The sequence below is a fragment of the Streptomyces sp. NPDC002793 genome (genome assembly GCF_040295485.1).
Taxonomy (GTDB): domain Bacteria; phylum Actinomycetota; class Actinomycetes; order Streptomycetales; family Streptomycetaceae; genus Streptomyces.
In genome coordinates, this window is record NZ_JBEOVL010000006.1 from 1 (window position 1) to 57,671 (window position 57,671).

46 protein-coding genes, 1 tRNA gene and 1 pseudogene are annotated in these 57,671 nt (G+C 70.7%); 16 read left to right on the forward strand and 32 right to left on the reverse strand.

All coding sequences use genetic code 11. From position 1 onward, the window contains the following. The 5 genes and pseudogenes from ABT001_RS07440 to ABT001_RS07460 all read right to left on the reverse strand — a co-directional run. Window positions 1-134: pseudogene (locus tag ABT001_RS07440) on the reverse strand (transcription antitermination factor NusB); the annotation flags it as partial. 1 nt (window position 135) lies between these two features. Continuing rightward, a complete protein-coding gene (locus tag ABT001_RS07445) occupies window positions 136-2,202 on the reverse strand; it encodes a hypothetical protein (protein ID WP_502967438.1) in 2,067 nt (688 codons plus the stop codon). A 175-nt stretch (window positions 2,203-2,377) separates the two neighbouring features. Then, a complete protein-coding gene (locus ABT001_RS07450) occupies window positions 2,378-2,839 on the reverse strand; it encodes a DUF6113 family protein (protein ID WP_351273700.1) in 462 nt (153 codons plus the stop codon). Next, window positions 2,836-3,753: an N-acetyl-1-D-myo-inositol-2-amino-2-deoxy-alpha-D-glucopyranoside deacetylase gene (gene mshB, locus ABT001_RS07455; protein WP_351273703.1), complete on the reverse strand. Its 918-nt coding sequence runs from the start codon at window positions 3,751-3,753 to the stop codon at window positions 2,836-2,838. Before mshB ends, ABT001_RS07450 begins: the two co-directional genes overlap by 4 nt. A gap of 74 nt (window positions 3,754-3,827) precedes the next feature. Further along, entirely contained in the window at window positions 3,828-4,022 is a 195-nt protein-coding gene (locus ABT001_RS07460) for a DUF2304 family protein (protein ID WP_056793925.1), read from the reverse strand. 166 nt (window positions 4,023-4,188) lie between these two features. Here ABT001_RS07460 and ABT001_RS07465 point away from each other — a divergent pair, with 166 nt between their 5' ends. After that, window positions 4,189-6,315 (forward strand): alpha/beta fold hydrolase, encoded by a 2,127-nt coding sequence (locus ABT001_RS07465; RefSeq protein WP_351273706.1) that lies wholly within the window; start codon window positions 4,189-4,191, stop codon window positions 6,313-6,315. A 198-nt stretch (window positions 6,316-6,513) separates the two neighbouring features. On the opposite strand, the gene ABT001_RS07470 is transcribed toward ABT001_RS07465, so the two are convergent. The 15 genes from ABT001_RS07470 to ABT001_RS07540 form a co-directional block, all read right to left on the reverse strand. After that, entirely contained in the window at window positions 6,514-7,662 is a 1,149-nt protein-coding gene (locus ABT001_RS07470; RefSeq protein ID WP_351273709.1) for an ABC transporter ATP-binding protein, read from the reverse strand. Then, complete coding sequence (locus tag ABT001_RS07475) at window positions 7,652-8,629, reverse strand: ABC transporter ATP-binding protein (protein WP_351273711.1); 978 nt, start codon at window positions 8,627-8,629, stop codon at window positions 7,652-7,654. The genes ABT001_RS07470 and ABT001_RS07475 overlap by 11 nt, the downstream gene beginning before the upstream one ends. A 13-nt stretch (window positions 8,630-8,642) precedes the next feature. After that, window positions 8,643-9,635 (reverse strand): ABC transporter permease, encoded by a 993-nt coding sequence (locus tag ABT001_RS07480; RefSeq protein ID WP_351273714.1) that lies wholly within the window; start codon window positions 9,633-9,635, stop codon window positions 8,643-8,645. Further along, on the reverse strand, window positions 9,628-10,551 hold the full coding sequence (locus tag ABT001_RS07485; protein WP_351273716.1) for an ABC transporter permease: 924 nt from the start codon (window positions 10,549-10,551) through the stop codon (window positions 9,628-9,630). The genes ABT001_RS07480 and ABT001_RS07485 overlap by 8 nt, the downstream gene beginning before the upstream one ends. Before the next feature lie 93 nt (window positions 10,552-10,644). After that, window positions 10,645-12,273 (reverse strand): peptide ABC transporter substrate-binding protein, encoded by a 1,629-nt coding sequence (locus ABT001_RS07490; RefSeq protein ID WP_351273719.1) that lies wholly within the window; start codon window positions 12,271-12,273, stop codon window positions 10,645-10,647. A gap of 151 nt (window positions 12,274-12,424) precedes the next feature. Then, window positions 12,425-13,726: an MFS transporter gene (locus tag ABT001_RS07495; RefSeq protein WP_351273722.1), complete on the reverse strand. Its 1,302-nt coding sequence runs from the start codon at window positions 13,724-13,726 to the stop codon at window positions 12,425-12,427. Then, window positions 13,723-14,211, reverse strand: coding sequence for a MarR family winged helix-turn-helix transcriptional regulator (locus ABT001_RS07500; protein ID WP_351273725.1), 489 nt, complete (start codon window positions 14,209-14,211; stop codon window positions 13,723-13,725). The genes ABT001_RS07495 and ABT001_RS07500 overlap by 4 nt, the downstream gene beginning before the upstream one ends. A 60-nt stretch (window positions 14,212-14,271) precedes the next feature. After that, window positions 14,272-14,802 carry a GNAT family N-acetyltransferase gene (locus tag ABT001_RS07505; protein WP_351273728.1) on the reverse strand — a complete coding sequence of 177 codons (531 nt, stop codon included), beginning with the start codon at window positions 14,800-14,802 and terminating at the stop codon, window positions 14,272-14,274. Between the two features lie 194 nt (window positions 14,803-14,996). Further along, window positions 14,997-16,124 carry an ABC transporter ATP-binding protein gene (locus ABT001_RS07510; protein ID WP_351273731.1) on the reverse strand — a complete coding sequence of 376 codons (1,128 nt, stop codon included), beginning with the start codon at window positions 16,122-16,124 and terminating at the stop codon, window positions 14,997-14,999. Window positions 16,125-16,149: 25 nt separating this feature from the next. Continuing rightward, window positions 16,150-17,214 (reverse strand): ABC transporter ATP-binding protein, encoded by a 1,065-nt coding sequence (locus ABT001_RS07515; RefSeq protein ID WP_351273734.1) that lies wholly within the window; start codon window positions 17,212-17,214, stop codon window positions 16,150-16,152. A 10-nt stretch (window positions 17,215-17,224) separates the two neighbouring features. Further along, window positions 17,225-18,202 carry an ABC transporter permease gene (locus ABT001_RS07520; RefSeq protein ID WP_351273737.1) on the reverse strand — a complete coding sequence of 326 codons (978 nt, stop codon included), beginning with the start codon at window positions 18,200-18,202 and terminating at the stop codon, window positions 17,225-17,227. Between the two features lie 116 nt (window positions 18,203-18,318). Next, the gene (locus ABT001_RS07525; RefSeq protein ID WP_351273739.1) at window positions 18,319-20,121 is read right to left on the reverse strand and encodes an ABC transporter substrate-binding protein; all 1,803 of its coding nucleotides are present in this window, start codon (window positions 20,119-20,121) and stop codon (window positions 18,319-18,321) included. A gap of 108 nt (window positions 20,122-20,229) precedes the next feature. After that, window positions 20,230-21,261, reverse strand: a complete 1,032-nt coding sequence (locus ABT001_RS07530) for an ABC transporter permease (RefSeq protein ID WP_351273742.1) — start codon at window positions 21,259-21,261, stop codon at window positions 20,230-20,232. A gap of 624 nt (window positions 21,262-21,885) precedes the next feature. Then, window positions 21,886-23,760, reverse strand: coding sequence for a translational GTPase TypA (gene typA / locus ABT001_RS07535; protein ID WP_351273744.1), 1,875 nt, complete (start codon window positions 23,758-23,760; stop codon window positions 21,886-21,888). 325 nt (window positions 23,761-24,085) lie between these two features. Then, window positions 24,086-26,335: an ABC transporter family substrate-binding protein gene (locus ABT001_RS07540; protein ID WP_351273747.1), complete on the reverse strand. Its 2,250-nt coding sequence runs from the start codon at window positions 26,333-26,335 to the stop codon at window positions 24,086-24,088. 314 nt (window positions 26,336-26,649) lie between these two features. On the opposite strand from ABT001_RS07540, the gene ABT001_RS07545 reads away from it, so the two are divergent. Both ABT001_RS07545 and ABT001_RS07550 read left to right on the forward strand, forming a co-directional pair. Next, window positions 26,650-28,767: a TPM domain-containing protein gene (locus ABT001_RS07545; protein WP_351274288.1), complete on the forward strand. Its 2,118-nt coding sequence runs from the start codon at window positions 26,650-26,652 to the stop codon at window positions 28,765-28,767. A gap of 135 nt (window positions 28,768-28,902) precedes the next feature. Beyond that, window positions 28,903-29,613 carry a PspA/IM30 family protein gene (locus tag ABT001_RS07550; RefSeq protein WP_351273749.1) on the forward strand — a complete coding sequence of 237 codons (711 nt, stop codon included), beginning with the start codon at window positions 28,903-28,905 and terminating at the stop codon, window positions 29,611-29,613. Window positions 29,614-29,618: 5 nt separating this feature from the next. Here ABT001_RS07550 and ABT001_RS07555 read toward each other — a convergent pair whose 3' ends face one another. From ABT001_RS07555 to ABT001_RS07585, 7 genes are all read right to left on the reverse strand, one after another. Beyond that, window positions 29,619-32,186, reverse strand: a complete 2,568-nt coding sequence (locus ABT001_RS07555; protein ID WP_351274291.1) for a SpoIIE family protein phosphatase — start codon at window positions 32,184-32,186, stop codon at window positions 29,619-29,621. 193 nt (window positions 32,187-32,379) lie between these two features. Continuing rightward, the gene (locus ABT001_RS07560) at window positions 32,380-32,817 is read right to left on the reverse strand and encodes an ATP-binding protein (RefSeq protein ID WP_351274294.1); all 438 of its coding nucleotides are present in this window, start codon (window positions 32,815-32,817) and stop codon (window positions 32,380-32,382) included. 179 nt (window positions 32,818-32,996) lie between these two features. After that, window positions 32,997-33,401 carry a (deoxy)nucleoside triphosphate pyrophosphohydrolase gene (locus ABT001_RS07565; protein ID WP_351273752.1) on the reverse strand — a complete coding sequence of 135 codons (405 nt, stop codon included), beginning with the start codon at window positions 33,399-33,401 and terminating at the stop codon, window positions 32,997-32,999. A gap of 45 nt (window positions 33,402-33,446) precedes the next feature. Next, entirely contained in the window at window positions 33,447-33,629 is a 183-nt protein-coding gene (locus ABT001_RS07570) for an SPOR domain-containing protein (RefSeq protein ID WP_351273754.1), read from the reverse strand. A 212-nt stretch (window positions 33,630-33,841) separates the two neighbouring features. Next, complete coding sequence (locus ABT001_RS07575; RefSeq protein ID WP_351273757.1) at window positions 33,842-35,563, reverse strand: purine-cytosine permease family protein; 1,722 nt, start codon at window positions 35,561-35,563, stop codon at window positions 33,842-33,844. Between the two features lie 202 nt (window positions 35,564-35,765). Beyond that, complete coding sequence (locus tag ABT001_RS07580) at window positions 35,766-36,518, reverse strand: GntR family transcriptional regulator (RefSeq protein ID WP_351273760.1); 753 nt, start codon at window positions 36,516-36,518, stop codon at window positions 35,766-35,768. 189 nt (window positions 36,519-36,707) lie between these two features. Continuing rightward, window positions 36,708-37,772: an aldo/keto reductase gene (locus ABT001_RS07585; protein WP_351273763.1), complete on the reverse strand. Its 1,065-nt coding sequence runs from the start codon at window positions 37,770-37,772 to the stop codon at window positions 36,708-36,710. A 114-nt stretch (window positions 37,773-37,886) separates the two neighbouring features. Between ABT001_RS07585 and ABT001_RS07590 the strand changes: the two genes are divergently transcribed. Further along, on the forward strand, window positions 37,887-38,744 hold the full coding sequence (locus ABT001_RS07590; protein WP_351273766.1) for a helix-turn-helix transcriptional regulator: 858 nt from the start codon (window positions 37,887-37,889) through the stop codon (window positions 38,742-38,744). Between the two features lie 6 nt (window positions 38,745-38,750). Here the strand turns inward: ABT001_RS07590 and ABT001_RS07595 are convergent, their stop codons facing one another. Beyond that, complete coding sequence (locus ABT001_RS07595; protein ID WP_351273769.1) at window positions 38,751-39,236, reverse strand: cupin domain-containing protein; 486 nt, start codon at window positions 39,234-39,236, stop codon at window positions 38,751-38,753. Between the two features lie 90 nt (window positions 39,237-39,326). Here ABT001_RS07595 and ABT001_RS07600 point away from each other — a divergent pair, with 90 nt between their 5' ends. The 3 genes from ABT001_RS07600 to ABT001_RS07610 all read left to right on the forward strand — a co-directional run bounded on the left by ABT001_RS07600 (window position 39,327) and on the right by ABT001_RS07610 (window position 44,007). Beyond that, window positions 39,327-41,918: a glycosyl hydrolase family 65 domain-containing protein gene (locus ABT001_RS07600; protein WP_351273772.1), complete on the forward strand. Its 2,592-nt coding sequence runs from the start codon at window positions 39,327-39,329 to the stop codon at window positions 41,916-41,918. Between the two features lie 52 nt (window positions 41,919-41,970). Then, window positions 41,971-42,045: transfer RNA gene (locus tag ABT001_RS07605), tRNA-Trp, on the forward strand. A gap of 57 nt (window positions 42,046-42,102) precedes the next feature. After that, entirely contained in the window at window positions 42,103-44,007 is a 1,905-nt protein-coding gene (locus ABT001_RS07610; RefSeq protein ID WP_351273775.1) for an SMI1/KNR4 family protein, read from the forward strand. Window positions 44,008-44,261: 254 nt separating this feature from the next. Here ABT001_RS07610 and ABT001_RS07615 read toward each other — a convergent pair whose 3' ends face one another. Beyond that, on the reverse strand, window positions 44,262-44,462 hold the full coding sequence (locus tag ABT001_RS07615) for a DUF397 domain-containing protein (protein WP_351273777.1): 201 nt from the start codon (window positions 44,460-44,462) through the stop codon (window positions 44,262-44,264). Beyond that, window positions 44,459-45,298, reverse strand: coding sequence for a helix-turn-helix domain-containing protein (locus ABT001_RS07620; RefSeq protein ID WP_351273779.1), 840 nt, complete (start codon window positions 45,296-45,298; stop codon window positions 44,459-44,461). Before ABT001_RS07620 ends, ABT001_RS07615 begins: the two co-directional genes overlap by 4 nt. 204 nt (window positions 45,299-45,502) lie before the next feature. Between ABT001_RS07620 and ABT001_RS07625 the strand changes: the two genes are divergently transcribed. The 4 genes from ABT001_RS07625 to ABT001_RS07640 all read left to right on the forward strand — a co-directional run bounded on the left by ABT001_RS07625 (window position 45,503) and on the right by ABT001_RS07640 (window position 48,366). Beyond that, entirely contained in the window at window positions 45,503-45,946 is a 444-nt protein-coding gene (locus tag ABT001_RS07625) for an ATP-binding protein (RefSeq protein ID WP_351273782.1), read from the forward strand. A 155-nt stretch (window positions 45,947-46,101) separates the two neighbouring features. Further along, window positions 46,102-46,509 (forward strand): peptidoglycan-binding domain-containing protein, encoded by a 408-nt coding sequence (locus ABT001_RS07630; protein WP_351273785.1) that lies wholly within the window; start codon window positions 46,102-46,104, stop codon window positions 46,507-46,509. Window positions 46,510-46,953: 444 nt separating this feature from the next. Then, entirely contained in the window at window positions 46,954-47,157 is a 204-nt protein-coding gene (locus tag ABT001_RS07635) for a hypothetical protein (RefSeq protein ID WP_351273787.1), read from the forward strand. 117 nt (window positions 47,158-47,274) lie between these two features. Next, window positions 47,275-48,366, forward strand: a complete 1,092-nt coding sequence (locus ABT001_RS07640) for an RNA polymerase sigma factor (RefSeq protein WP_351273790.1) — start codon at window positions 47,275-47,277, stop codon at window positions 48,364-48,366. Here the strand turns inward: ABT001_RS07640 and ABT001_RS07645 are convergent. Beyond that, on the reverse strand, window positions 48,341-50,527 hold the full coding sequence (locus ABT001_RS07645; protein WP_351273793.1) for a DEAD/DEAH box helicase: 2,187 nt from the start codon (window positions 50,525-50,527) through the stop codon (window positions 48,341-48,343). The genes ABT001_RS07640 and ABT001_RS07645 overlap by 26 nt on opposite strands. A 172-nt stretch (window positions 50,528-50,699) precedes the next feature. Between ABT001_RS07645 and ABT001_RS07650 the strand changes: the two genes are divergently transcribed. From ABT001_RS07650 to ABT001_RS07670, 5 genes are all read left to right on the forward strand, one after another. After that, on the forward strand, window positions 50,700-52,016 hold the full coding sequence (locus ABT001_RS07650) for a sensor histidine kinase (RefSeq protein ID WP_351273795.1): 1,317 nt from the start codon (window positions 50,700-50,702) through the stop codon (window positions 52,014-52,016). Window positions 52,017-52,147: 131 nt separating this feature from the next. Then, window positions 52,148-54,319, forward strand: a complete 2,172-nt coding sequence (locus tag ABT001_RS07655; RefSeq protein ID WP_351273798.1) for an MMPL family transporter — start codon at window positions 52,148-52,150, stop codon at window positions 54,317-54,319. A 143-nt stretch (window positions 54,320-54,462) separates the two neighbouring features. Then, on the forward strand, window positions 54,463-54,669 hold the full coding sequence (locus tag ABT001_RS07660) for an MbtH family protein (protein WP_351273800.1): 207 nt from the start codon (window positions 54,463-54,465) through the stop codon (window positions 54,667-54,669). 3 nt (window positions 54,670-54,672) lie between these two features. Next, window positions 54,673-55,626: an ATP-binding cassette domain-containing protein gene (locus ABT001_RS07665; RefSeq protein ID WP_351273802.1), complete on the forward strand. Its 954-nt coding sequence runs from the start codon at window positions 54,673-54,675 to the stop codon at window positions 55,624-55,626. After that, window positions 55,623-56,363, forward strand: coding sequence for a 4'-phosphopantetheinyl transferase family protein (locus tag ABT001_RS07670; RefSeq protein ID WP_351273805.1), 741 nt, complete (start codon window positions 55,623-55,625; stop codon window positions 56,361-56,363). Before ABT001_RS07665 ends, ABT001_RS07670 begins: the two co-directional genes overlap by 4 nt. Window positions 56,364-56,487: 124 nt before the next feature. On the opposite strand, the gene ABT001_RS07675 is transcribed toward ABT001_RS07670, so the two are convergent. Next, window positions 56,488-57,309: an AfsR/SARP family transcriptional regulator gene (locus ABT001_RS07675; RefSeq protein ID WP_351273808.1), complete on the reverse strand. Its 822-nt coding sequence runs from the start codon at window positions 57,307-57,309 to the stop codon at window positions 56,488-56,490. Between the last annotated feature and the right edge of the window lie 362 nt (window positions 57,310-57,671).

The window sequence follows — 57,671 nt, forward strand, 5'->3', positions numbered from 1 at the left end:
AGTTCGTACGCACCGAGCCGCAGGATGCTCCGGTCGACGACCGGCATGCGGTCGATCTCCCAGTCCACGGCGTAGGTGACGATGAGGTCGTCGATTCCGGTCGGGGGCGACGTCGTGCGGGTGCGACAGGGCCGGTCAGCCCGCGCCGGTCAGGTCGATCGCCACGGTGCGCTCGGCGGGCGTCTTGCCGAGCAGCGCGCCCTGCATGGCCTGGGCCACGTCGGTGGCGCTGACCTGGTGCTGCTTCCCGTCACCCTTGGTGATCATGATGCCGTCGAAGACGCCGTCCAGCAGGGTGTCGATCGCTTCCCTGTCGTAGACGGGCACCAGCTTGCCGTCGACCGGCTTCATGGACAGGATCTGCGGCAGCGACCTCGCGGGACCGAAGTCGATCTGCTTGGGCCCTGCCTTGATGGTGACCAGACCGGACATCGCCGGCTCGGCGAACTCCTTCATCGCCCGGTCCAGTTCGGCCTGGGTGACGGTGGGTTCGGTGGCAGCCACCGGAAGTTCGACGACGGCGGGTTCACCCGTCTGTACCTGCGCGCGGTAGGCGTCACGTACGGAGATCATCGACCTGTTGACGTCCAGCGACTTCCCCGACTTGCCGGGGACGGCGACGGCCTTGTTCGGCTCGAACTCGATCGTGCCGTCGTTGGCGGAACCGGAGACGCCGGCCAGATCGGTCAGCGCGACCCCGAGCTTCTCCTCGTCGACCGGGATCACCGGGTCGGCGGGGCGCGCCCCGCCGAACAGCGAACCGATCACCGAGACCGGGTTGTAGTCGCTGCCGGCGGCGCCGCGGACGGTCTCCTGGCTGTCCAGGGTGAGCCCGGCCTTCTCGGGGTCCAGCTTCTCCTTCTTGCCCTCGACGGACAGCTGGAGAGGCTCCTGGGCGCGCTTGCCGAGGGCGGCCTCCAGCTTGGTGACCGCTTCCTCCTTCGTGCCGCCGCCGATGTCGACGCCGAGCACGGTGGTGCCCTTGGGAACCTCGGAGTGGTTCATCAGCAGACCGGCACCGTAGGCCACACCGGCCAGCACGAAGACGGCCACGCCCAGGAGGACCAGCTTGGAGCGGCCCTTCTTGGCGGGCGGTGCGGGCTTCGGGGCGGGGGCGGGCGCGGAGGCACCCGGGTCCACCGGTCCGCCGCCGAGCGGCCCCTCGGACGGCCGGGTCGCGCCGGGGCCGCCCGGGAACGCCGAGCGGGGCTCCGCGGAGATGACCGGGATGCCGCTGGTGAGCGTGTCACCGGAGACGTGTCCGCCGGGCCCGGGCGCGGGCGCCTGCGGCGTCAGGATCGCGGTGTCGTCCGACATGCGCGGAGGTACGCCGCCGGGACCACCCGGCCGGGGGCCGGACGGGCCCGCCGGGCCCGCCGGGCCGGGGAGACGGTCGAGGTTCGGCGTCAGCGACGAACTGCCGGTCGCCGGACCGGTGGTGGGCCCGGAGGGGCCCGGCCCGGACGGGGGCCGCGTCGCGGGGTTCGGCGTGAACCGTGGAGCGGCGTCGAGGTCGTCCAGGTCGTCGAGGGCACTGCGGCCCGGACGGGGGGCACCGTCGCGGTCGCCGGGCTGCTGAGGGCCGCCCGGGAAGGGCGGGTCCGTACGGGGCGGTGTCGGGCCGGGGCCGCCTCCGACGGGACCGCCGGAGGAAGCACCACCGGGGCCGGGGCCCTGCCCCGGGCCGGGTGCTCCGGGGGCCGAGCCGGCGGGTGCCGCGCCCACACCGGGCACGGGGGGCGGGTTCTTGCGCGGGGCGAACCAGTCGCTGCCGCTCTTCTCCCTGGCCGGCTTCCCCGCCGGGACCTCGGCGGCCGGTTTACCGTCACGCGTGTCCTGGCCGGCGCCGGGCGCCCCTCCGGAGGACGGCGCGGGTGCGCCGGGCCTCGGGGTGCCGGCGGTGCGCTCGCTGTCCGGACGGCCGCCGGACGGGTCCGTGTCACTCATCGGCGTACGCATGACGACAGGGGGGATCGGACGCGATCCCGGGATGTTGATCCGGATGCGCGTCGTCAGCGTCGTCTCTGTTCTGGGCTCCTCGGGCCGAGGCGGGTCCACAGGGTCCGGAGCCTCCTCCGGCCCGTCCTGGGACGGGTGCAGCGACGGATACTGGCGTGATCCGTACGGCGGCGTACCCGAGGGGTACGCGGCTCCGCCGCGCCCCTGGGGCCCGGAGGACGAACTGTCAGTTTCACGACTCAAAGCAGGCTCTCCCGATCGGCTCCGCCGCCCGTACTTCCCCCGTGCCGCAGGCCAGGGGACGGCTCGGCGCGCGCACCACCATACTGGCCGCCGCGGTCGGACTCCTCGCGCGCGGGGAACACAAGGATGCACCCATCCCCGCGCGGAGAGGCAATCGGGGAGCCGAGATACCACATCACGTGCCGGATCGGCCGGTTCCGGTGGCCTGATGAGGCGGCCGCGCCATCGTGGCACACATCACAGCGACGGCCATCCCTCCGAGCATGAAGAGGGCCAGACCGAGCTCCTCTCCGAAGAGGTAGTCGCCCTCCGGCCGTCCGCCGAGGAGGACGACGACGGCGACGAACCAGCCCACCGCCGGTGCCAGCGCGCCGAGCTGGGTTCCGGCCGCCACCCGGCCGCCGTAGAAGACTCCGGCCGACGCGGCGAGCGCGAGCAGCAACCCGCCCGGGAACAGGGCCGCCTGGAGGAAGGCGCCCGCCAGCCCGACGGCCGCGCCCAGCACCGCGAGTCCCACGTACACGAGGATCCGCGCGGGGTCGAGGGGTGCGGCGAGGCCGGTGGGCGCGGGGCTCCTGGGCGGGGCGTTCGTACGCGGTGCCTGCGACGAGGCACGCGGCCTCTGCCTGCTGCTCATGTCTGTGCTCCTGGTGCGGGGGCCTCGTCCGGCACGCCCGCGAAGAGGTCGTGCTCCCGGACACCGTCGTCGCCGCCCGGCGCGCCTCTCACCAACTCGTAGTACTCGGTGGTGAGAACGGGCTGCCCCAGGTCGTTCGAGAGAGCGAAGAACGGACCGTCCACGGCGATCTGGGTGGCGTGCGCCCGCATCGCGGCGATCTTCGCCGCGGTGTACGCCGAACCGTCGATCTCCGCCGTGATCCGGGCGTCGTCCACCACACCGGGTACGTCGTCGATCGCGGCGATCCCCGGGAAGGTGTCGGGAGCCGTGTCCCGCAGCCGGGCGAAGGCCTCCTCGGCCACGGAGCGCGGCACGCGGTTCCAGTAGATCTTCGCGACGGAGTGCGGGGCCTCGGCTCCGGCCCCGTACGCGGGATCCGCGGCCAGGTCGGCCGCGCGCATCGCGACGCGGTGTGCCTGGATGTGGTCGGGGTGGCCGTAGCCGCCGTCCGGGTCGTACGTGATCAGGACCTGGGGCCGCAGGGCACGGATCACCCGGACGAGGTGGCCGGCAGCCTCGTCGAGGTCCGCGGCCCAGAAGGCACCGGGCCTGTGGTTCTGCTCGGTGCCCATCATTCCGGAGTCGCGGAACCGGCCGGGGCCGCCCAGGAACCGGTGGTCGGCGACCCCGAGCTCCCGCATCGCGGCGGCGAGTTCACCGACGCGGTGGTCGCCCAGGCCGCCGTCCCGGTCGGCGGCGAGATGCGCGAGGTCCGGTGGGATGACCTCGCCCTCCTCGCCGAGGGTGCACGTCACCAGGGCGACGTGGGCGCCCTCGGCCGCGTACCTGGCCATGGTGACGCCGTTGTTGATCGACTCGTCGTCGGGGTGCGCGTGCACCAGGAGGAGACGGCGCGCGGGAAGGTCCTTCATGGGACCACCCTACGAGCAGGCCGCCTCCCGGGCCGAACGCCCCACGGCGTCCGGGGCGCCCGTCGGCGCGCCCGTCAGAATTTGATTCCCCCGATCATGCCTGCCACGTTCGACGTCACCTCCGAGATGGTCGGGGCGATCGACGAGCTCGCCATGTAGAAGCCGAGCAACATGCAGACCACCGCGTGTCCGCCCTTCAGTCCGGATTTCCGGATCAGCAGGAAGACGACGATCGCCAGCAGCACCACCGCCGAAATCGAGAGTGCCACGGCGGTTCACCTCCATCAGTACGGTCGGGACAGGCAGCACACGTGGAGCCAGCAGGTTCTTACCCACCGAGCGCTACGGATCATAACTATCGGTTCCGACGCATTGGTCGGGGCACAGCAGCACGAGGGGCGCACGGACCGGCCGCCGCGGACTAGGTTCGGTGCCATGACCTCGAAGAAGCTGTCTTTTCCCCTCCAGCACGCGCGGACCCAGCGGTTCACTCTCGGCGCACCCCGGGCCTTCACCGTCTCACCGGATGGGACGCGGGTGCTCTTCCTGAGGTCGTCCTCCGGGACCGACCGGACGAACCGTCTCCTGGTGCTGGACACCACGACGGGCGAGGAGCGGGTCGCGGCCGATCCCGGTGCCCTGCTGGGCGGTTCGGCCGAGAGGCTCTCGCCGCAGGAGAGGGCGCGGCGCGAGCGCACCAGGGAGGGGTCCGCCGGCATCGTGGGCTACGCGGTGGACGACGCGGCCGAGTTGGCGGCCTTCGCACTCTCCGGCAAGGCGTACGTCGCCGAGTTGAGGGCGGGCACGGCACGCGCCCTGCCGGTGGCCGGCCCGGTGATCGACCCGCGCCCCTCCCCCGACGGCCGGCACATCGCCTACGTGGCGCGGGGCACGCTGCGCGTCGTGGGGGCGGGGGGCGAGGGGGACAGGGCCCTCGCCGAGCCGGAGGACGCGCACACCTCGTACGGCCTCGCGGAGTTCGCCGCGGCCGAGGAGATGAGCCGCTACCGCGGCTTCTGGTGGTCGCCGGAGTCGGACCGCCTGCTGGTCGCCCGGGTCGACGACAGCGCCGTACAGCGGTGGTGGATCGCCGATCCCGCGCACCCCGGGAGCAAGCCCGCGGAGGTGGGCTACCCGGCGGCGGGGACGGCCAACGCGGAGGTGCGGCTCTTCGTGACGGACCTGGACGGGACCCGCACCGAGGTCGTCTGGGACCGGGCCCGCTTCCCGTATCTGGCGCGGGTGCACTGGTCCTCGCACGGCGCCCCGCTGCTTCTGGTGCAGGCCCGCGACCAGCGCAGTCAGCTGCACCTGGCCGTGGACACGGAGAGCGGCGCGACCCGGACGGTGCATGTCGACGAGGACGGAATCTGGCTTGATCTTTTCGCCGGGGTGCCGGCCTGGGCGCCCGACGGGCGGCTCGTGCGGGTCGCCGACGAAGGGGGCGCGCGGGTGCTCTCGGTCGGCGACCGGCCGCTGACCGGAGGCCAGTTGCACATCCAGGCGGTGCTGGACATCGGGGAGTCGGACATCCTGGTGCAGGCCACCGCGGGTGAGGAAGCGGCGGACCCGGAGACGGGGCAGAGCCATGTGTACCGGGTCAACGAGCTGGGCGTGGAGCGCGTCAGCGAGGGCGTCGGGGTGCACTCCGCGGTGCGCGGAGGCGGGGTGACGGTGCTGGTCTCGGCCTCCCCGGACCGCCCGGGAACGGCCGTACGGGTGCTGCGTGACGGCGGGCGGATCGCCACCGTGGCGAACCTCGCCCAGGAGCCGGTACTGACCGCGAGGGTCCAGCTGACGGAGGGGGGCGCACGGCGGATTCCGTGCGCCGTGCTGCTCCCCACCGGATACAAGGAATCGGATGGTCCGCTTCCGGTTCTGATGGACCCCTACGGCGGCCCGCACGGCCGCCGGGTGGTCGCCGCCCACAATCCGCACCTCACGTCCCAGTGGTTCGCGGACCACGGGTTCGCCGTGATCGTCGCGGACGGCAGGGGCGCGCCGGGCCGCTCCCCCGGCTGGGAGAAGGCGGTCAGGGACGACCTCACGCTGACCCTGGACGACCAGGTCGAGGCGCTGCACGCCCTGGCCGGGCGCTTCCCGCTGGACCTCTCGAAGGTGGCCATGCGCGGTTGGTCGTACGGGGGTTACCTCTCGGCCCTGGCGGTGCTGCGGCGCCCCGACGTCTTCCACGCGGCCGTCGTCGGCGCACCGGTGACGGACTGGCGGCTGTACGACACGCACTACACCGAGCGCTATCTCGGCGACCCCGCGCAGCAGCCCGAGGTGTACGCCCGCAACTCCCTGGTGACCGACGACGGCCTCTCCGAGCCGGCCGACGAGGTGCGGCCGATGATGATCGTCCACGGCCTGGCCGACGACAACGTGGTGGTCGCCCACGCGCTGCGGCTCTCCTCGGCCCTGCTGTCCGCCGGACGCCCGCACGAGGTGCTGCCGCTGAGCGGGGTGACGCACATGACCCCGCAGGAGCAGGTCGCCGAGAATCTGCTGCTCCTCCAGGTGGACTTCCTCAGGCGGTCGCTGGGGCTGTCCCGGGCGTAGTCGGAGGCCGCGGCCCGCCGATGGGCGGGAGGGCCCGTGGCGCGGGGCGGGACACGGCAACCGGCCGGGGCGACGTGATGAACGCCCCGGCCGGTTCACGGCACCCGCACGGCCGTACGCTCTCCATGGTGCGAGGTCCGTATATCGGTGTGACGACGGTCAAGTTGCCTGTGTGTTAACGCACATGAGGCTCATCGGTCATCCCTCGTCCCCGTCGGGCGCCTCACGCGGGTCCTCCGGCGGCACCACCTGCTTCTCCTCCGCGAAGTGACACGCCGAGTCGTGCCGGGCCGGCGTCCCCGACTCCCGGAAGACCGCCGGTACCGCCAGCAGCGGCACCTCCAGCTCGCACCGCTCCTGGGCCTTCCAGCACCGGGTACGGAAGCGGCAGCCGGACGGGACGTTCGCCGGGGAGGGCACGTCACCGTGCAGGATGATGCGCTCGCGGTGCTCACGGGCCGTCGGGTCGGGCACCGGGACGGCGGACAGCAGCGCCTGGGTGTAGGGGTGCGTGGGGTGTTCGTAGATCTCCTCGTCCGTGCCGATCTCGACGATCCGGCCCAGGTACATGACGCCGACCCGGTCGGAGATGTGCCGGACGATCGACAGGTCGTGGGCGATGAAGACGAAGCTCAGGTCGAATTCGGCCTGCAGCCGGTCCAGCAGGTTGACGACCTGGGCCTGTACCGACACGTCGAGCGCGGAGACGGGTTCGTCGGCGACGATGATCTCGGGGTTGAGCGCGAGGCCGCGGGCGATCCCGATGCGCTGGCGCTGCCCGCCGGAGAACTGGTGCGGATAGCGGTTGATGTACTCCGGGTTCAGTCCGACGACGTCCAGCAGGTCCTGCACCCTGCGGCGCCGGTCGCCCTTCGGGGCCACCTCGGGGTGGATCTCGTACGGCTCCCCGATGATGTCGCCGACCGTCATCCGCGGGTTCAGCGAGGTGTACGGGTCCTGGAACACCATCTGGATGTTGCGGCGTACGGCCTTCAGCGCGCGGCCGGACAGCTTCGTGACGTCCTCGCCCTTGTAGCGGATCACGCCACCCGTCGGCGGCTCCAGGTGCACCAGCATCTTGGCGACGGTCGACTTCCCGCAGCCGGACTCCCCCACGATGCCGAGCGTCTCGCCCGCCGCCAGGTCGAAGTCCACACCGTCGACGGCCTTGACCGCGCCGATCTGCTTCTTGAAGAGGACGCCCTGGGTCAGCGGGTAGTGCTTGACCAGGCCGCGCACCTGGAGGATCGGATCGCCCTCCGCGTACGGGCGGACCTCACCGGCCTCCCTGGCCACCGCCTGGAGCGTCGAGCCGCCGCCCCCTCGGCCGGTGTCGTCAGCGTGCATCGAGCGTCTCCTTCCAGAAGTGGCAGGCGCTCCGGCGTTCCTCGTCCACGGTGTAGAGCGGCGGCACGTCCGTACGGCACACGGCCTGGGCCATGGGGCAGCGGGGGTGGAAGGCGCAGCCGGGCGGGATGTGCAGCAGGTTGGGCGGCAGCCCCTTGATCGCGTAGAGCTCCTGGCCCTTCTGGTCCAGCCTCGGGATCGACCTCAGCAGGCCCTTGGTGTACGGGTGCGCGGGCGCCTTGTAGATCTCGTGCACGGGGGACGTCTCGACGATCCGGCCGGCGTACATCACGGCGATCTTGTCGGCGACGTCCGCGACCACCCCGAGGTCGTGGGTGATGAGGATGAGCCCCATGTTGAGCTCGCGCTGGAGCTCCGCGAGCAGGTCCATCACCTGGGCCTGGACGGTCACGTCGAGGGCGGTGGTGGGCTCGTCGGCGATGATCAGCGAGGGTTCCAGCGCCATCGCCATGGCGATCATGATGCGCTGGCGCATGCCGCCGGAGAACTGGTGCGGGAAGTCGCCGACCCGCTGACGGGCGGCGGGGATGCGCACCCGGTCCATCAGCTCGATGGCCTTCTCCTTGGCGTCCCCCCGGGACATCCCCCGGTGCACGACGAACATCTCGCCGAGCTGCTGTCCGACGCTCAGCACCGGATTCAGGGAGGACAGCGCGTCCTGGAAGATCATGGCCATCTCCTGGCCCCGGATCCTGCGCCGCTCCTCCCCCTTGAGCTTCAGGAGGTCGTGGTCCTTGAAGAAGATCTCTCCCCCGCTGATCTTCCCGGGCGGCGTGTCCAGGATGCCCATGATCGCCTGTGCGGTGACCGACTTGCCCGAGCCGGACTCTCCGAGCACGGCGAGCGTCTCACCCTCGGCCACCGAGTAGTCGACCCCGTTGACGGCCTTGGCCACCCCGTCCCGGGTGTGGAACTCCACGTGCAGATCGCGCACTTCGAGCAACATGGCAGCGGGCTCCTCAGCGCAGCTTGGGGTCGAGGGCGTCGCGCACCGCGTCGCCGAGCATGATGAAGGCGAGCACGGTCACGGCCAGCGCGCCGGCGGGCCACAACAGCATATGCGGTGCGTTACGGACGTACTGGGAGGCGGCGGAGATGTCGATGCCCCAGGAGACGGCCGGCGGTTTCAGTCCGACACCGAGGTACGACAGGGTCGCCTCCAGCGAGATGTACGTCCCCAGGGCGATGGTCGCGACGACGATGACGGGGGCGACGGCGTTGGGCGTGATGTGGCGCAGCAGCATCCGCGAGTTGGAGGCGCCCAGCGCCCTGGCCGCCTGGACGTAGTCGTTCTGTTTGGCGGTGATGACGGCGCCCCGCGCGATGCGGGCGATCTGGGGCCAGCCGAGCAGCACGATGAAGCCGATCACGGGCCAGACGGTGGAGCTGGTGACGACGGACAGGAAGACCAGTCCTCCGAGGACCACCGGGATGCCGAAGAAGACATCCGTGATGCGGGAGAGGACGGCGTCCCACGCCCCGCCGAAGAAGCCCGCGAGGCCGCCCAGCACGCCGCCGAGCAGCGAGACACCGAGGGTGGACAGGACGCCGACGGTCACCGAGGTGCGGGCGCCGTGGACGGTGCGGGTGTAGACGTCGCAGCCCTGGCCGTCGAAGCCGAAGGGATGCCCCGGGCCGGAGCCCTCCTGCGCCTTGGAGAGGTCGCAGTCGAGGGGGTCCTGGTCCGTGATCAGCGACGGCCAGATCGAGATGACCACCAGGAACATGATGACCAGCCCGGAGATGATGAAGACCGGGTTGCGGCGCAGGTCCCGCCAGGCGTCGGACCAGAGGCTGCGCGGCTTGCCCGTGGGCCCGGTGCCCTCGGGGCCGCCGGGTGTCTTCTCCAGCGTGGTGCCTTCGTCCATCGCGAGGTCCATCGCCCCGCCCGCGCCGGCCCCCGAGATCGCTCCGCCGCCCGTCGCGTCGTCCCACGGCTTCTGCTCAGGCATAGCGGATCCTCGGGTCGAGTACGGCGTACAGGAGGTCGACGATCAGGTTCGCCGCCAGGAAGACGAGGACCAGGACGGTGACGAATCCGACGACGGTCTGGGAGTTCTGGCGGAGGATGCCCTGGTAGAGCTGGTAGCCGACTCCGTGGATGTTGAAGATGCGCTCGGTGACGATCGCCCCGCCCATCAGGGCGCCCACGTCCGTGCCGATGAAGGTGACGACGGGGATGAGGGAGTTGCGCAACAGGTGCCGCACCACCACCCGGCGCCTGGGGAGGCCCTTGGCCACGGCGGTACGGACGTAGTCGGCGCGGGCGTTCTCGGCGATCGAGGTCCGGGTGAGCCGGGTGACGTAGGCGAGCGAGACGGACGCGAGGACGAGCCCCGGCACGATGAGCTCGTCGACCGGCGCCTCCGAGGAGACCGACGGCTTGATGACGCCCCACTCCACTCCGAGCAGGAGCTGGAGCAGCAGGCCGGTGACGAACGTCGGTACGGCGATGACGACCAGGGTCAGGATCAGCACCACCGTGTCGATGGGCCGTCCGCGGCGGAGTCCGGTGACGACACCGAGGCTGATACCGATGACGATCTCGAACACGATGGCGACGATGGTGAGCCGGATGGTGATGGGGAAGGCGGTGCCCATCAGTTCCGTGACCTTCTGCCCGTTGAAGGCCGTGCCGAAGTCACCGGTGAAGATGTTGCCCATGTAGGTCAGGTATTGCTGCCAGACCGGCTTGTCGAGGCCGAATTCGGTGCGCAGCTGGGCGGCGGTCGCGGGGTCGCACCGGCGGTCGCCGCAGAGGCCCGCGATGGGGTCGCCCATCACGTTCACCATGAGGAAGATCAGCAGTGTGGTGCCGAAGAAGACGGGGATCATCTGCAGCAGCCGCCGGATCACATAACGTCCCATGAAGGGCTCCGGGGGGTTGGGGCCAACGGGCGGAAGGACCGGAATGCCGCGTGGCCGGTGCGGTCCGCCGCACCGGCCACCGGCTTCAGGGGGTCACTTGACCTTGATCTGGTCGTACACCGGGACGCTGAAGGGGTTCAGGGAGACGTTCTCGACCCTGTCCGAGTAGCCCGCGCTGCCGTTCTGGTACCAGAGCGGGATGACGGGCATCTGCTCGACGAGGACCTTCTCCGCGTCCTGGAAGGTGCTGACGGCCTTGGCCTTGTCGCTCTCCGCGTTCGCCTTGTCGATCAGGTCGTCGAACTTCTGATCGCTCCACTTGCCGTCGTTGGACGGGGCGTTGGTGTAGTAGAGCGGCTGGAGGAAGTTCTGGATCAGCGGGTAGTCCATCTGCCAGCCCGCGCGCCAGGCGCCGGTCAGCTTCTGGGTGGACACCTGGCTGCGGAAGTCGGCGAAGGTGCCGACGGGCCCGCCGACGCACGCCTTGTTGTTCCCCATGACGTTGTTGATGCTGTTGCAGACGGCGTCGACCCACTCCTTGTGGGAACCGGTGTCGGCGTTGTACGAGATCTTGAGCTGGCCGCCGGGGATGCCGCCGCCCTCCTCGATCAGCTTCTTGGCCTCCGCCTTGTCGTACTCGCAGGCGGGGCCGCAGAGGCCCTTCTTGTAGCCGCCCTCGTCGCCGAGGACCGGAGAGGTCCAGTCGGTGGCGGGGGTGCGGGTCTTCTGGAAGATCTGATCGGTGATCTGGTCACGGTTGATCGCCATCGACAGGCCCTGGCGGACCTTGACCGCGCCCGGCGTGTCCCACTCCTTCTCGTAGAACGGGAAGGCGAGCGTCTGGATGATGCCGGCCGGGGTGTTGATGTACCGGTCGCCGAGGTCCGCCTCGACGTTCTTGAGCTGGGAGGCGGGTACGTCGTCGACGAGGTCGAGGTTGCCCGCGGTCAGGTCGGTGTAGGCGGTGTTGTTGTCGGTGTAGACCTTGAGGTCGATGCCGCCGTTCTGCGCCTTGTCGTCGCCCGGGTAGTCGTCCCACCGGCGCAGGTTCATGGACGAGCCCTTGGCGTACTGGTCGACGGTGTAGGGGCCGTTGCCGACGGGCTTGGCGAGCCAGGCGTCGTGGTCGGTGTAGAAGGCCTTGGGCAGCGGCGCGAAGGCGGCGTAGCCGAGGGTGTCGGGCCAGAGCGAGAACTTCTGCGACAGCTTGACCGTGAAGGTCGTGCCGTTGACCACCTCGAGGCCGGAGAGCGTGTCCGCGGATGCCTTGCCGGACTCCGGGTGGACCTTGTCGTAGCCGTCGATGTACTGGAAGAAGTAGGCGTTCTTCTGGTTGTTCTTCAGGGCGGCGCCGTAGTTCCAGGCGTCGACGAAGGACTTCGCGGTGACCTTCTCGCCGTTGCTGAAGGTCCAGTTGTCCTTGATCGTGACGGTGAAGTTCTGCGAGTCCTTCGTCTCGATCTTCTCGGCGATCTCGTTGCTCGCCTCGCCGGTCTTCGGGTCGTAGCGCACGAGCCCGCGGAAGATCATGTCGAGGACCTTGCCGCCCTGGACCTCGTTGGTGTTCGCCGGCTCGAGCGGGTTCTGCGGGTCGCCCCAGGACGAGCTCACGATCCCGTCGGCACCACCGCCGCCATCGCTGTCCCCGCCGCCGCAGGCCGTGGCCGTCAGGGCGACGGCGACGGCGCATGCGGCCCACCTGGCCTGTGTGGCTCCGCGCATGGTGTGCCTCCCAAGGTTCCCTAATGTGGCTCAATGCCTTATATCACCCCATTCGGCACTCTGCTGCATGTTCATCGCGGCCGTCCGTGGCGCCCCGGTGTCCGCGACACGGAGCGCGACACCGGGCGGCCGAGCGCCACGTGGCGGCCCATCAGCCGACCTCGTCAGCGACCGGCGTCACGCCCGCGGTTTCGGAGGTGGCCGGCTTCGCGGCGACGGACGGCGTGCGGTAGGCGCGGAGGGGTCCGTTGGCCACGGCTACGGCGGCGATCGCCAGGACGGCGGACAGTCCACCGAAGACCAGGGAGAAGGGGGCGGAGGTGGCCGACGCCATCAGACCACCGCGGAAGTTGCCGAGTTCGGGGCCGGCGACACCGATGACGTGTTCCACCGAGGAGACCCGCCCCCGGTAGGCGTCCGGGGTCTCCAACTGGACCAGGGCACTGCGGGTGACGACGGACACGGTGTCGGCGGCGCCCGCGACGGCCAGGCAGCCGAGCGCCAGCCACAACGGTCCCGCCAGGCCGAAGCAGGCCAGTGCGACGCCCCAGACCGCGGCCGCGGACAGTTGCACCAGGCCGCTGCGGCGCCAGCGCGTCACCGTGCCGGAGAGCAGACCGGCCGTGATCCCCCCGACCGCGACGGCGGAGAGGAACAGGCCGAGGGTCTGCGGGTTTCCCCCGAAGCGGATCTCGTTGACCAGCGGGAAGAGCGCGACGGGCATGGCGAGCAGCGTCGCGGACAGGTCGGTGGCCATCGCCCCCCACAACGCCGGTCGGCGCAGAAAGATGCGCCAACCGCCGGGCTCCGGCCGCCGTCGGGTGCCTGCCGGGCCGGCGGCTTGGGGCCGCATGGCGGGCAGACGGATCACCGCCAGCATGGAGACCGCCATGGCCACGGCCTGGACGGCGTACGCGGCGGGGAAGTCCCAGCGGGCGATGATCAGTCCGGCCGCCGCGGGCCCGGCCAGCATCGCCGTCTGGAAGGAGATGCTGTTCAGCGCGAGTCCGGCCGCGACCTGGTCGCCCGGCAGCAGCCGGACCGGGAAGGTGCGCCGGGCGGGAGCGCCGAGCGCGCCGCAGCTCGCCCCCACGGCGATCAGGGCGAACAGCAGCAGCACGCTTCGGTTGTCCGCCAGGGCCTGGGCGCACAGCCCCATGGCGGCCAGCAGTTGACCCGCGGTGGTGGCCCGCACCAGCGCGCGGCGGTCGACGGCATCGGCCAACGTGCCGCCGAGCAGCCCGAACAGCACCATCGGCAGGCCGGTGGCGAGCCCGATGGCGCCGGTGCCCACCGGGCTGCCGGTCAGCTCCCAGACCTGGGCCAGCACCGCCACGTTGGCTATCTGTCCGCCGATCTGGGAGACCGTGGTTCCGATCCACAGGTCGCGGAACGCCCGACTGCCGCGCAGCGGGCGGGTGTCGAGGAACCGGACGCGGAGACGCTTCCTCATCGCACGGGTTCGACGAGACGGTGGAGGATCCGCTGCCGCATGGACCGGCTTTCCAGCGCCCGCCGTACCTCCTCGACGACGGCGGTCATCGCGTACGGGACCTCGCCGTCCAGCTCGGCGACCGCCTCATGGGTGGCGCGCCACTCCGCCTCCAGGAACGGCACCAGCGACCGGCCGCGCTCGGTCAGGTCGATGCGGCGGGTACGGGCGTCAGGCCCCGGCTCGGAGGTGACCAGATCCTCCTTGCGCATGGCGGCGACGGTCTGGCTGATCGCGGAGTGCGAGCGGTCCAGGGACTTCGCGAGCTCACGGATGGTCAGCGGTCCGGTGTGGGCGAGCCGGATCAGCGGATAGGCGAACCGGGGCCGCACCCCCTCGATGCCGCGCTCGACGTAGAGCTGCTCGATCTCGGCGTCCATGGCCGCCAGAAGCTCGTGCAGGGAGTGCCAGGGATCGGGTGACTCCGTGGGATCCAGAGATGTCATAGCGCTAATATAACAGCGCTGCGATAAAGCCGGAAGCGCTCGACGCGGCGGTTGACGGCCCTACCCTGCGAGAGGCGACTCATCCGTCGCGGCCGGACGGCGGGCCAGTACGCGGGTGGTGCTGCCGTCGTCCTCTTCGACGTCCCGGACCTGCTCGAAGCCGATCTTGCCCAGCAGGGTCAGTGAGGCCTCGTTGGGTGCGGCTACGGTGGCGTACACCTCGGTCAACCCGAGGGCAGCGAAACCGTGGGCTACGACAGCCTCCGCCAGCTCGGTCCCGAGGCCGGACCCCCACGCATCCGGCGCCAGGGCGTAGATGATCTCGTGGCCACCGACCGTGTCGGTCGGCTTGATCTCGGCGTGCCCGACCAGGAGGCCGTCGCGACGAACAGCCCAGACGTCGAACAGGTCCTGGGCATAGACCTCGGTGAAGATCCGTCCGAACACGGCCCGGTCCGCCGCTTCGGAGTCCGGGCCGTCGCCCATCCACCGCGACACCCTGGTGTCCTGGAACAGAGCGACGAAGCCCTCTTCGTCCTCGGGGGCGTACGGCTCCAGAAGCAGGCGCTCGGTGCGCAGAGTCGGGGTCATGGACGGCGACGCTACCCACGCGGCATCAGGGGCGGCAAACCACTTTCTCCGGCGCGGACGTCACCCTTCTCGCGCCGTTCCCGCATCGGCCGGCGCTGCGGGCCGAGTTGCCGCGAGGCGCCGGAAACACATACGGGTGCCGGGACGCTTCCGCGTCCCGGCACCCGAACTCCCAGTCCTGCCGGAGCTTCCCGCTACTTCGTGTCCGCCTTCTTCTCCAGGGCCACGAGCGCCGGGTCGAGGACGACGTCCGGCCCCGACTTCTTCGTCGTCGGGTCCTCCGGGAAGTGGCAGGCCGTCAGGTGGCCCTCGCGGTCACCCGAGAGCTGCACGAGCGGGGGCTCCTCCGTCGCACACTTGTCCTGCGCCTTCCAGCACCGGGTGCGGAAGCGGCAACCGGACGGCGGCTTGATCGGCGAGGGGACGTCACCGAAGAGCCGGATCCGCTCCGTCTTGTCGGCGTCCAGGTCCGCGTCGGGCACCGCCGACAGCAGGGCGTGCGTGTACGGGTGGCGCGGTGCGTTGTAGAGCGAGTCGCGGTCAGCGACCTCCACCACCTTGCCGAGGTACATCACCGCGATGCGCTGCGAGAAGTGACGGACGATCGCGAGGTCGTGCGCGATGAACACGAACGCGATGTCCAGCTCCCGCTGGAGCTCCTGGAGGAGGTTGATGACCTGCGCCTGGATGGACACGTCGAGGGCGGACACCGGCTCGTCCGCGATGATGATCTTCGGTTCGAGCGCGAGGGCGCGGGCCACTCCGATGCGCTGGCGCTGGCCCCCGGAGAACTCGTGCGGGAACCGGTTGTAGTGCTCCGGGTTGAGGCCGACCGTCTCCAGCAGCTCCCTCACCCGTGCCTCGCGGCCACCGGGCGGGTTGATGCCGTTGATCTCCATCGGCCCGGAGATGATCGTGCCCACCGTCTGCCGCGGGTTCAGCGACGCGTACGGGTCCTGGAAGATCATCTGGATCTCGGACCGGATCGGCGCCATCTTCCTGCGGCTGGCGTGGGTGATGTCCTGGCCCCTGTAGGTGATCTTGCCACCGGTGGGTTCCAGCAGACGGGTCAGCAGCCGGCCGGTCGTCGACTTACCGCAGCCCGACTCCCCGACCAGGCCGAGCGACTCGCCCGGGTACACGCTCAGCGTCACGTTGTCGACGGCCTGGACCGCACCGACCTGCCGCTTGAAGGGGAATCCGCCGTAGATCGGGAAATGCTTGGTCAGGCCCTCCACGCTGAGGAGCGGTTCCGAGACGTCCGGCTTCCGCAGTGCCTGAGCCGTGTCCGGGACGGAGGTATTTGTCTTGTTCTCGCTCATGGTCATAGCCCCAGTTGCCGGTACATCAGCCCAGCCGGGGCTGAATCGTCTCGATGAAAACCTGCTGCTTCTGCTCCCCGGTGAGGTGGCATGCCGCACCACGCCCGTCCGGGAGCAGGGGTCGCTCGTTCGCGCAGCGGCCGGTCCCGTCGACGAGGTCGACGAAGGAGCACCTCGGATTGAACGCGCAGCCCGTCGGCGGGTTCAGAAGGCTGGGCGGCGACCCGGGGATCGGCGTCAGCTCGGAGCCCACGTCCGAGGAGAGCCGCGGCATCGAGCCGAGCAGGCCCCAGGTGTAGGGGTGCTGAGGGCTCTTGAGCACCTCACGCACCGTGCCGCGCTCGACCGCCCGCCCGGCGTACATCACCAGCAGGTCGTCGACGGTGTTGGCCACGACCCCGAGGTCGTGGGTGATCAGGATGATCGCCGAGCCGAACTCCTGCTGCAGGTCCTTGAGAAGATCCAGGATCTGCGCCTGGACGGTGACGTCCAGGGCCGTGGTCGGCTCGTCGGCGATCAGCAGTTCGGGGTTGCAGACCAGCGACATGGCGATCATGGCGCGCTGGCGCATACCACCGGAGAACTGGTGCGGGTAGTCGTCGACCCGGTTCTTGGGATCCGGGATGCCGACCTTGCCGAGCATCTCGACGGCCCTCGCGCGCGCCTCCTTCTTCGAGGCGCCCGTGTGCTTCATGAACGGCTCGGAGATCTGCCGGCCCACCGTGTAGTACGGCGAGAGGGCGGTCAGCGCGTCCTGGAAGATCATCGCCATCTTGTTGCCGCGGAGCGTCTGGAGTTCCTTGTCCGAGGCGCCGGTGATCTCCTGCCCGTCCAGCACGATCTCGCCCGAGACGTGGGTGCTCCGCCGGTTGTGGAGTCCCAGGATGCTCAGGTTGGTCACCGACTTGCCGGAACCCGACTCTCCGACGATGCCCAGCGTCTTGCCGCGCTCCAGGTCGAACGAGAGCCCGTCCACGGCTTTGACGGTGCCGTCCTCGGTGGAGAACTGAACCCGCAGGTCCCGCACCGACAGGAACGATCCGGACGAGGCAGGCGCGGGCGAGTCCTCGGTCTTGGTGAGTGTGGTCACGGTCGAACTCCTAGGACAGACGCACGCGCGGGTCGATGAACGCGTACACGGCGTCCACGATGACGTTGAACAACAGGATGAAGGCGGCGCTGACGATCATCACGCCCATGGTCACCGGAAGGTCCTTGAGGACGACCGAGTCGCGGGCGAGGCGGCCGACGCCGGCCAGGCCGAAGGTGAGCTCGGTGACCATGGCGCCACCGAAGAGCGCGCCCATGTCCATACCGATGATGGTGACGATCGGGATGAGCGAACCGCGCCAGGCATAGCGGAAGAAGACGAAGCGACCGGTCATGCCCTTGGCACGGGCCGCCTTGACGTGCTCCTCCTGCAACTGTTCGATCATCGACGAGCGCGACATACGGGTGTACTGGGCCGTGAAGATGACCGACATGACGAGCCACGGGATCAGCAGGCCCATGAACCAGCCGCTGAAACTCTCCGTGATCGGCACGTACTTCGGCTTGTCCAGCCATCCGGTGCTGTAGACGAAGATCCCGAGGACCACCGGGCCGAGGAAGTAGATCTGCAGCGAGCTCAGCACGAGCGACGCCGAGCTGACCGACTTGTCGGTGGCCGTGCCCTTCTTCCATGCGGCGAGCATGCCCAGACCCAGACCCACCGTGAGGAAGACGAGGAGTCCGCCGGCCGAGAGGGAGAGCGTCAGCGGGAAGCGGTCGATGATGGTGTCCCACACCGGCTGCTGGCTGTCGAAGGAGATTCCGAAGCACGGAGCCGCGCAGTCCCCCATGGGGAACTCCCGGCCGGCGAAGATGCCGACCATGTAGTGCCAGAACTGGACCGCCACCGGCTGGTCCAGACCGAGGTTCTTGTGGATGATCTCAAGCGCGTCCGGGGTGCAGTTCTTGCCACAGGCGAGCATCGCCGGGTCCTGCGGGATGGCGAAGAACATGAAGAACGTGACGGCACTGATCATGAAAAGTGTCAGGACTGCGCCGAGCGTCCGGCGAGTGAGGAATCGAAGCATGGCTGGTCGCTGCTCTCAGGACGGCGGCTATGAGGGGGACATCAGGAGAGGGCCGGAGGTCCCGGGGGTGCGCACTCCGCCGTGTGCGCACCCCCGGGATCGGCCTGTGCCGGGCGCTACTTCTTGAGGTACAGACGCGTGACGTCGACGTAGCTGGCGTCACTGGAGTACCGGATGCCACCGACGTTGGAGCCGAAGATCTGGAACACCTTGGTGAAGTAGATCGGGGCTGCCGGGTTGATCCGCTCCACGATGTCGTGGTGCAGCGCGGTCCAGGCCGTCTGGGCCTCGGCCGGGTCCGTGATCTTCATGATGCGGGCGATCTCGGCGTTGACCTTGGGGTCGTTGATGTGCGAGTAGACGGAGGAACCGTCCTGCAGCTGCCGGCCGTCGTAGGACGGCGGGATGACCGTGGACGCCGACGGCCAGTCCTGGCCCCAGCCGGTCATGTACAGGTCCAGACCGTTGTCGACCTTGCCGACCTGCTCGTACCAGGTGGCGGAGTCGATCTCCTTCTTCACGACCTGGAGGCCGATCTCCTCGAGGCGCTTGGCTATGAGGACGGCCTGCTGCTGGCGGACCGGGGTGTTGCCGTAGGCGTAGATGACCTTCTTGCCCTCGGCACCGGCCTCCTTGATCAGCGCCTTGGCCTTCTCGACGTCACCGTTCGGCTTCTTCAGCTTGCCGAACGGGTCGTAGTCCTTCTCGTAACCGGGAACGGTCGGGGCCATCAGACCGGTAGCGGTCTCGCCGCCGTAGGCGCCGCCGTCGAGCTTGTAGAGCTGGGCGCTCGGCATCGCGTGGGTGATCGCGTCACGGACCTTCTTGTCCGTCATGCGGTCCAGGTTGAAGTTGAGCTGCCACACGTACGGCGCGTAGCCCTGGATGGTGCGCTTCATCGCCGCGGCGTCGCCGGCGACCTTGCTCACCTGGTTGGTGGAGACCTGACCCGTGAACATCACGGCGTTCTTGGCCTCGTCGCGGTCGGCCAGGAGGGTCTTGGTCTGGTCGTCGTCGTCGTGGTTGAACGCGATGTCGAAGCCGTCGACGTACTGGTGACGGACCGAGTCGGTCTTCGGGTCCCAGTTCGTGTTCTTGACGAGCTTCATCGACTTGCCGGGCTTGAACTCGTCGATCTTGTACGGACCGGTCGCGACCGGGTCCGTGTCGTACTTCTCCTTGGTGTCCGTCTCCTTCGGCACCACGGAGTAGCCGGGCATCGCCAGCGCCTGGGCGAGGTCGGGCCGCGCGGTGTCGAAGCGGAAGGTCACCGTCTTCGCGTCCGGGGTCTCCAGGACCGAGTCCGGCAGGTGCTTGCCCTTGTACGGACCGTCCGGCAGCGCCTTGCGGTACGTGGTGCCCTCGCCGGACAGCCAGTTCTGGATGTAGATCGGGCCGTCGGTGATGAACGGCGCGTACATGCGCTCGATCGTGTGCCGGATGTCGGACGAGTCGATCGGGTTGCCGTTCTCGTCCTTGAGGCCGTCCTTGAGCGTGAACGTCCAGGTCTTGCCGCCGTCGGTCACCTTGCCGGAGTCGGTGGCGAGGTCGCCGACCACGGTGAGGTTCCCGTTGTCGTCCTCCTGGTACTGCGTCAGGCCGCGCTGGAGCAGCCGGTCCAGCTGCTTGGCGTCACTGACGTAGGACTGGGCCGGGTCCAGGTGCGAGAAGTCGGTCTCCTGGTAGACCGTCACGACACCGCCGGGCTTGGCGCCGGGAACCTCGGCTGCCGGTCCGGTGGACGCCTTCGCGTCACCCATGACGACGGCCGACGCCTGCTTGGCGGCGTCCTCCTGGCTCTTCGTCTTCGTCTCGCTCTTGTTGTTGTCACTGCTGCCGCTGCATGCGGTCAGCACCAACGAACCGGCCGCCACCGCGATGACCGCGGCGCGCATCTGGCGCGTACCAAAGATGCTCATGTCGATGAGTACCTATCTGTCAGTAGTGATCCAACTGGGCTGCCTGGCGCATCCGGCCCTGGCCGGTGTCCGGGTGACAGCTACCCCATCCGCGGGGGGACGGAAGTCTCAGCGTCCGGACTTGGGGTCGAACGCGTCTCGGACCGAGTCGCCGAGAAGGTTGAACGCCACCACGAAGACGACCATGGCGACACCCGGGAACAGCATGTAGACCGGGTCCTGCTCGTAGATGTCGGCGCCGATGGCGAACATCCGGCCCCAGTCAGGGGTGGGTTCGACGTAGCCGACGCCCACGAAGGAAAGGAACGCCACGGAAAGGATCGTGGAGGGCAGCATCAGCGTGGCCTGCACCATGACCGGCGTGATGATGTTGGGCAGCAGCTCCTTGCGGATGATCCGCCCGGGAGAGGCTCCGGAGATCCTCGCGGCCTCGACGAACTCCCGCTCGCGCAGGGTCAGTGTTTCCGCACGGATCAGACGGGAGAGTCCCATCCAGCCCAGGAGCGACAGCACGAGGATGATCGCCACGGTGCGGAGAGCCGTGGGCGTCTCCTCGTCGGGGCGGACGAAGGCCGCGACGACCACCGGCATGGAGGCGATGAAGAACAGCTGGCTGGGGAAGCCGAGCAGGAAGTCCGTCAGACGGCCGACCCAGTAGTCGATCTTGCCCCCGAAGTAGCCGCCCACGAGGCCCATGAGCACGCCCACCACCACCATGAGGACGGTGGCGGCCAGAGCGGTGTAGATCGAGGTGCGCATGCCGTAGACCAGCTGCATGAGCACGTCGCGGCCCAGGTTGGGCTCGATGCCGAACCAGTGGTCGGGGGAGATGCCACCCGCCGCACCCGTCGGCATGTTGAACTCGTCAAGGAGGTCGAGGTTGTCCTGCCCGTACAGGGTGTAGGCGTCCTTGCCGTACAGCATGGAGATCACGGGCGCGAGTATCGCCACCGCGAAGAAGAACAGGACGACGATCGCGGATATGACCCCGACGCGGTCCCGCTTGAAGCGGCGCCACATCAGCTGACCGGGAGAGAGCCCTGCCGCCTTCTTGACTTCCGGCCCACCGGTCTTCGGATCGCCCTCGGTCTCCACGGCGACTGACGCCTCGGAGCCTTCGATCTGCACAGGACTTGTCACGGTCGGCCGACCCCCGTAGGAATCAGCGCCACGCACACGACCCAGTTGGTGCTTATGGCACCACGCATGGGTTCCTCCTCAAGAGTCCACTTGTTCACCGCAAGAGGGGCACCGGCATCCACCGTCATGGACGACGTGTTCAACCGGTACACCCCACGTGCTCGTGAGTCGGCGCCCTGCCAGCGCGTACCTCATTGACCCGAGCTCAACTGAGCTAACTATTGAGCACAACCGGGCTGTAAACCACACTTAAAGGGTCTCGGTTTGACAACATCAAGAGGTCCCGGATGGTCAAAATTCGGACAAAGGGATCCTAGACAGACACGCCCGAAACGGACTGTTAACACACGCTCCGGTGAACGCCGCCCGATATCCGGACGTCTGGCGCAAGAAAACAGGTTGCGGACCAAGAGCGGCGGAAGTACGCGCACACCGTGCTGGGAGTCGTCTCGGCGTCGTCCGGCCGTCGGCACTTCTTCTCCTCCACGACCACCGCCGGCAAGGCTCCGGCCGCGTTCCCCGGGCCGCCTCGCCCCCGTCGGCCACGAGGCGGCCCGGAACGACGGAAGGCCCGCCCCCCGCGCTTCCGCGGGGGCCGGGCCTCGGTCAGGGCCTGGGGTGGGCTCAGCCGTTCTTCGCGCGCGAGGCCGAACGGCCACGCTGCTTCTGGTCCAGGACGACCTTGCGGATACGCACGGTCTCCGGGGTCACCTCGATGCACTCGTCGTCGCGGCAGAACTCCAGCGACTGCTCCAGCGACAGCTTGCGGGCAGGCACCACGTTCTCCGTGGTGTCCGCGGACGCCGCACGCATGTTGGTGAGCTTCTTCTCCTTGGTGATGTTCACGTCCATGTCGTCGGCGCGCGAGTTCTCGCCGATGATCATGCCCTCGTAGACCTCGGTGGTGGCCTCCGTGAAGATGACACCGCGCTCCTGGAGGTTGACCATCGCGAACGGCGTCACGACGCCCGCGCGGTCCGCCACCAGCGAACCGTTGTGACGGGTGCGCAGCTCGCCGAACCACGGCTCGTGGCCCTCGAAGAGGGAGTGCGCGATGCCCGTGCCACGGGTCTGGGTCAGGAACTCCGTACGGAAGCCGATGAGGCCGCGGGACGGGACGATCCACTCCATGCGGACCCAGCCCGAACCGTGGTTCGTCATCGTCTCCATGCGGCCCTTGCGGGTCGCCATGAGCTGCGTGATGGCACCGAGGTGCTCCTCGGGCGAGTCGATGGTCATGCGCTCGATCGGCTCGTACGTCTTGCCCTCGACCTGCTTGGTGACCACCTGCGGCTTGCCGACGGTGAGCTCGAAGCCCTCCCGGCGCATGGTCTCGATGAGGATCGCCAGCGCCAGCTCGCCGCGGCCCTGGACCTCCCAGGCGTCGGGGCGCTCGGTCTCCAGGACACGGAGCGAGACGTTACCGACCAGCTCGCGGTCCAGGCGGTCCTTGATCTGACGGGCGGTGACCTTGTGGCCCTTGCCCCCCTTGCCGACGAGCGGCGAGGTGTTGGCACCGATGGTCATCGAGATGGCGGGCTCGTCGACCGTGATCAGCGGGAGGGCGATCGGGTTCTCGGGGTCGGCGAGGGTCTCGCCGATCATGATGTCCGGGATACCGGCGATGGCGCAGATGTCACCCGGGCCCGCCTTCTCGGCAGGCTTGCGGGTGAGCGCCTCGGTCATCAGCAGCTCGGTGATGCGGACGTTGGACATCGTGCCGTCGCGCTTGATCCACGCGACGGTCTGCCCCTTGCGCAGCTCGCCCTGCTCGACACGGCACAGCGCGATACGGCCGAGGAAGTTGTCGGCGTCCAGGTTGGTGACGTGCGCCTGGAGAGGTGCGTCCTCGTCGTACTCCGGGGCCGGGACCGCGGAGAGGATCGTGCTGAAGAACGGCTCCAGGCTGTCGCTGTCCGGCGGGACGGTGCCGTCCTCGGGCTTGGTCAGCGAGGCGACGCCGTCACGGGCGCAGGCGTAGACGATCGGGAACTCGATCTGGTCCTCGTCGGCGTCCAGGTCCAGGAAGAGGTCGTAGGTCTCGTCGATGACCTCGGCGATCCGGGAGTCCGGCCGGTCCGTCTTGTTGATGCAGAGGATGACCGGCAGCTTGGCGGTCAGCGCCTTGCGCAGGACGAAGCGCGTCTGGGGCAGCGGCCCCTCGGAGGCGTCGACCAGCAGGACGACCGCGTCCACCATCGACAGGCCGCGCTCGACCTCGCCACCGAAGTCGGCGTGGCCGGGGGTGTCGATGATGTTGATGGTGATGACGTCGCCGCCATCCTTGGGGTGGTACTTCACGGCCGTGTTCTTGGCCAGGATCGTGATGCCCTTCTCACGCTCCAGGTCGTTCGAGTCCATCATGCGTTCGTCGAGGTTCTCGGCGGCGTGCGCGGCGAAGGCGCCAGCCTGCTTGAGCATGGCGTCGACCAGCGTGGTCTTGCCGTGGTCGACGTGGGCGACGATGGCTACGTTACGGATGTCGTGGCGCGTGGGCATGGGTGGCTTGCGCTTCTCTCGGATCGTGGGATCAGGCGTCTCAGTCGGTCTCGAGTCCTCGTACGCCCGCCGGGCGGCACGCCACGGCTAGTCCAATGGTACGGGCCCGATGGGTCCGGGGCTTCCCGGCCCGATCCGCAGGGCATGGATTCAGCCCATATTCAGCTGGTATTACGCCATCGTCCAGCCGCTCGACGTCGGGACGACACGGGGTACGAGAAGAGGCGCGGACGGGGCCCCGGGCGGACAGCGCCTTGCCCGCCGGGGGGCTCCGGCGGGCAAGGGAACTGAGCCGCGTCTGAGCTGTGAGCGCGGCGTTGACCTGCTACTTCTTCTGACTCGCGGCGGGGCCTGCCGCCGGTTGCCCGGTGTATCCGATGTCCTCGTAGCGGGGTGCGGCGAAGCCGAAGGCGCCGACGTTCGCCAGTTTTTTGTCGACGGCGACCAGCTGCGGCCGCTGATACAGCGGAATCGATCCCGCGGCGGCCCAGATCCGTGCGTCCGCCTGCTTCAGCAGGTCCCTCGACGCGTTGGCGTCGAGCTCGGAGACCGCCCGGTCGAAGAGCTGGTCGACATGGTCCGATCCGACCCGCGTGTAGTTCTGCTCGACGAGCAGCGAGCCGTCCGTGGCGGGCTCCGGCTTGGCGTAGATCGGGCGGCCGTCGGTCGCCGGGTAGGCGGTGGCGGGCCAGGAGTAGAGCGCCATGTCGTAGTCGCCGGAGGCGATGTGGTCCTTGAAGTAGCTGTCGTCGTCGACCTTGGTGACCTGCGTGCTGATGCCGATCGAGTCCAGCATCGCGACGATCTTCGCCCCGACGGTGCGCAGCGCCTGCGATCCGGGGCCCGAGGGCAGGACGAACCGGAGGGTGAGCGGCTTGCCGCCCTTGCCGAGCCGGTCCTTGACGGAGGCGGGGGCCGGCGCCGCGGTTCCGGCGGGGGCGTAGGCGCCCGCGGCGCCGCCGGGCTGCTTGTCCTGGGCGGTGACCTGGGATTCGGCGGCGGTCCTGTCGCCCGGCTTGTCGTCGCCCACGATGTACAGCCCCTCGTCGCGCGAGGCCTTGTCGTCCTTCTCTGCCTTGCCCCCTTCTCCCTCGGCCGCCTTCTTCTCCCCGGCCTTCTCCTCGGCCTTCTCCGCCTTCTCCTCGGTCTTCTTCTCCGCCTTCTTCTCCGCCTCGCTGCCCGCCTCGGTGTCCTCGGTCCTGCGGACCGCGCCGCCCGGGGTCCACCCCGCGTCGGCCAGCAGCGCCCGCGCCTCCTTGGTGTCGCGCTCGCCGAGCGCCCCGCTGCCGTCCTTGTACCCGGGCTGGCCCGCCAGGGCCAGGTGGCTGCCGGGCGGCTCCGCGGGCAGTCCGAGCGGCTTCAGTACGGTGTCGGCGAGCTCCTGCCGGTCCAGGGTGCGGGCGATGGCGCGGCGGACGCGGTCGTCGGAGAGGGGCCCGGACTCGCCGTTCAGCGCGAGCTGCGTGTAGGCGGGCTCCAGGGATTTGCGTACGGCGAAACCCTTCAGCGACTTCTGCTCGGCGGCGTAGGCCGCGACGGCCTCGCGGTTCTTCTCCCGGGCGGCCTGCGCCGTCTCGGCGGCCTCCTCGTCCGAGCCGTGGGCCAGGGCCCAGGACCGCAGGGCTGCGGCCGGGGTGATGTCGGCTCCGGGGCCGTGGGCGGGCGGCTGGCCGTTCCCGCCGCTGTATCGGGCGGCCCGCGCGATGCCGTCCGCCGTCGCGGCGTCGATGTCGGCGACGTCCACCGTGCCCTCGGCCAGCGCCTCGGCGCGGTCCGCCGGCGCGACGGCGCGGAAGACCAGCGATTCGAGCTTGGCCTCGTCGCCCCACCAGCGCGGGTTCCGGTCGAGCACGACCGTCCCCTTCTTCTTGTCCACGCCGCGCAGCCGGAACGGTCCGGCGGTCTTCTTGAGGGTGGCCCTGGCACCGTCGTTGAAGGCGCCGGGCGACCCGGTCACCTCCTTCGGGTACAGCGGTGAGAAGAGCGAGCGCCAGTCGGCGTACGGCTTCGAGAACGTGACCCGCACCTGCAGGTCGTCCTTGCCGCGCTCGATCTTCTCGATCCGCTCGTACCCCGCGTTGCGCGCGGTCCAGAAGGCCGAGTCCTTGCCGCTGAGCGCGCGCCACTGGGCGACGAAGTCGGGGGCTCCGATCTCCCGGCCGTCGCTCCACACGGCCTGCTGGTTGAGGTTGTAGACGACGACCTGCCTGGGCTCCTGCTCGATGACCTTCGCCGACTCCAGGTAGTCGGGATTGAGCCGGGGCTCCCCCTTCGCGTCCATGGGGAAGAGGGAGGGCAGCAGGGCACCGGTGATCCGCGTGGTCGCGCTGTCGGCGTCGGCCTGGAAGGCGTTGAGGGTGGCGGGGACCGCGTCGATCGCCCAGGTGACGGACGAACCCTCGGTCACCCGGTGCCGGGGAGCCGGGGCGATGTCCTGCGGGGCGGCCACGGAGGTGGGGCCCTCGCTGTCCGAGGTGCAGCCCGCCAGTACCGGGATCGTGAGCACGCCTGTCGCCAGGAGCGCGACCGAGCGGCGCTTTCGGGCCGTCCCGCGTGGGACGCCGACGTGGGCCATGGCTGATACCTCCGGGGCCGGCCCGGTCCGCCCCGTACCGGCAGGGACCGGATGATGCGTTCTGGTGGCATTTGCAGTTGATCAGACTGATTCGCTGATCCACTGAATGCATCCGCACGCGCGGGGGGAGGCAGGCGCGGCCGGTGGGGCCGTGGGAATCACCCGTGCGGCCCCGGCCGGGGCCCCTGTCGGTGACCGCGTCCGTGGCGACCTCCCGTCCGGTGCCCGGCCCTCCACCCGCACGGCCGGAACGCGTCGGGTCGGGACGTTCCGGGTCGCGGGCGGCAGTATGCGGACATAGCGTCCCCCCTGTGATGCCGCCTGCGAGCCGTACCGGGACGTCCCGGCTTTCGATACCCGGCAGGATCCTCGTCGCCGCCCTGACGGCGGTGCTCTGGATCTTTCTGCCGGGCGCCCCGGGTGCCCGGGCCGAGGACCCCGTGACCCTGTCCCGTGACGGGCAGATCACCGACAAGGTGGGGGCGCTCGGCGACCGTGAGCCACAGACCGAAGCCGCCCTCGACCGGCTGTTCGACGAGTGGCAGGTGCAGCTGTTCGTGGTGTACGTCCGTGACTTCTCCGGCCGTGACGCCCGGACCTGGGCCGACGAGACCGCGAACCGCAACGGCCTCGGCCAGGAGGACGTACTGATGGCCGTGGCCACGCACGACCGGCAGTACGCCTACTCCGTCGACCCCGGCTCACGCCTCACCGACGCCCAGCTCCAGGACGTGGCGAACACCGCCGTCGAACCGGCTCTCCGGCGGAACGACTGGGCCGGAGCCGCGATCGGCGCCGCCGACGGCTACGCGGCGGTGCTCGCCGGTGACCCCGTCCCGACCCCCGCCGTCACTCCGGGAGCCGCGGATCCCGGTGGTGGGTCCGGCAGCGGGACCTCGGCCGGACTGCTCGTGCCGCTCGCCGTGGTCGTCGTCGCGGGCGCGGTCGCCGCCTTCGCCTTCACCCGCCGGAGGCGGCGTACGAGGACCCGGACGACACCGGCGGCGGGCGGCTGGGGCGGCGTGGCACGAGAGGCGGCCGAGCCGCAGGTTCCGCTGCCGGAGCTCGACGCGCGGGCGAAGGAGGACCTGGTCGACACGGACGACGCCGTGCGCACCAGCGAGGAGGAACTCGGCTTCGCCACGGCCCAGTTCGGCGAGGAGTCAGCGGCTCCCTTCGCCTCTGTCGTCCAGCGGGCCAAGTCCGAGCTGACGGCGGCCTTCCGTCTGCGGCAGGAGCTGGACGACGCCTTCCCCGAGGACGACGCGACGCGGCGCCGCATGCTGGACGAGATCATCAGCCGCTGCGCGGACGCCAACGGACGCCTGGACGCCATGTCCGAGGACTTCGACCGGCTGCGCGCCCTCGAACAGACCGCGCCACAGGCCGTGGCCACCGCCGAGACCACCTACCGCGAGCTGTTGGCACGCGTCTCCGCCTCGGAGACGGCCGTGGGAGCGATGCGGGAGCGGTACGCCGAGTCGGCGGCCGCGCCCGCGGCCGGGGACGTCGAACAGGCCAAGGACCGGCTGGTCTTCACCACCTCCGCGTTGAACCAGGCGCGCCAGGCCGTGGACGCCGGCGACAACGCGCGGGCCGCGGTGTACGTACGCGCCGCCGAAGGGGCGATCAAGCAGGTGTCCACCCTGGTGGACGGGGTGGACCGGCGGGCCGGGGAGCTGGCGGAGGCGGCGGACGGGCTGCCGGGGGCGCTCACCGAGACGGAGACGGACCTCGCCGACGCCAGAGGTCTGCTCGACGGCACGCCGGAGGGTGTGCCGACCGCCGACCTGCGGGGCAGGGTCGCCCGCGCCGAGGCGGTGGTCGGCGATGTGCGGGAGGAGCTCGCCTCCGGCCCCTACGACCCCGTCGACGCCCTGCGCAGGGTGGAGGAGGCCGACGCGGCGCTGGACGAGGCGCTGGCCGGAGCCCGCGAGCAGGAGCAGGGCGGCCGGCGGGCGCGTTCGCTGCTCGACCAGGCCATGCTCACGGCGCGGTCGGCCATCGGTGCCGCCGCGGACTTCATCACCACCAACCGGGGCGCGGTGGGCAGTCAGGCCCGCACCCGGCTCGCGGAGGCACAGCGCCGGTGGGAGCGGGCCGGGGAGCTGGCCTCGGCCGGCGACCCCCAGGGCGCCCTGGCCGAGGCGCAGCAGGCGGACGCGCTGGCCACGCAGGCGCGGAGCCTGGCCGAGCAGGACGTACGCGGTTATCGCGACCAGGACGGCTTCGGCGGTCCGCGCGGCGGCGGCGGGACGGGCGGCGCCGTACTGGGCGGCATCATCCTCGGCGGGCTGCTCGGCGGCGGGCGGGGCGGAGGCCTGGGGGGAGGTTTCGGAGGCGGTTTCGGAGGCGGCGGGTTCGGCGGTGGTCCGGGCAGCTTCGGCGGCGGAGGGACCCGTGGACGGCGGGGTGGCGGGGGTCGCTTCTGACACCGGCGGTCGCTTCCGACACCGGCGCGGGGTGCCGCGCCGGACTCCGCTCACGTACGACGAGATCTCACGCTTTCCCGCACGACATCTCACGCTTTCCCGCACGACACGCTTTATCGCACAAGGAGAGGTGCCATGACCAAGCAGACCATCCTCGGCCGCGTCACCCAGCTGGCACGGGCCAACATCAACGCCCTGATCGACCAGGCGGAGGATCCGCAGAAGATGCTGGACCAGCTGATCCGCGACTACACCGCCAACATCGCGGAGGCCGAACAGGCGGTGGCCGCGACGATCGGCAACCTCAGGCTGCTGGAGGAGGACCATCGGGAGGATGTCGACGCGGCCCGGGAGTGGGGCCAGAAGGCTCTCGCCGCCAGCAGGAAGGCGGACGAGCTGCGGGCCGCGGGCTCGGGCGTGGACGCCGACAAGTTCGACAACCTCGCCAAGGTGGCGCTGGGGCGGCAGCTCGGGTCGGAGCAGGAGGCGAAGACGGCCGAGCCGACGATCGCCTCGCAGACGGTGGTGGTGGACAAGCTGAAGTCGGGCCTGGACCAGATGAAGGACAAGCTAACCCAGCTGAAGTCCAAGCGTGACGAGCTGGTCGCCCGCGCGGCGTCCGCCCGGGCGCAGAACCGGATGATGGACGCAGTGAAGAGCGTCGACGTCATGGACCCGACGAGCGAGCTCGGCCGCTTCGAGGACAAGGTGCGGCGTGAGGAGGCGAGGGCGGTGGGCAAGCAGGAACTCGCCGCGTCGTCCCTGGACGCCCAGTTCGAACAGCTGGACAGCCTCGGGGACAGCGCGGAGATCGAGGCCAGGCTCGCCGCCCTGAAGTCCGCCTGAAGCCCTCAGTACATGCTCAGCAGCTGCTCCACGGAGAGTTCCGCGGCTGGCGCTCCGTCGGGCAGCGCCAGCTCGAACCACACGGTCTTGCCGCGCGGGGTGCGCCGTGATCCCCAGGCGGCGCTGAGCAGCCCGACCAGTTGCAGCCCGCGCCCGCCCTCGTCGGTGTCGCGTGCGCGCCGTCGCCGTGGCTGGACGAGTCCCGCGTCCCACACCTCGCAGACGAGCGTGCGGTCACGGAGCAGCCTGAGCCGGATCTCACCCTCGCCGTAGCGCAGGGCGTTGGTGACCAGCTCGCTGACGAGCAGCTCGGTGGTGTCCACCAGGCCGTCCAGTCCCCAGGCGGTCAGCTGCTCACGGGCCAGCTCACGGGCCCGGCCGACCGAGCGGAGCTCGCGCGGAAGCGGCCAGTCGCCGACCGCGTCCGGGGCGAGACCCTGGATACGGGCCATCAGCAGGGCGATGTCGTCCTCGCCGTGCCGGGTGTCGAGGGTCGTCAGTACGTGGTCACAGACGTCTTCGAGGGGGTGGGACGGCTCGCTGAGGGCCTGCCGGAAGGCGTCGAGGCCCTCGTCGAGCGGATGGTCACGTGACTCGACGAGCCCGTCGGTGTAGAGCGCGAGGAGCGAACCCTCCTTGAGCTCCACCTCGACCTCCTCGAAGGGTTCACCGCCGACGCCGAGCGGCATGCCCGGCGGTACGTCGAGGAGCAGGGCGGCCTCGCCCGGTTCGGCGACCACGGGAGGCAGGTGCCCGGCGTTGGCGAAGGTGCACCGCCGGGTGACGGGGTCGTACACCGCGTACACGCAGGTCGCCAGGTACACCTCGGCGAGGTCGGCCTCGCGTGACTTGTGGGCGGCCCGCGAGGGCCACTGCGCACCGCCGCCGGCGCCGAAGCCCTCGCTCCGCCCGCCGCCGCCCGGGGTGCCGAGACCGCGCGCGACCTCGTCCAGGGCGGAGAGCACCTCGGCGGGTTCCAGGTCCAGGAGCGCCAGCGTGCGTACTGCGGTGCGCAGTTCGCCCATGGCGACGGCCGCCCGCAGCCCACGGCCCATCACGTCGCCGACGACCAGGGCCGTGCGGTGGCCGGGGAGCTCGATCACGTCGAACCAGTCGCCGCCGACCTCGGTGGCCGTGTTGCCCGGGAGGTAGCGGCAGGCGATGTCGAGGCCCGCGGCCTCGGGGTCGCCCGGCGGGAGCAGGCTGCGCTGGAGGATGAGGGCACGCTCGTGCTCGCGGCGGTAGAGGCGGGCGTTGTCGATGCAGACGGCGGCGCGGGCCGCGAGCTCGGTGGCCAGGGCCCGGTCCCGCTCGCCGAAGGACTCGCTGCCCTTCGTCCGGGAGAACTGGACGAGGCCGACGACGACGTCGTGCGCGACCATCGGCACGGCGAGCGTGGAGTGGACGAAGCCGCGTCCGTCTCCGGGCACGTCCTCGAGGCGGCCGGTGCGCAGGGCGACGGCACCTGGTGAGCGGAACGGGTAGCGGTGGACCGAGCCGAGCGCGGGGCCCATGTCTCCGACGGTCTCCGCGCCGGAGCCGGCGAGGACTCCGGGGAGCGCGTCGGACACGGCGCTGGCGTGGGCGACCCGGCGCAGCTCGGCCGATCCGCTGCCGGTCTCGTGGTGGCGCCTGCCCCAGCTGCCGGGCGAGGACTCCTCACCGGTGAGCAGCCCTTGGTAGAGATCGACGGAGGCGAGGTCGCAGAATCCGGGCACGGCGACGTCGAGCAGTTCCCTGGCGGTGGTCTCCAGGTCGAGGGAGTTGCCGATGCGTGCGCTGGCCTCGTTGAGCAGGGCGAGATTACGGCGGGCGCTGGCCGCCTCGCGGGCGGCGATGTGCCGTTGGGTGACGTCGGTGGCGAGTCCGGCGATGCCGACGGGGCGCCCGGAGCCGCTGTGCACGCGGTAGAGGTTCATGGACCAGTGGCGCCGGCCCGTGGTGCCCGGCGGGGTGCCGACGAGCGGGAGATCGGTGACTGCGTCTCCGGTCTCCAGGACGCGCTTGAGGGTGGCGGAGAGACGATCCGCCTCGGGGCGGGCCAGGTAGTCGTCGACCGTGCGGCCGCGGTGGTCCTCGGCCACGCCGCCGAAGACGGTGGCGAACCGCTTGTTGGCCCGCACGACGGTGAAGTCGGTACCGAAGAGGACAAAGCCGAAGGGAGATTGGCCGAAAATCGCCTGTGAGGCGGCGAGATCCGTCTCGATGCGCCGCAGCGCCCGGACGTCGACGACGATGCACAGCGCCGCGCGTTCGCCGGTCTCCGTCTCGCTCGGCATGACGTAGACCTCGGCCAGTCCGCGAACCGCGTTCTCACCCGGGATCCGGAACGGGACGAGGCCCGTCCACTCCTTGCCGTCCAGGATCTCGCCGACCCTGCGGTGGGCGTCGGGGCGTGCCCCGGTGGGCATGAACGCCTCGACCGGGTCCCTGCCCACCACCTCCTCGGAGGTCATGCCGAAGAGACCGGCGGCCCGCCGGCTCCACTGCTCGATCCGTCCGTCGGCCCCGATCGAGAAAGATGCGACCTTGACGTAGTCATAGATCGAGCCAGGCGGGCTGCTCTGCCACATGACGTCGCCCGCCGTCCCAGGTATCTCGCTCACGCGACCGTCCCCTCCAGCTCACACACCGGACCGGTCCTGCCCGCAGTATTCAGCACTACGGGCCTCACCGGCACGACGTTCACGATCACAGCACGGTCTCAGTCCCTTTCAGCCAGATCCTGCCCGACCTCCGGTGATCACTGTGCGTCCCTCCCCTCTCCTAACCAGGCAGAGCGAGCTCGAACCACACGGTCTTGCCGCTTTTTCCGCGCCGGGTCCCCCAGCGGCGTGCGGACCCAGCCACGAGCTGCAGTCCGCGACCGCTCTCGTCCTCGGGTCCGGCAGTACGTTCGGTGGGCGGATCCGGAACCGGATCGGAGACTTCCACCAGCAGGCCCCGGCCCCCGGGCCCCGCTTCCGGCCGTTCACCGTCCGGATGCGGCCACCTCAGCCGGACGCCGATGGGGCCCGAGGCATAGCGCAGTGAATTGGTGACCAGCTCGCTGACGAGCAGGACGGCGACATCGCCCACCGCCGCGTCGAGCCCTTCCTGGTGGAGTGCGTCACGGACCGCATGCCGGGCGCTGCGCACGGAGCCCGGCACCGCCGGGAAGCTCCACTCGGCACCATCGCCTTCGGTATCGGTCACGCCGATCACTTCCCAGGGCCGGCTGCGGGGGCGCACCCTGCTCACAGGGCGTTATCGGCACATACCCGATATTCCGCGCAATCTACCGCTGGTGGTGACCCATGGGGCGTACGGGTGTATGGCACCTCGTCGGCCCGGCCTCCGCCGACCTGAACCCCGCCGCCCCGGTGCCGTCGCAACGGCGCCGCTCAGGCGTGCGAGGCCTCCCGCAGACGGCGCACGGCCTCGGCGACGGCAGGGCGGTCCTGGTCCAGCCAGTCCACGGTGTCCGTCTCGTCCGGGGCGAGCCAGCGCAGCTCGTCGTGGTCCTCCAGTGGAGCGGGCTCGCCCGACAGCAGCCGGACCGTCCACACCCTGAGCACCAAGCCGGGTTTCAGCGGCCACTCCCCCGGGATCCGCTCCAGCGGCTCGGCCTCCACGCCGAGCTCCTCCCGGAGCTCCCGCACGAGCGCCTGTTCGCCGCTCTCACCCGGCTCCAGCTTGCCGCCGGGCAGCTCCCAGCGCCCGGCCAGCTCCGGCGGGGCGCTGCGGCGGGCGGCCAGGAGCCGCCCGCCGTCGCACACGGCCCCGGCCACCACCACGGAATCACTCATGTGCCGGAGCGTAGCCGGTGGTCCCACCCGGGCCGGGGGCCCTTCCTACGGGAGCGCGCTCCGGCTCGTTCGCTCCACCCAGTAGAGCTGCTTGTGTCCGTGACGGTCCAGGCCGTCCGCGATCCTCTGCGCCTCGTCCTGCGTCGCGTAGCGCCCGACCCGGTACCTGTTGCCGTTGTCGTCCTGCCTGATCACCAGCCAGGGGAGCAGGGCACCGCTGTCCGTCATGATCTTCCTCCCCAGCATCCCGCCCCTCTCCCCGCCGGCGTGCACGTCTCTAAGGATCCCCAGGAAACCGCAGTACGCATATGCCGGAGCGTACGCCTGACCTTCACTCAGCGGATGCGTGTTTACACAAAGAGATACGCATCCGGCCATACCGAAAGGGGGCGCACTCTCCGAGTGCGCCCCCTTTTCCGCGGTGCCGAGGCCCGCTCCGGTCAGCCGGCCGGCGCCCGCACGACCGGCGTCGGCAACAGCACCGGACCGGCTGTGGGCCCCTTCCGGCAGACATCGCCGCATTCGGCGTCCAGCGAGCAGCACAGGGAGCAGATGGGTCCCGCCTGGACGGGACAGTCCGCGATGTCCGGCAGCTCGTAGGCGGTTTCGCACACCGCGCAGGTGTGTGTGGCGGTGATGTCGGCGATCTCCACGTCCGGGCCGTTCACCGGGTTCGGACGGGCCAGGTAGTACTTCCCCTTCGTCAGCCAGGCGATCAGAGGGCAGAGGATCAGGGACAGCCCGGCCGCGATGAAGGTGGAGAACGCCTCGGCGTACGTGCCGAAGAGTCCGAAGAAGGCGAGGATCGAGACGGTCGACGCGATCACCATGGCCCCGAAGCCGGCCGGGTTCACGGCGTGGAGGTAGGCCCGTTTGAACTCGATGTAGCGCGGGCTCAGGCCGATCCGCTTGTTGATGACCAGGTCGGCGGCGACGGCCACGATCCAGGCGATGCCCACGTTGGAGTAGAAGCCCAGCAGCTTGTTGAGGGCCGCGAACATGTTCATCTCCATCAGCGTCAGCGCGATGGCGAGATTGAGGAAGATGTACCAGACCCGGCCCGGGTGCTTGTGCGTGAGCCGGGAGAAGAAGTTCGACCAGGACAGCGAACCGCTGTAGGCGTTGGTCACATTGATCTTGATCTGGGACACGATCACGAAGAGGGCGGCGGCCGGGAGCGCGAAGGAGCCGAGCCATGGCTTCAGGGCCTCGATCTGCGGTGCGATCGGCTCCAGCGCGTGCGTCTTGCCGACCGCCTCCAGCGCGACGAAGGCGAGGAAGGCGCCCCCGAGTTGCTTCGCGGCGCCGATGACGACCCAGCCGGGGCCGGCTGCCAGGACGGCGAGATTCCACCGCCGTTTGTTGGTCTCGGTTCTGGCGGGCATGAAGCGCAGATAGTCGGCCTGTTCGCCGATCTGGGCGATGAGCGAGAGGGCGACGCCCGTGCCGAGGCCGAAGGCGACCCAGGAGAAGCCCGGTGCCGCGCCCTCCGTGCCCGTGAAGGAGCCGAACGCACCCCAGGAGTCCGGGGATTCGACGGCGAGCACCACGAAGGGCAGCACCATGCCGACGATCCAGACCGGCTGGGTCCAGGCCTGCACCTTGGCCAGCGCGCCCATACCCCGGAAGACGATCGGGATGACGATCAGCGTGGTGACCAGATAGCCCACCTCGACGGGGAGCCCGATCGCCTGGTGCATGGCCTGCGCCATGATCGAGCCTTCGAGCGCGAAGAAGATGAAGGTGAAGGAGGCGTAGATCAGTGAGGTCAGCGTCGACCCGAAGTATCCGAAGCCCGCCCCGCGGGTGACCAGGTCCATGTCCAGGCCGTACTTCGCGCAGGCCCGGGCGATCGGGATGCCGGTGAGGAAGATGATCGCCGCCGCCGCCAGGATCGAGGCGAGCCCGCTGGTGAATCCGTAGGTGAAGACGATGGACGCACCGATCGCGAAGTCGGCGAGATACGCGATGCCGCCGAGCGCCGTCCCCGCGACCGTCGAGGGGGACCAGCGCCGGAAGGAGTGCGGCGCGTAGCGGAGGGAATAGTCCTCGCGGCTCTCGTCGGCCGCGAGCCTGGCATAGCTGCGCCGGGGCGCCCCGGGCCCCTGTTGCGGTGCGTGTCGCGGTGCCTCGCCCGTCGTGGGCGTTGCCGTGTCCGTCATCGGTGACTTCCCGTCCGTCGGCGCGGTGTGCGGTGACGAACGGGAAGTTAAGACTTGGACATGACAAGCTGACGCAGCGGACGATTGCCCGCCGGTTACGTGCGGCGCCGGGGTGTTAACTCCGCGTCACGCACGCCGGACGTCCCGTCGCTCCCAGCGGTCACCACGGTCGTCCCACCTCTCACCCCACCTGCCCCGGCGGTCACTTGACCGGCAGATGGTAGGCAATCCGATAGCGGTCGGCGGGGACGACCACGTCGGCCGTCTCCACCGCCATCCCCGACGCGTAGTACGTCCGGCCGATCACGATCACCACATGGCCGGGCACCCCGCCGAGCGTCAGCAGCTCCTCCGCCAGACCCGGCCGCGCTCCGACCTCCTCCGTCACGTTGTCCACGACGACGTCGATCGCCGCCATGCGGTCGACGACGCCGCAGCCGCCCAGCGGGCCCTCCTCCGGCAGCATCACCGGCGTACGCCCCGTGACGGCCAGGGGCTCCCAGGTCGTGGACAGCATCATCGGCTCGCCCGCCTCCCGGAAGACGTACCTCGTGCGCATCACCCGGTCACCCGGCTCGATCCCGAGCCGCTCGGCGACCTCGGCGCTCGCCCCCTCCTGCTCGCTGCGGGACTCCCAGGTCCCCCGCATGCCTTCAGCTGCCTGCTCCTGACGGAACGGGCTGGCTCCCGCTTCCGGCCGGTAGCCGGATCGCTCGATCCGGCGTGGCACCGGACGCGCCCGCACATAGGTGCCCGAACCCGACCGCCCCTCGACGAGCCCCTCCGCCATCAGCACCTTGCGCGCCTCCAGCGCCACGGTGTCCGAGACGCCGTACTCCTCGCGGATGCGCGCCTGCGACGGCAGGCGGGTGTGGGGCGGCAGCGCGCCGTTGACGATCTTCTCCCTGAGATCGCTCGCCACGCGCAGATAGGCAGGCTGCTCACCGAAAGCCACGGGCCACTCCCAACAGGTTGACTGACAGCGACAGCGTTGCAACCGTGGGTTGAGTACCGCAAGCGCAGGCCAGGGTTTCACTCGAAGTGATGATTCCCCGTCCAACAGCGCATGTCCGGCCCGGGTACGCGTCAGGTACTCCCCCGTCCCATGGCACCCCCGGCCTTCGGGGTCCGGACCCGTCGCCTGTCAGCTGCGGGGTTCGATCCTCAGGTCGCCCGCGGTCACCCTGCGGATGTGGTCACTGGCGAGCATGGCGTGCGGATACCCGAGTCCGATCGCGCCGGCCTCGTCGAGGCGGGCCAGTTGGGGAGCGGTGAAGTCGACCTCCAGGGCGCCCAGATTGTCCTCCAGCTGTGCGAGGGTGCGCGCGCCGACGACCGGTGCCGTCACCCCTGGATTCCGGAGGGTCCACGCCAGCCCGACCTGCGCGGGTGTCCGGCCCAGCTCCGTGGCGACCTCCTTCACGGCGTCAGCGATGGCCAGGTTGCGTTCGGTGAGCGTGCCCAGGGCGAAGTTGAAGCTCCTGCGCGTGCCGTCGCCGGACGCGGCGGCCGTCCCGTCGAGGTCCGCGCGGCTGTACCTGCCGGAGAGCACCCCGCCGGCCAGGGGCGAGTACGGGATCACGCCCAGCCCCATCTCCCGTGCCATGGGGATCAGGTCGCGTTCCCCGGTGCGCTCGATCAGGTTGTACTCGATCTGCAGGGCGACCAGCGGTGACCAGGCACGCAGATCGGCGATCGCCTGCATCCGCGACACCTGCCAGGCCGGGGCGTTGGAGATCGCCACGTACAGGACCTTGCCCTGCCGTACCAGATCGTCCATGCCGCGCAGGATCTCCTCGACCGGCGTCGAGAAGTCCCACACGTGCAGGTAGAGCAGGTCGATGTAGTCCGTGCCGAGCTGTCGCAGACTCGCTTCCACCGAGGCGAACAGGCTCTTGCGGTGGCTGCCCCCGGAATTCGGGTCACCGGGCCGGCGCAGCGTCGTGTACTTCGTCGCCAGCACGAGACTCTCGCGGTTGTCGCGGGTGAACTCGCCCAACAGGCGCTCCGAGCTGCCGTCGGTGTAGGTGTTGGCGGTGTCGATGAAGTTCCCGCCTCGTTCGACATAGAGGTCGAACAGTTTGCGGGCCTCGTCCTGCCCGGCGCCCCAGCCCCACTCGGTGCCGAAGGTCGCCGTGCCCAGTGCCAGCGGTGAGACCCGCAGCCCGGAGCGGCCCAGCAGGCGGTAGGTGTCGAGAGTGAGCGGCATCGTGTCCTCCAGTGCGTGTGATCCGTCGGGACCAAGCCTGTGACCGCCGCCGGCCGGGGGTAAGGGAAGGCTGTTCCTGGGAACACCGGTCCCACCCTGACTGTTGGACGGGACATGATGACCCGCACCGTGGACGCGACCCAGGAGCTGGCCGCGTTCCTGCGGACCCGGCGCGAGCGCCTTGACCCGCTCGACTTCGGCCTGCCGTCGCGCCGTCGGTCCCGGCGGACCCCGGGGCTGCGCCGCGAGGAGGTCGCCGAACTGGCCGGGGTCAGCGTCGACTACGTCGTACGGCTGGAACAGGCCCGCGGGCTGCGCCCCTCGGCGGACGTGGTGGAGGCGCTGGCCGGGGCACTACGGCTGGCCCCCGACGAACGGGCCTACCTCTTCGACCTGACCCGTCAGCGCCCCCGCGACGCCGACCTGCCCGCCACCGCGGCAGCGCCGCCGCTGGCCCGGCTGGTCGCCGACCTGTCACCGCTGCCGGCCATGCTGATGAACCACCGGTACGACGTCCTGGCCTGGAACGCCGAAATGGCGGAGCTGATCCTGGACTTCGGCACCCTGCCGCCGTCGCAGCGCAACGCGATGTGGCTGTGCCTGATGCATCCGGAGATGCGCGAGTTCTACGTGGACCGTGAACGCGTCGTGCGCGAGGGGGTCGCCCATCTGCGCGCCGCGTGGGCCGCGCATCCGGAGGACCGGGCGCTGACCGGGCTCATCTCCGAGATCACCACGCACAACGAGGAGTTCGCGCGGCTGTGGGCCCAGCAGGACGTCAAGGTGAACGGTCGCGGACACAAGGTGCTGCGGCATCCTGACGTCGGTGAGATCGCGGTCCACTTCGAAGTTCTCATGCCACTTCAGGACACGGACCAGCGGTTGATGATCTGCCGCGCCGCGGACGACATGAGCCGGTCGGGACTGGACCGGTTGTGCGCGGCGGCCCGGCCGACGGGCCTCGCGCCGTAGGCGCCGTCAGCGGCCCGTCCAGTGCGTGTCGTGCTTGATGAAGAACTCCGCGCGCTCCTTCTCCGGCCAGTCGGAAACCTTTCCCACCGTCTCGAAGTACTCCTCGCGGGGCGCACCCGGTGTGAAGAGGAGCAGCATCGACGCCGGTTCCTCGGAGTCGTTGCGGAAGGCGTGCAGGCCGCCCTGGGGCACGTACAGGAAGTCACCCGCCGTGGCATCGGTCCAGCGCTCGCCGTCGTAGATGCGCACCGTCCCGTCGAGGACGAAGAAGGACTCCGAGATCGACCGGTGGAAGTGTTCCGCCGGACCGCCCGCCTTGGGACCCATGGTGATCCTGTACAGGCCGAACTCGCCGTGCGTCGACTCCGACGTGGCCAGGTAGTGGGTGCTGCCCCCGCCGCGTGTCAGCAGATCCGGGGCCGTGTCCGCAGGCCGGTAGCGCGCACTGATCTCGCCCGCGCCCGGGGTGTAGACGGATTCCGGGTACGACATGCCGCTCTCCTCGCCTCCGGCCGTGGACCGGACCGCTCGTCGCGCGCGCCGGTACCGCACCGGCGGCGTGGTCTTCCCTACCTTCGTACGGTGAGCCTCAAGCGCATCTCAGTTGTCGCGCCCCTGATCGCGGGCACGTTGATCCTCCCCCTGCCGCCGCTCTCCCACGCCGCCGGGCCCCGCCCGGCCCCGGACCCCGTCTGCGGCAGGACCGACTCCCCCGCCGACGCCTCGTGGGCACCGTCCTCCACCACCTTCGGCGAGGCCGAGGGATACGACCCCTATGTCGGCAACGGCTACCTGGGCCACCGGGTGCCCGCCACCGGCGCCGGATACGCCGACACGGACCAGAAGACCGGCTGGCCCCTCTACACCCCACGGTACGACGGAGCCTTCGTCTCCGGGCTGTACGCCCGGGACAAGGGCCTGGCGGAGGGCCGCGAGGTGATCGCGGCGCTGCCGTCCTGGACCACGCTCGACGTGACCGTCGGTTCCGAGACGTACGGTTCGGCCACCCCCGCCGGCCGTGTCTCCCACTACCGCCAGACCCTCCACCTGCGCTGCGGTGTCGTGGTCACCTCCCTGCGGTGGACCACTGCGGACGGCCGCGCGACCGACCTGACCTACGAGGTGCTGGCGGACCGCTCCGACGTGCACACCGGCGCCGTGCGGCTGCGGATCACCCCGCGCTGGAGCGGCACCGCGACGGTCACGGGCCGACTGGACGCGCGCGGGGCGCGCCGGGTCACGGTCGCCGATGACGGCACGTTCCGCACGCTCGGGACGGGCACGGACGGGGCGATCGTCCAGCGGGGCACCGACGGCGCCCGCACCACCCGGGTCAGGGCCGGCCGCTCCTACACCTTCGAGAAGTACGTCGGCGTCGACACGGCCCTCACCTCCCGCACCCCGCTCGCCTCCGCCACGGCCGCGGCGGAGCGGGCCGCCCGGCGCGGCTGGTCCGGGGTCCTCGCCGGCAACGCGCGGGCGTGGCGCCAGGCGTGGGCGTCCGACGTCAGGACGCCGGGCAGCCCGGACCTCCAGGCCTGGCTGCGTGCCGCGCAGTACGGGCTGCTCGCCAACACCCGGCCCGGCTCCTCGGACAGCATCGCGCCGGCCGGGCTGACCAGCGACAACTACGCGGGCATGGTGTTCTGGGACGCGGAGACCTGGATGTTCCCGGGGCTGCTCGCCACCCGCCCCGAGCTGGCCCGCTCCGTGGTGGAGTACCGCTACCGCACCCGGGACGCCGCCCGAGCGAACGCCGAGAAGCTGGGCCACGAGGGGCTGTTCTACCCCTGGACGAGCGCGAGCAGGGGGCGCCTGGACTCCGAGTGCCAGAGCTGGGACCCGCCGCACTGCCTGACCCAGAACCACCTCCAGGGCGACATCGCGCTCGCCGTCTGGCAGTACTACCTCGCCACCGGTGACCGCGCCTGGCTCGCCGAGCGGGGCTGGCCGCTGCTGAAGGGCATCGCCGACTTCTGGCAGTCGCGCGCCACGGCGAACTCCGACGGCAGCTACTCGGTGAAGAACGTCGCGGGCCCCGACGAGTACAGCAACGGGGTCACGGACGGCGTCTTCACCAACGCGGTCGCGGCCACCGCCCTGCGCCACGCCACCCGCGCCGCCTCGCTCCTCGGCCACCCGGCACCCGCCGGCTGGACCCGGGTCGCCGACGGGCTGCGCATCCCGTACGACGCCGAGCGGAAGCTCTTCCTCCAGTACGCCGGTTACAACGGCTCGACCATCAAACAGGCCGACACGGTCCTGCTCATCTACCCGCTGGAGTGGCCGATGGCGGAGGGCGCCGCCGCAGCGACCCTCGACTACTACGCCGCCCGCACCGACCCGGACGGCCCCGCGATGACCGACTCGGTGCACGCGATCGACGCCGCCGCGATCGGGGAACCGGGCTGCGCGACGTACACGTACCTCCAGCGCGCCGTACGCCCGTTCGTCCGGGGCCCGTACAACCTCTTCTCCGAGGCGCGGGGCGAGAAGTCCGGAGCCGAGGACCCGCTCTCGGGCTTCCCCGCCGAGGACTTCCTGACCGGCAAGGGCGGGTTCCTCCAGGTCTTCACGCACGGACTGACCGGGCTCAGGCTGCGCGAGGACGGCGTACGCCTCGACCCGCTCCTGCCCCCGCAGCTGCGCGAGGGCGTGGAGCTGACGGGGCTGCGCTACCGGGGGCGTACGTACGACATCGCGGTCGGCCCCCGGACGACCACGGTCCGGCTCACGGACGGCGCGCCCTTCACCGTCCACACCCCGGCGGGCCCCCGCCTGCTGTCCGGCACACTCACTCTCCCCACCCGCCGCCCCGACCTCACCCCGACGCCCGACGCCGCCCGCTGCCGCCCGGCGGCGGCGACCTCCGAGGCGCCCGGTCTGTACGCCGAGGCCGCGGTGGACGGCAGCCCGTCGACCGCCTGGTCACCGGACGGTGCGACGGGCACGCTGACGGTGACCCTGCGCGAGGCGGCCCGCATCGCGTCGCTCACGCCCACCTGGACGGACGTCGCACCGGCCTCCCACACCCTGGAGACCTCCCTGGACGGCCGCACCTGGCGCCCTTACGAACCGGGGGCCACGGCCCGCCGGGTCAGGCTCACGGTCCGCTCCGCCGACGCGGAGAAGCCGACGGGGGTGACCGAACTGACCGCCACCACGCGCGATTAGGAGAACGCCTGCCACGGGCAGCCCGGGCGGGCAGTAGCATGTCGGGCCGGGCGGAGCCGTAGCGCAGAGGTCGTCGCGCGCGGTCTCCAAAACCGCGAGGACGCCGGTTCGAATCCGGCCGGCTCCGCTCTCGGTCCAGGACGGGGTCACTGTTGTTGTCGGTGCCGGGTGACAGCATCCGAGCATGGATGACGATGCCTGTAACTGGCGCACCTTCCTCGGTCGTTGGCAGGAGGAGTGGGTCCCGCGCGAGGACGACGGCTACGAGGACACGGACGCGGACAACGGGGAAACCCACTTCAGCCCGGGCGGTCCCGGGGCGGACGAGGCCGCGATCGCAGCGGCCGAGCGACGGCTGGGCCGGCGGCTGCCGCCCTCGTACCGTGAGTTCCTGGCGGTGAGCGACGGGTGGCACGTCGATCAGATGGCCGGGGTCTACCAGCTCGGTGGTGTCGCGGACATCGGCTGGTTCCAGGATCCGTACGACATGACCCGGCTGTACGAGGGGAATCTTGACGACAATCCGCGCCAGGAGGACACCCTGCTCGCCGGGATGTGGCAGCGGGCACTGCAACTGGAGACGGACTCCGACATGTCGCACGCCCTGCTCGACCCGGGCGACACCGACCAGGACGGCGAGTGGGCGCTCTACGTCCACAAGGGCTGGGGCGGTGAACACCCGGTCCGCTACCCGTCGTTCCGCGCGTACATGGAGGCGATGTACCGCGGTTTCCACGCCGACCGGGCGCAGAGGCCCGACTTCGTGAACGCGACCACGCGCACCCAGGATGCCCGTGTCGAGGAGGCCCGGCTGCTGGCCCTGCGTGGACGCCACGAGGAGGCCCGGCCGCTGCTGGAGGAGGCGTTGTCCTTCGGCCGTCCACGGAGCGACGTCCTGCTGACCCAGATCCTCCATCTGCTGAATCCGCGTGGTTCCCGGGATTACGGCTCCCTGGTGGCCGATCCGCGCTATCTGCCCGAGGTCCTGCCCGTGCAGGCCATGGAGCCGGCGAGCGGCGAATGGCAGCTGGGCGGGGACGACCGCTGGCTCGGCATGATGGCTGCCCGCGGAGCGGCCCGGGAGACCGCCGAGGCCGTGCTGAGCGCGGTGCGGGACGGCACCCATCGCTACGCGCCTTCCGGTCCATGGAGCGGGGCCGTCGCCGACGCCCGGGAAGCGGCCCGCTGGGGGCCGACCGACGCCGCATGGCGGGTGCTGCGGGACGCGCTGCCCCTGTGGGAGGCTCCCGGGCCTTCCCTGATCGCCCCGATCGGCCTGCTCGCCGATCCGGTCCTGGGTCAGCTCGTCACCCCGGAGCGTGGGCGGGAGATCCTCGCGACCCCTCGGGCCGGGGAGACGGGTCCCGCTCCCGAGCAGGTCCCCGATCTCGATCCGCCTGGTCTCGCCTGGCTGACGGGGCCCGCGGCGGCCCGGCGGCCGTTCGGCGGATACCGCTGTGTCTGGGTCGAAGGGGCCGATCCCGACCGCCTGCCCAGCCTGATCGGCGCGGACGGGGCCGAACTGAGCGCGCCCAGGGATCAGCGCAGGGCGCACCTGCGGGCATCCCAGCTCGCCGCGAGGGAGGGCACGGAGCCCTGGGAGGATCGGGCCGTGGTCGCCGTCGGCCGGACTGCCGAGGAGTGGGCCTTCGCCTTCGACGGCAATCCCCCCTACCTGAACGACCGGTTCGCGTCCCCCGCCCCCGCCGCCTCCTCGTCCGGCCGCGCGGTGGTGGTGTGGCACGACCAGGGTCGGTCGTCCTCGGGCGAGCGCCCGCCCGTGTTCCACCTGTCGGTCGCCGAACAGGGTGAGGAGATCTATGCCTTCACCGTGCGAGGTACCGATATCCAGCGCACCGGCGCGATACCCGAAGCACTGGATCCCGCACGGCTGTTCCGCCCGGAGGACACCGAACCGGGCAACGAACTGCGCACGCTGGAGGCGCTGCACACCGAACTCGGACTGTCACTGCCCCGTTTGGCGCTGACCCGGGGCCGCCCCCGCACCTTCGTCACCCGCTCCTGGGCCCGGGCGCCCCGCCCGGGCGAGACCTTCGCCTATCTCGGCTTCGCACGGCACCGGCACTGAACACGGACTCCGCACGCCCACCCGGGTCCCGGGTCCCGGAAGTCGAGCTCCGGGACGCCCTGTTCGCTCTTTCGGGGGACGGGAAGAACGCCCCGGCGGAAGCGCTCCCGGACGGACTCTGCCGCCCCTGCCGCGAGACCTCTCCCGATGGGGCGCCCACCCCGTCCGAGCCGACCGCCGAACGCGACATCGAGGCCCACATGAGCGCGTTGCGCGAGGCCCTCAGGCTGCCGTGACGGCTGCCGACCCGGCTGTCAGCCGCGCGCGGCCATCCGCACGAACGTCGTCCACTGACGGGCTCCGACGCGCAGTACCGGGCCTTCGGCCTGCTTGGAGTCGCGCACGTACACGGACGCGGGCACGGGCGCCACCTCGACGCACTGGCCACCGTCCCCTGCACTGTGACTGCTCTTGGTCCAGGTCAGCTCTATTGCTTCGTCGGCGTTCTTGTTCACAGCTCTCCCAAGAGTTTCTCGATCTTCACCAACGACTCCTTCGGGGTCAGAGCCTGGGCCCGCAGGACGCCGTAGGTGGATTCCAGCGCCTGAACCTTCCTGGGCTCCGAGTGCACGACTCCTTGGCTCTGCGCTTCCACGTAGCCCATCCTCCGCCGGTTCTTGGTGAGGATCAATGTGAACGGCCCGGACAGGCCCGCGTGTTCGTCCCTGTTCGTCGGCATGATCTGGATCTCCACGTTCCGCTGATGCCCGACGATCAGCAGCTGTTCAAGCTGACTGCGCAGTACGGCGGCGCCTCCGAGCGGCCGTCGTACGACCGACTCCTCGATGACGAAGCTCAGCAGCGGAGCCGGACGCTTGGAGAGAATCTTCTGCCGGTCCAGCCTGGCGGCCAACCGCTGCTCGATGGTTGCCTCGTCAAGCAGGGGGCGCCACATGGCGAACACGGCTCGGGCATACCCCTCACCCTGGAGAAGCCCGTTCACCACCTGCGCGTCGTACGCGTGAAGTTCGACTGCCTCGGCCTCCAGCCGCACGAACTCCTGGAAGAACGACGGATACCGCGCCCGCTCCACCTCTTCCTTCATGGCCACCAGCACCCCGTGCCCGCCCAGGACCCGGTCCAGCGCGTCCACCAACTCCGGCTTGGGGATGCGCCGCCCCTGCTCCACCGAGGCGATGTGGGCCTCGCCGTATCCGACTCTGGCACCGAGCTCCGCCTGCGTGAGCCCTGCGGCCTCGCGCAGGAGCTTCACCTGGCGGCCGAAGCAGCGCAGGAACCCGCTCCCCGGGTCCGGGGAGCCTTCGACGGCACCGGCCACCGCAACGTCCATGCTTCCTCACTCCTGGATCAGCCCGCAGTGGCAGCACGTTAGGGCCGCCTACGGGTGCCAGGAGCCGGTTTCGCCCGAATGTCCGTCGTGCGGGTGACGACACTCCCGTACAGCCCTGCCAGATTCCGGCGGAGCCCCGACAGACCCCGCCCGTACGGGCGTCGGTGCTGGTGAGAGCGGTGTGCGGGACGAGATCTTCGACCCATGACGATGCCCGGCCACACCGCGCCGCACCCTGCGGACACCTTCGAACTCCGCTTCTCCTCCACCCCGCGCGGCGCCCGCCTGGCGCGGCGGCTGGCCTCCCACCGGGTCCACGAGTGGGGGCACCCCTACGGATCCGAGGTGAACGACACGGTGGGCCTGGTCGTCGGGGAGCTGGCCGCCAACGCGGTCACACACGGGCTGGTACCCGGCCGGGACGCGCTGCTGCGGCTGAGCCGGGTGGCTGCCGGGCGCCTACGGGTGGAGGTCAGCGACACCCGGAGCGAGCGGCTACCGGTCCCCTCAGCCGGCTCTCCGGCCGACGCGGAGGCGGGACGCGGGCTGGTCCTCGTCGCCGCCCTCTCCGAGGAATGGGGGGTCGCCCCGAGGGAGGGCGCCCCGGGCAAGACCGTCTGGGCAACTTTGGACACCGCACCTCTGTGAGCACGGTGATTTCCGCATCCGCCCTCCCCCGGGGCGACCGACGTGGAACATTCATCGCGTACGCATACCGGTAACCCCAGCCGTCCGTAAGGGCGTTGGAAGGCGGAGAAACGTTGAACAGGACCCGAAACGCACGAGTCAGGTCGGCCGTGGCCGTGGGAGCACTCCTGGCCGGCTTCGTGGGCGGCGCCGCCGTCAGCGCGCCGTCCGCGATCGCCGCGGCCGATCCCGCCTGCAGCCGCGGGGCCACCATCTACAACAAGGTCACGAATCCCACCTCGTACAAGTATATTCCCTACGCCTCCAGCAATACGAGTAACTGCTGGCTGGACTACGGGATGAGCAACTCTGCGGTCACGGCCCTGCAGAAGAACCTGAATTCCTGCTACGGATACAAGCTGGCAACGGACGGCGACTACGGGGATCTCACCGAAGCCGCGGTCGTGGCCGTGCAGAAGAAGGTGGGCGTCTCGGCGGACGGCGATTACGGACGTAATACGCGGAGCGCAATGGTGTGGGCGAACTACAGCATAGAAACCGGGGCGCGCATCAACTGCAACTGACGAACCTCCAGGAGTCGGCCCGGCTCCTGCCGCAGGCCTGCGGGATGGGCGGCGACGCCCGCCCCGCAGGCCTTCTGCGTTGGATCTCCACACGGTGCACCCAGGAGGTTCGTGGTCTCCGACGGTCCTCCACCCGCAGGGCGAACTCCTCACACCGGTAGCGAACTTTGTCCCGTTCGTGCCGTATTAAAGATTCGACCGACAGACAGTCCGCCGATCGGCCCGGTGAAGAGAACGTATTGGTCCATGAACCGATGTGACCGCGCCGGCTTTTCGATGTGGATAAGCGTTGCGAGGGGCTACCGGGTGGGTGGCCTCGTAACACCCTCACGTGCTTTCATCCTTCACATCGCGGACGCCAAGGCAACCGCGACCCCGGCAAGGGACTTCTTTCCTGATGGAGTTGCCCCGGCCATCGGAATTAACGTGAAAGGAATTCACCTCATGAGCTCCGCCCCCCAGATCCAGACCCAGGAAATCTCCGACGCGGACCTGGACACCGTGTCCGGCGGCGTCGTCACCGGCCTGGTCGGCGACGTCTCCCTGCAGACGCCTCTCACCTCGTTCTCCGCAGGCGTATCGGGCGCCGCCGCTGTCGACGCGCTGGGTGTCGCCGGGCTCGGCTCCGCCACCACGCTCTCGGCCTGATCCGACACCGAGCCCGTATGCCCCGATGCCACCCAGGCCGCGGGGCATAGGGGTCGTGAACCACCATGGGCGACACGCACACCGGACATTCGCACCCTGGACCAGAAGGCTTCGCACGTGAGGGACCACCCGCACACGACTCGGCGTACGCCGGAACCGGACAACCGGTGGGAGCTCGTCTGGAGTCACCGGGACGAGTTGATGGAGATCGCGCGCCGCCGGTCGTCGAGCGCCGAAGAGGCCGAGGACGCCGTCCAGGAAGCGATGCTCCGCGCGGTGGAGGACCCTGACGTCCAGTACGGCCGGGTGCGCTCGTGGCTCAGGCGCGCGACCGTGAGCGCGTGCGCCGAACGTCGACGCCAGGTCGCCCGCGACTCGGAGCTGAGCACGAGCCCCTACGCCGCTCCCACCGCGCCCTTCCCGGTCGAGGAAGTGGCGTGCGACCGGGCAGAGGCCCGATGGCTGGCCGGCCGCAGCGCGGACCTGCTGCCCGCCCGCCAGGCGGAGGCGCTGCGGCTCCAGTCCCAGGACCTCGACGTCGGACAGGTCTCCCGGGCCATGGGGCTGAGCTACCGCGCGACGGAGTCACTGCTCGCCAGAGCCAGGCGTTCGCTGCGTGAGGTCCTGGCCGGAAGTCTCACCCTGGCCACGGCCGCCTGGCTGTTCGTGCGCAGGTTCCCGCGCACGGGCTTCGCCCAGTCGGCAGTGGCGGCCTCGGCCGCGGTGACGGCCGCCACGGTGGGACTGTCCCTGCCCACCGCTCCCCCCGACCGGCCGGACGACCGCCCCCCGAGGGCCGACGCCCCACGGCCCGCCCAGGTCACGGAGCTCCCCGCCGCCCGCCCGGCTCCGGAGCATCCGCCCGCGCCGTCCCCGCCCCCGGCCCCGCGGCGCGTCGACCGTGGAGGCCAGGACACCCCGCGGCCCCCGGCGGCCGGCTCGCCGACGACGTACGAGCCGCAGATGGCGGCAGCGGTGCGGATACGGATCGGTCCCTTCGCCCCGGTGCCGGAACTGCCGTCCCTGCCCGTGCCGGCATCCCCGCCGTCCCTGCCCGTGCCGGCATCCCCGCCGTCCCTGCCCGTGCCGGCATCCCCGCCGTCCCTGCCCGTGGACGCGCCCGGCACACTCCCGACGGAGCCGCCCTCGCTGCCGCCCGGTGCCGCCTCCCCCGTAACACCCCTCAGGCCGGCGCCCGGTCGGCCGTGAGCCCCTCGTCCGCCACTCCCAGGCGGGCCTGTTCCTCCTCGACGATCCGGCGTGCCAGCTCGGTGTCCGACACGTCGACCGCGTCCGGGGTGGCTTCGGCCACGGCGCTGCGGCGGGCATAGGCGTCGAAGAGGCGGGTCTTGGCCTCCAGCATCTTCACCATGCGTTCGTCCACTCCCCCGGTGGCGAGGAGACGGTGCACACGGACCGGCCTGACCTGGCCCATGCGGTGGGCCCGGGCCACCGCCTGGTGTTCGATGGTCGGCTTGATCTGGGGTTCGCAGATGACGACGACGGAGGCGGCCTGCATGTTGAGGCCGACACCCGCTGCCTGGATCTGTGCCAGGAGCACCGCCGAGCCCTGGGCACCGGCGAAGTCGTCGACGACCTGTTGCCGTCGGCCGGCCGGGACGCTTCCGGTGAGCGGGCCGAACACCGGGGCGCCGTCGGTTCCGGCCGTGACGGCCTCCCGCACCACGCCCAGCACGTCCTTGAAGTTGGAGAAGACCACCGTCTTCTGCCCGTTCTCCCCGGCCTCCTGAACGATCTCCCGGAGCCGGTCCAGCTTCGCCGACTTCTCGGGACGCATGTAGGCGGCCCTGCGCATCGCCATGAAGTTGCCCGCGCTCACGGCCTCGCGGTACGCCTCCTCGTCCGAGGCGCTCAGCTCCTCCCACTCGTCGGTCTGCTGGAGACTCGGGAGTTCCTGCAGCACGTCCTCCTGGTTGCGCCGCAGATAGACCGGGGCCACGGCCTTGCGGAAGGCGACCGACCCGGCCAGCGCGTCCCGTTCGCCGAGGGCGTCCGCGACGTCGCCGTCGAGCATCCGGACCAGGTTGCGGAACTCGACGACCCTGTTCTCCATCGGGGTACCGGTCATGAAGAGGGTGCGTTCGCTGCGGTCCGTCCACAGGGCGACCGCCTGGGAGCGCTTGGTCTTCGGGTTCTTCACGGAGTGCGCCTCGTCGACCACGAGCAGCCCCACCCGGCCCGCGTCCGGAGCGGGAAATCCGCGCAGCCCGTCGAACGTGGTCACGGCGACCCCGCCCCGCTCCTGCCAGTCGGCGTACGCCTCGCGCCGGTCGGGGCCGTGCAGCACCACGACGCGCAGGGCGCTCCGGGCCTCGACCTCCCGCGTCCAGTTCACGAGGACGCTCGCCGGGCAGACGACCATGAAGTGGTTCCGCCCCTCGGCGGCCAGGTGCGACAGCACGGCGATCGCCTGGATGGTCTTCCCCAGGCCCATCTCGTCGCCGAGTATCACCTTGCGCTGCGCGAGCGCGAACTTCGCGCCGAACGCCTGGTATCCACGCAACGACACCCGGCGGTGCGTGTCGTCGAGGTGCTGGGTCCGTACGCGCTCGGCGACGTCGTCCGGGAGGAAGCCCTCGACGGCGGCCTCGTCCGGCGACCGCCCCGAGATCTCGGCGAGGACGCTGTAGTACTCGGCGGAGCGGAGTTCGAAGTCGACCCAGGCCGCGACGTCGGACGACGTCCCTCGCAGCAGGTCGACGGAGGCCTGGGCGAACATCCCGGACAGGCCGGACCGCTCCCCTTCGTCCACCAGCGACCGGATCTCGGCGACCGCCGCCGACGCGCGGGCCTTCTTCTCCCGGCCCGCCAGAAGCATCCGGAACCGTCCGGCGGCGGGCCTGGCGTCGATGAGCGACGGGCCGAGCCGTGCGGACAGGGCCGTGGCCCTGTCGACCGCCCGCCGGGCGTCCGACCCGGCCTCCACCAGGACGTGCAGGGCGGTGACCAGCGCGGTGGTGCTCGGTTCGGGCCGGTCCACGTCGATGTGGACGGCCACGGTCTCCCGCACCGCCTCGGCGAGCCGGCGGGCGGCGGCGAGCATCTGGTCGACGGTGCGCTGCCCGACACCGGGAATCTGCCGCAGCCGGTAGGGGCCCGCGTCGAGGACACTGCCCAGGGTGCGCAGTCCGCTCTTCTCCACGCTCCCCAGCCTCAGCCGGCCTTCGGTGACGTCCTGCAGCCGCGCGACGGGGATGGCGGCGAGTTCCCGCTCGACAGCCGCGTCATGGATCGGCTTCAGGGCCGCCCGTACCGCCTCGACCGCCCGGGCGTGATCACCCACCACCGCCTGCGCCGCCTCGTGCAGGCGCGTTCCCTCCGCGACCGTGTCCCGCTCCCCACGCCCCACGCTTCCCCCGCCCCTCTCCACCCGATTTCCACGTATCCTCCCATCGCGCTCGACCGCCTCCTCCGCCCCGGCGGGAAGATGGGTACTGGTACCCCTGCGGTCCACCCCCGCCGACAGGCATGCTGCTGATGTGCTCACCGGAGCGCGTAGGCGAAGCGAGTGGGGGAACCTCATGGGACGGCAGGAAGTGACAGCGGTCGGGCGGGGCGCGTCGGCGGGTCCGACGGGCCTGGCGCGTGGAGCGGCGCTGACCGCACTGGCGATCGGTGAGGCACTGCTCGCACTGTGGGTGTGCCTGGTGCTCTGCCTGTCCTGCGTGGGTGTGGGTCTTCCTCTGGTGCCGAGCACCCTGCGGGCCGTACGGCGGCAGGCCCGGCGGCAGCGGAGGCTGGCGTGGGCCTGGTCGGGTGTCCGGGTGGACGACCCGTACCAGGAGCCGAGCGGCGGGACGGCCGGTGCGGGCGGATGGGCCGTGACCCGGTGGCTGCTCACCGACCCGGCGACCTGGCGGGACCTGCTGTGGCTGGTCGTCAATCCGTTCATCGGCCCGGTGATGGCGTTCCTGCCGCTCGTGGCCGTGGTGCACGGCATGTTCGGCGTGGTCCTGGCCTTCGCCTGGCGGCCCATCACCAGCGCCTGGGACGGCGTCTGGTTCGACTTCATCCCGGTCACCGGGCAGACCTCGGCCACCCTGGCCGCGGCCCTCGGCCTGGTCCAGGCGCTCTGCGGTCTGCTGCTGTTCCCGCGGTGGCTGATGCCGTTGCACGGCCGGTGGGTACGCACCGTCCTGGGCAAGAGCCGCGGCGCGCTCAGTGACCGGGTCGAGCACCTGCAGGCGTCACGGTCGGACGCCGTGGACCACCAGACCGCCGAACTGCGCCGCATCGAGCGCGACCTGCACGACGGCACGCAGGCCCGGCTGGTGGCCCTGGGGATGACGCTGACCGCCGCGGAGTCGCTCATGGAGCAGAACCCGGAGGCCGCGCGGGCCCTGCTGACCGAGGCCAAGGGCAACTCGGTCCGGGCGCTGAACGAACTGCGGGACCTGGTGCACGGCGTCCACCCCCCGCTGCTGGCCGACCGCGGCCTGGTCGACGCCGTGCGCACCCTCGGTCTCGAACTCCCCCTCCCCGTCCACGTGACGGGGGAGGTCCCCGGCCGGCTCCCCGCCCCCGTGGAGTCCGCCGCGTACTTCGCCATCGCCGAACTGCTCGGCAACGTGGTCAAGCACGCCGACGCGGACCAGGTCTCCGTGGACTTCCGCTACGACCACCGCGTGCTGCGGGCGGCCGTCCACGACAACGGCGTCGGCGGCGCCACCGCGGAGAACGGCGGAGGCATCCGGGGCATCGAGCGCCGGCTCGCCGCGTTCGACGGCACGCTCGCGCTGACCAGCCCTCAGGGCGGCGGTACCTCCGCCGCGCTGGAGATCGGCTGCGACCTGCTGGACGGCACCCAGGACACCGGAGCCGCCACCCGGTCCCGGTGACCGGGCCGCGCGGCGGCGCGTGACGACCTCCCGGGGGAGGTCGTCAGCACATCCGCCCTCCGGGGCGAAGTACGGCCACGAGGCCGGAACCAAGACACGATCGACGATCACAGGAGAGGGCTGACCTCGTCATGACCTTGAACCGCCATCTACCCGCCCGAATCGGTCATTGGAGCGCTGAGCATCCATGGCGGGCCGTCCTGGTGTGGCTCGTGCTGACCCTCGCCGCCTTCTCCACCGGATTCTTCGGCGAGACCCGCATGGCGACCCAGGCGGACATGACCGTGGGCGAGTCCGCCCGCGCCGCCCAGCTCACCGAGGACAACGAGCTGAAGCAGCGGGCGACGGAGAACTTCCTGGTCTCCCCGCGCTCGGGCGGGGACGCCACCGGCACGGCCGGCGCGGCGGACGAGCTGAAGCGGCGGCTGGCCGGCATGTCCGAGGTCGCCTCGGTGGCGGGCCCCCTGGCGTCCGACGACGGCCGCACCCTGCTGGTGCGGGCCGTGATGAAGGGGAACGCCGACACCGCCCCGGAGCGGGTGACCGCCCTCACCGACGTGACCGCCCAGGTCCAGGAGCGCCACCCCGGGCTGCGCGTCGAGGAGACCGGCGACGCCTCCATCCAGCACGACTTCCAGGAGTGGCTCGCCAAGGACATGACCAAGGCGGCCGCGATCAGCGTGCCGATCACCCTCGTGGTGCTGATGGTCGTGTTCGGGGCCCTGGTGACGGCGGGTCTCCCGGTCCTGCTGGCCCTGCTCGCGGTGGGTTCCTCGCTGAGCCTGTGGGCTCTCGCCTCCCGGCTCTTCCCCGACCCCGGGATGGTGCCGGACGTGATCGTCCTGATGGGGCTCGCGGTGGGCGTGGACTACTGCCTGTTCTATCTGCACCGCTACCGCGAGGAGCGGGCCAACGGGTACGACTCGCAGGCGGCCGTCCGGGTGGCCGCGGCCACCTCCGGCCACTCCGTGCTCGTCTCCGGCATCGCCGTGCTGGTGTCCATGGCCGGCCTGTACCTGGCCGGGGACCTGATGCTCGGCTCGATGGCGACCGGCGCGATCATCGTCGTCGCCATGGCCATGGTGTCGACGGTCACCGTGCTGCCGGCGCTCATCGTGAAGCTCGGACGCGCGGTGGACCGCCCGCGGATCCCGGTGCTGTGGCGGCTCACCCAGGGACGCGGCGGCTCCCGGGTGTGGACGGCCATCCTGCGGCCCGCGACCAATCACCCGGTGATCGCCGCGGTGGTCTCGGTGGGAGCACTGCTGGCACTGGCCGCTCCGGCGCTCGGCATGGACCTGAAGTCCACGCAGCTCGCGGACTTCCCCCGCAACCTGACGACCATGCAGAGCTATGACCGTCTGGTGGCCGCCTTCCCCTCCCGTACCGACACGGACGTGGTGGTCCTGCGGCTGCCCGCCGACCGCGCGGCCGATCTGCGTCCAGCGGTGTCGGACCTTACGGCGCGGATGGTCGCGGACGGCCGGGCGGAGCCGGAGGTCCGCTGGTCCGAGGACGACCGGGGCGCCGTCCTCGAGGTGAGCAGGGCGTCCGCCACCGGGACCGAGGAGGCTCGTACGGATGTCCGTGATCTGCGCGCGGAGTTGGGCACCACCCTGCGTGATCTCCCCGACGACAGCTACGCGGTCGGCGGGTCGGCCGCGGAGGACATGGACTACACGTCCAACCTCCAGAGCCGGCTGCCGTGGGTCATGGCGGCGGTCCTCGCGCTGACGTTCCTGGTCATGCTCGTCGCGTTCCGTTCGGTCGTGGTCGCGCTGACCACCGTGGTGCTGAACCTCCTGTCGGTGGCGGCGTCGTTCGGGATCCTGTGCCTGGTGTTCCAGAAGACCTGGGCCGAGCCCCTGCTCGACTTCGAGTCGACCGGCCACGTCGTCTCCTGGGTCCCCGTCCTGCTGTTCGTGATCCTCTCGGGACTGTCGCTGGACTACCACGTCTTCGTGGTGAGCCGGATCAGGGAGCGGGTCCTCATCGGTATGACCACCAAGAACGCCGTCGTCGACGGCATCAGCCGCACCGCGGGCGTCGTCACCGGGGCGGCCCTGGTGATGGTCGCGGTGTTCAGCGTCTTCGGAGCGCTGAGCTTCGTCGAGATGAAGCAGATCGGGGTGGGCCTGGCGGTCGCCGTCGCCCTGGACGCGACGGTGATCCGTGCCTTCGTCCTGCCCTCCGTGATGATGCTGCTCGGGCGCGCCAACTGGTGGCCCTCCAGGACCGGACGGTCGGCACTCGCCCCGTCCGCCACGTCCGAGCCGACCGAACAGGTCGGGCTCGGCGTCTGAACGCACGGCCCGGGCCCCGTCCCCCGTGGCCCGGGCCGTGCCCCTCAGCAGGACGTCAGCGCATGGTCAGCGTGGGCTGACACAGTGGGAAGACGCATCGCTCCCCCGATACCGCCCCTTGGCGAGAGGAACGCGGAACCGCAATGAGCAACCCTTTCGACGACTCCGAAGCTGCCTTCCACGTGCTGGTCAACGACGCGGGGCAGCACAGCCTGTGGCCCGTGTTCGCGGCGGTCCCCGACGGCTGGCGGCCGGTACTCGGCCCGGTGCCGAGGGACGAGGCCGTCGGCTACGTCGACGAGCACTGGACCGACCTGAGGCCGCAGCGCCTCTCCGGCACGGGGAGCTGACGCATGACCGGTCATGGTTCGGCCGCGATCGAGGTGGAAGGCCTGTACAAGTCCTACCGGGGCCTCGAAGTCCTCAAGGGGATCGACCTCTCCGTCCCGCGCGGCAGCGTGCTGGGACTGCTCGGCCCGAACGGAGCGGGCAAGACGACGACCGTACGGATCCTGAGCACCCTGCTGCGGGCGGACCGTGGCCGGGTCCTGGTCGCCGGTTTCGACGCCGTCTCCCAGGCCCGGGACGTGCGCGGCAGGATCGGGCTCTCCGGCCAGTACGCGGCCGTCGACGAGGAACTGACCGGCCGCGAGAACCTGGTCATGCTGGGCAGGCTGCTGCACCTCGGCATGCGGCAGGCCCGCCACCGGGCCACCGAACTGCTCGGCCGCTTCGACCTCCTGGAGGCCGCCGACCGCCCGGCGCGCACCTACTCCGGAGGTATGCGCCGCCGTCTCGACCTGGCCAGCACCCTGGTGGGCCGGCCTGAGGTGATCTTCCTGGACGAGCCGACCACGGGACTCGACCCGGCCAGCCGCATGGCTCTGTGGAGCACCGTCGAGGCACTGACGGCGGAGGGCGTCACCGTGCTCCTGACCACGCAGTACCTGGAGGAGGCGGACGCCCTCGCCGACCGGATATCGGTCATCGCCGACGGCCGGGTGGTCGCCGAAGGCACACCGGACGAGCTCAAGCGGAAGGTCGGCGGCGAGCGGCTGGAGATCACCGTCGCGGACCCGGCGGATCTCGACACCGCCCACGAACTGCTGCGCCCCCTGGCCACCGGGGAGATCTTCCGCGACGACCGGCGGGGCGTGCTCGGCCTCCAGCCCGTCGAGGGCATGGCGACGGTGGCCGCCGTGGCCACGCAACTGTCCGAACAGGGCCTGGTCGTCTCCGACTTCGCACACCGCAGGCCGTCCCTGGACGACGTGTTCCTCAGCCTGACGGGCAGCCCTTCGTCATGAGCGCGGGCGTGCCGGCCGCCGCGGTCCGGGCGGTGTGGTCGCCGGTCGTGGACCGGCCCGCCGTCCGGGCGCTGCTGGACGAGGAGGAACGCGACCGGTACGCGGCCCTGTGGTCGGCGGGTGACCGGGCGCGGTTCGCGACCGGCCGGGCGCTGGCCAGGAGAGTGCTCGGCCGGCTGATGGGGGCGCCCGCGGAGTCGCTCCGCTTCACCCGGACCTGTCGGCACTGCGGTGGTCCGCACGGAGCGCCTCAGCTCACCGGGGACCGGCCCCGGCCCCGGTTCTCCCTCTCCCACACGGCCGACGTCGTGGTGCTGGCCGTCTGCGACCGGGGGACCCCCGGGGTCGACGTCGAGCGGCCCGGCAGCCGGGACTTCGCGCGGCTGGCCGGGCGTGTGCTGTCGGCCACGGAGGCCGAGGACTTCTCCGGCCTCCTGCCCGGGCGGCTCGACCGGGCGGGCTGCCGCTACTGGACACGCAAGGAGGCGCTGCTCAAGGCGACCGGCCACGGGCTGACGCTGCCCATGCGCGAGATCACCGTCACCCGGCCGGACCGGGAGGCCGGGCTGGTGGACTGGTCCGGACGGTACGAGGCGTCGGAGTTCGGCCTCGCGGACCTCCGGGGCGGGCAGGCCACCGGATGTGTCGCGGCGCTCGCGGTCCATGGGGTCCCCGGCGTGGAAGTGACGGAGTTCTCCGTGGACGACCCGCTGGACGACCCGGCCGATTTCTCCTGACCGGCTAACCGGATGGACCGGTGTGCGCGGCGGACCGGAAAGCGGAAGGAGTGCGAATGCGTACCGCGGCTCCACCGGTCCGCCCGCACGAATTCGATGATCGCCGCCAATTCGGCGACCACCTCTAATGAATTTCGACCGGGCGGCCGTCGAGCCACGGATCCTGTACCAGGATCGCCTTCTGGACGGCGCGTATGGTGCTCCCCGGTTCCAGGCCCAGTTCGCCGTTGAGCCACGACCTGACCCGCTGGAAGGTCGCGAGCGCCTCCCCCTGCCTGCCGGACCGGTAGAGCGCGATCATCAGCAGTTCGGAGATGCGCTCGCGCTCCGGGTGCTCGATGGCCAGTTGCTCCAGTTCGGCCACGGTGCTGCGGTCGAAACTGACGGCGAGGCGGGCCTCGTAGAGATCCTCCAGCGCGCCGAGCCGCAGACCTTCGAGACGCACGGTGTGGCTCTCGCAGCGCCGGCCGCCCGCGACGTCCGCGAGTGCGGGCCCCCGCCACAGACGCAGTGCCTCTTCGAGATGGCGGACGGCGGCGCGTGGGTCCGTGCGTGTCAGGGCCGAGCCGCGGGCAGCGAGCTCCTCGAAACGATGGGCGTCGACGGCGGGCCTGGGGAGGGCGAGGAGGTACCCGCCGACCGAGGTCCGTACCAGGGGGGCGCCCGGGATCCCGTAGTCCTCCAGGGTCGTGCGCAGCCGGTGCATGCTCGCCTGGAGTGCGTTCTTCGGGTTCTTGGACCTGCCGTCCGCGAGCAGTTCGTCGATGAGGAAGTCCGTCGATACGACCTCGCCCGGCGTGAACGCGAGGACGGCCAGCAGGGCGCGGGCGCGGTGCGGGCCGATGGTGACTGCGCGTCCGCCCCACACGACGCGCGAAGGCCCGAGTAACTCCAGCTCCAGCAGGTCGGACGTGCCGCGTATGTGCGTGGCGTACTGGTCTCTCATGTGCATCCGTTCCCTCGTGACTAGGCAGAACCGCACACGGCGCACCGGTGCCCGAACGGGCGACCAGTGGGGGGAGATGGCGCGCTGCGCGCCCGGGGTCGGCGGGACGCGTGGTCCACCGCGACGGCCCGGGATATGTGTTCGAACGTCTACCTGTAGTGGTTCGATCAGCCGGCCGGAGGCGGTTCCGACGCGGCGACGTCGAAGAAATCACCCGTCGGTTTCAGGCGAGTACAACCCATCACGAGCCCCCGTATTGATTGACGGCACAGCCCGCGAGTGCAATGTGATAAGCGAAGGCGGGCGGCTTGCCGGGTTCGGATCCTACACACCCGGTATGGTCTTCACAAGATCCGCAGCGG

Coding starts and splice junctions, on each gene's coding strand:
- ABT001_RS07450 (WP_351273700.1), bottom strand. CDS start 2,839: ATGAGCAGCAGGCAGAGGCCGCGTGCCTCGTCGCAGGCACCGCGTACG.
- mshB (WP_351273703.1), bottom strand. CDS start 3,753: ATGAAGGACCTTCCCGCGCGCCGTCTCCTCCTGGTGCACGCGCACCCC.
- ABT001_RS07465 (WP_351273706.1), top strand. CDS start 4,189: ATGACCTCGAAGAAGCTGTCTTTTCCCCTCCAGCACGCGCGGACCCAG.
- ABT001_RS07470 (WP_351273709.1), bottom strand. CDS start 7,662: ATGCACGCTGACGACACCGGCCGAGGGGGCGGCGGCTCGACGCTCCAG.
- ABT001_RS07475 (WP_351273711.1), bottom strand. CDS start 8,629: ATGTTGCTCGAAGTGCGCGATCTGCACGTGGAGTTCCACACCCGGGAC.
- ABT001_RS07480 (WP_351273714.1), bottom strand. CDS start 9,635: ATGCCTGAGCAGAAGCCGTGGGACGACGCGACGGGCGGCGGAGCGATC.
- ABT001_RS07485 (WP_351273716.1), bottom strand. CDS start 10,551: ATGGGACGTTATGTGATCCGGCGGCTGCTGCAGATGATCCCCGTCTTC.
- ABT001_RS07490 (WP_351273719.1), bottom strand. CDS start 12,273: ATGCGCGGAGCCACACAGGCCAGGTGGGCCGCATGCGCCGTCGCCGTC.
- ABT001_RS07495 (WP_351273722.1), bottom strand. CDS start 13,726: ATGAGGAAGCGTCTCCGCGTCCGGTTCCTCGACACCCGCCCGCTGCGC.
- ABT001_RS07500 (WP_351273725.1), bottom strand. CDS start 14,211: ATGACATCTCTGGATCCCACGGAGTCACCCGATCCCTGGCACTCCCTG.
- ABT001_RS07505 (WP_351273728.1), bottom strand. CDS start 14,802: ATGACCCCGACTCTGCGCACCGAGCGCCTGCTTCTGGAGCCGTACGCC.
- ABT001_RS07510 (WP_351273731.1), bottom strand. CDS start 16,124: ATGAGCGAGAACAAGACAAATACCTCCGTCCCGGACACGGCTCAGGCA.
- ABT001_RS07520 (WP_351273737.1), bottom strand. CDS start 18,202: ATGCTTCGATTCCTCACTCGCCGGACGCTCGGCGCAGTCCTGACACTT.
- ABT001_RS07525 (WP_351273739.1), bottom strand. CDS start 20,121: ATGAGCATCTTTGGTACGCGCCAGATGCGCGCCGCGGTCATCGCGGTG.
- typA (WP_351273744.1), bottom strand. CDS start 23,760: ATGCCCACGCGCCACGACATCCGTAACGTAGCCATCGTCGCCCACGTC.
- ABT001_RS07540 (WP_351273747.1), bottom strand. CDS start 26,335: ATGGCCCACGTCGGCGTCCCACGCGGGACGGCCCGAAAGCGCCGCTCG.
- ABT001_RS07545 (WP_351274288.1), top strand. CDS start 26,650: ATGCCGCCTGCGAGCCGTACCGGGACGTCCCGGCTTTCGATACCCGGC.
- ABT001_RS07550 (WP_351273749.1), top strand. CDS start 28,903: ATGACCAAGCAGACCATCCTCGGCCGCGTCACCCAGCTGGCACGGGCC.
- ABT001_RS07555 (WP_351274291.1), bottom strand. CDS start 32,186: ATGTGGCAGAGCAGCCCGCCTGGCTCGATCTATGACTACGTCAAGGTC.
- ABT001_RS07565 (WP_351273752.1), bottom strand. CDS start 33,401: ATGAGTGATTCCGTGGTGGTGGCCGGGGCCGTGTGCGACGGCGGGCGG.
- ABT001_RS07570 (WP_351273754.1), bottom strand. CDS start 33,629: ATGACGGACAGCGGTGCCCTGCTCCCCTGGCTGGTGATCAGGCAGGAC.
- ABT001_RS07575 (WP_351273757.1), bottom strand. CDS start 35,563: ATGACGGACACGGCAACGCCCACGACGGGCGAGGCACCGCGACACGCA.
- ABT001_RS07585 (WP_351273763.1), bottom strand. CDS start 37,772: ATGCCGCTCACTCTCGACACCTACCGCCTGCTGGGCCGCTCCGGGCTG.
- ABT001_RS07590 (WP_351273766.1), top strand. CDS start 37,887: ATGATGACCCGCACCGTGGACGCGACCCAGGAGCTGGCCGCGTTCCTG.
- ABT001_RS07595 (WP_351273769.1), bottom strand. CDS start 39,236: ATGTCGTACCCGGAATCCGTCTACACCCCGGGCGCGGGCGAGATCAGT.
- ABT001_RS07610 (WP_351273775.1), top strand. CDS start 42,103: ATGGATGACGATGCCTGTAACTGGCGCACCTTCCTCGGTCGTTGGCAG.
- ABT001_RS07620 (WP_351273779.1), bottom strand. CDS start 45,298: ATGGACGTTGCGGTGGCCGGTGCCGTCGAAGGCTCCCCGGACCCGGGG.
- ABT001_RS07625 (WP_351273782.1), top strand. CDS start 45,503: ATGACGATGCCCGGCCACACCGCGCCGCACCCTGCGGACACCTTCGAA.
- ABT001_RS07635 (WP_351273787.1), top strand. CDS start 46,954: ATGAGCTCCGCCCCCCAGATCCAGACCCAGGAAATCTCCGACGCGGAC.
- ABT001_RS07650 (WP_351273795.1), top strand. CDS start 50,700: ATGGGACGGCAGGAAGTGACAGCGGTCGGGCGGGGCGCGTCGGCGGGT.
- ABT001_RS07655 (WP_351273798.1), top strand. CDS start 52,148: ATGACCTTGAACCGCCATCTACCCGCCCGAATCGGTCATTGGAGCGCT.
- ABT001_RS07660 (WP_351273800.1), top strand. CDS start 54,463: ATGAGCAACCCTTTCGACGACTCCGAAGCTGCCTTCCACGTGCTGGTC.
- ABT001_RS07665 (WP_351273802.1), top strand. CDS start 54,673: ATGACCGGTCATGGTTCGGCCGCGATCGAGGTGGAAGGCCTGTACAAG.
- ABT001_RS07670 (WP_351273805.1), top strand. CDS start 55,623: ATGAGCGCGGGCGTGCCGGCCGCCGCGGTCCGGGCGGTGTGGTCGCCG.
- ABT001_RS07675 (WP_351273808.1), bottom strand. CDS start 57,309: ATGAGAGACCAGTACGCCACGCACATACGCGGCACGTCCGACCTGCTG.